The 51,701-nt window shown below is 56.9% G+C and carries 45 protein-coding genes and 1 other annotated feature (1 of these 46 running past the window's edge); of the genes, 29 read left to right on the forward strand and 16 right to left on the reverse strand.

The window, feature by feature from the left end; genetic code table 11:
* From apt to ABLV12_RS15140, 8 genes are all read left to right on the forward strand, one after another.
* Window positions 1-149 carry the final stretch of an adenine phosphoribosyltransferase gene (gene apt, locus ABLV12_RS15105; RefSeq protein ID WP_348867134.1) on the forward strand. It extends 403 nt beyond the left edge of the window, so only the last 149 of its 552 coding nucleotides appear in the window; the start codon falls outside the window, past its left edge; its stop codon occupies window positions 147-149.
* Window positions 150-241: 92 nt separating this feature from the next.
* Window positions 242-2,152: a DNA polymerase III subunit gamma/tau gene (dnaX, locus tag ABLV12_RS15110; RefSeq protein WP_004099671.1), complete on the forward strand. Its 1,911-nt coding sequence runs from the start codon at window positions 242-244 to the stop codon at window positions 2,150-2,152.
* Window positions 1,485-1,549: a sequence feature (DnaX frameshifting element), on the forward strand. It overlaps the preceding gene by 65 nt.
* A gap of 57 nt (window positions 2,153-2,209) precedes the next feature.
* Entirely contained in the window at window positions 2,210-2,542 is a 333-nt protein-coding gene (locus ABLV12_RS15115; RefSeq protein WP_004099673.1) for a YbaB/EbfC family nucleoid-associated protein, read from the forward strand.
* On the forward strand, window positions 2,542-3,147 hold the full coding sequence (gene recR / locus ABLV12_RS15120; RefSeq protein ID WP_004099675.1) for a recombination mediator RecR: 606 nt from the start codon (window positions 2,542-2,544) through the stop codon (window positions 3,145-3,147). The genes ABLV12_RS15115 and recR overlap by 1 nt, the downstream gene beginning before the upstream one ends.
* A 111-nt stretch (window positions 3,148-3,258) precedes the next feature.
* The gene (gene htpG, locus ABLV12_RS15125) at window positions 3,259-5,133 is read left to right on the forward strand and encodes a molecular chaperone HtpG (RefSeq protein ID WP_335269449.1); all 1,875 of its coding nucleotides are present in this window, start codon (window positions 3,259-3,261) and stop codon (window positions 5,131-5,133) included.
* 302 nt (window positions 5,134-5,435) lie between these two features.
* On the forward strand, window positions 5,436-6,080 hold the full coding sequence (gene adk, locus ABLV12_RS15130) for an adenylate kinase (RefSeq protein WP_335269447.1): 645 nt from the start codon (window positions 5,436-5,438) through the stop codon (window positions 6,078-6,080).
* A gap of 127 nt (window positions 6,081-6,207) precedes the next feature.
* Window positions 6,208-7,170 carry a ferrochelatase gene (gene hemH / locus ABLV12_RS15135; protein ID WP_004099681.1) on the forward strand — a complete coding sequence of 321 codons (963 nt, stop codon included), beginning with the start codon at window positions 6,208-6,210 and terminating at the stop codon, window positions 7,168-7,170.
* Between the two features lie 63 nt (window positions 7,171-7,233).
* Complete coding sequence (locus tag ABLV12_RS15140) at window positions 7,234-8,538, forward strand: inosine/guanosine kinase (protein ID WP_004099683.1); 1,305 nt, start codon at window positions 7,234-7,236, stop codon at window positions 8,536-8,538.
* A 43-nt stretch (window positions 8,539-8,581) separates the two neighbouring features.
* Here ABLV12_RS15140 and ybaL read toward each other — a convergent pair whose 3' ends face one another.
* Together ybaL and ABLV12_RS15150 are read right to left on the reverse strand one after the other, a co-directional pair.
* Window positions 8,582-10,258 (reverse strand): YbaL family putative K(+) efflux transporter, encoded by a 1,677-nt coding sequence (ybaL, locus tag ABLV12_RS15145; RefSeq protein ID WP_004099684.1) that lies wholly within the window; start codon window positions 10,256-10,258, stop codon window positions 8,582-8,584.
* A 368-nt stretch (window positions 10,259-10,626) separates the two neighbouring features.
* The gene (locus ABLV12_RS15150; RefSeq protein ID WP_004111050.1) at window positions 10,627-11,847 is read right to left on the reverse strand and encodes an MFS transporter; all 1,221 of its coding nucleotides are present in this window, start codon (window positions 11,845-11,847) and stop codon (window positions 10,627-10,629) included.
* Between the two features lie 163 nt (window positions 11,848-12,010).
* Between ABLV12_RS15150 and ushA the strand changes: the two genes are divergently transcribed.
* A complete protein-coding gene (gene ushA, locus ABLV12_RS15155; RefSeq protein ID WP_004099686.1) occupies window positions 12,011-13,663 on the forward strand; it encodes a bifunctional UDP-sugar hydrolase/5'-nucleotidase UshA in 1,653 nt (550 codons plus the stop codon).
* Between the two features lie 125 nt (window positions 13,664-13,788).
* Here ushA and ybaK read toward each other — a convergent pair whose 3' ends face one another.
* From ybaK to copA, 3 genes are all read right to left on the reverse strand, one after another.
* Complete coding sequence (gene ybaK, locus ABLV12_RS15160) at window positions 13,789-14,268, reverse strand: Cys-tRNA(Pro)/Cys-tRNA(Cys) deacylase YbaK (RefSeq protein ID WP_004099690.1); 480 nt, start codon at window positions 14,266-14,268, stop codon at window positions 13,789-13,791.
* Between the two features lie 201 nt (window positions 14,269-14,469).
* The gene (locus ABLV12_RS15165; protein ID WP_004111051.1) at window positions 14,470-15,264 is read right to left on the reverse strand and encodes a TraB/GumN family protein; all 795 of its coding nucleotides are present in this window, start codon (window positions 15,262-15,264) and stop codon (window positions 14,470-14,472) included.
* Window positions 15,265-15,530: 266 nt separating this feature from the next.
* Window positions 15,531-18,032, reverse strand: a complete 2,502-nt coding sequence (gene copA, locus ABLV12_RS15170; RefSeq protein ID WP_004111052.1) for a copper-exporting P-type ATPase CopA — start codon at window positions 18,030-18,032, stop codon at window positions 15,531-15,533.
* A 106-nt stretch (window positions 18,033-18,138) separates the two neighbouring features.
* Between copA and cueR the strand changes: the two genes are divergently transcribed.
* Window positions 18,139-18,549 (forward strand): Cu(I)-responsive transcriptional regulator, encoded by a 411-nt coding sequence (gene cueR, locus ABLV12_RS15175; RefSeq protein ID WP_032727891.1) that lies wholly within the window; start codon window positions 18,139-18,141, stop codon window positions 18,547-18,549.
* On the opposite strand, the gene ABLV12_RS15180 is transcribed toward cueR, so the two are convergent.
* Together ABLV12_RS15180 and ABLV12_RS15185 are read right to left on the reverse strand one after the other, a co-directional pair.
* Complete coding sequence (locus ABLV12_RS15180; RefSeq protein ID WP_064344896.1) at window positions 18,546-19,010, reverse strand: NfeD family protein; 465 nt, start codon at window positions 19,008-19,010, stop codon at window positions 18,546-18,548. The two genes, cueR and ABLV12_RS15180, sit on opposite strands and share 4 nt — an antisense overlap.
* Entirely contained in the window at window positions 19,007-19,924 is a 918-nt protein-coding gene (locus tag ABLV12_RS15185; protein ID WP_004099702.1) for an SPFH domain-containing protein, read from the reverse strand. The genes ABLV12_RS15180 and ABLV12_RS15185 overlap by 4 nt, the downstream gene beginning before the upstream one ends.
* A gap of 136 nt (window positions 19,925-20,060) precedes the next feature.
* On the opposite strand from ABLV12_RS15185, the gene fetA reads away from it, so the two are divergent.
* Together fetA and fetB are read left to right on the forward strand one after the other, a co-directional pair.
* Window positions 20,061-20,741, forward strand: coding sequence for an iron ABC transporter ATP-binding protein FetA (gene fetA / locus ABLV12_RS15190; protein WP_325905325.1), 681 nt, complete (start codon window positions 20,061-20,063; stop codon window positions 20,739-20,741).
* Window positions 20,728-21,510: an iron export ABC transporter permease subunit FetB gene (gene fetB / locus ABLV12_RS15195; RefSeq protein WP_004111055.1), complete on the forward strand. Its 783-nt coding sequence runs from the start codon at window positions 20,728-20,730 to the stop codon at window positions 21,508-21,510. Before fetA ends, fetB begins: the two co-directional genes overlap by 14 nt.
* 98 nt (window positions 21,511-21,608) lie before the next feature.
* Here the strand turns inward: fetB and ABLV12_RS15200 are convergent, their stop codons facing one another.
* From ABLV12_RS15200 to tesA, 3 genes are all read right to left on the reverse strand, one after another.
* The gene (locus tag ABLV12_RS15200) at window positions 21,609-22,463 is read right to left on the reverse strand and encodes a co-chaperone YbbN (RefSeq protein ID WP_016808713.1); all 855 of its coding nucleotides are present in this window, start codon (window positions 22,461-22,463) and stop codon (window positions 21,609-21,611) included.
* A gap of 61 nt (window positions 22,464-22,524) precedes the next feature.
* Complete coding sequence (locus ABLV12_RS15205; RefSeq protein ID WP_325905324.1) at window positions 22,525-23,334, reverse strand: SDR family oxidoreductase; 810 nt, start codon at window positions 23,332-23,334, stop codon at window positions 22,525-22,527.
* Window positions 23,324-23,947, reverse strand: coding sequence for a multifunctional acyl-CoA thioesterase I/protease I/lysophospholipase L1 (tesA, locus tag ABLV12_RS15210; RefSeq protein ID WP_032692296.1), 624 nt, complete (start codon window positions 23,945-23,947; stop codon window positions 23,324-23,326). The genes ABLV12_RS15205 and tesA overlap by 11 nt, the downstream gene beginning before the upstream one ends.
* On the opposite strand from tesA, the gene ybbA reads away from it, so the two are divergent.
* Both ybbA and ybbP read left to right on the forward strand, forming a co-directional pair.
* Complete coding sequence (gene ybbA / locus ABLV12_RS15215) at window positions 23,918-24,604, forward strand: putative ABC transporter ATP-binding protein YbbA (protein ID WP_004099723.1); 687 nt, start codon at window positions 23,918-23,920, stop codon at window positions 24,602-24,604. The two genes, tesA and ybbA, sit on opposite strands and share 30 nt — an antisense overlap.
* Entirely contained in the window at window positions 24,601-27,018 is a 2,418-nt protein-coding gene (gene ybbP, locus ABLV12_RS15220) for a putative ABC transporter permease subunit YbbP (protein ID WP_064396955.1), read from the forward strand. The genes ybbA and ybbP overlap by 4 nt, the downstream gene beginning before the upstream one ends.
* Window positions 27,019-27,185: 167 nt before the next feature.
* Here ybbP and ABLV12_RS15225 read toward each other — a convergent pair whose 3' ends face one another.
* Window positions 27,186-27,491, reverse strand: coding sequence for a monooxygenase (locus ABLV12_RS15225; protein WP_004099728.1), 306 nt, complete (start codon window positions 27,489-27,491; stop codon window positions 27,186-27,188).
* A gap of 209 nt (window positions 27,492-27,700) precedes the next feature.
* Here ABLV12_RS15225 and ABLV12_RS15230 point away from each other — a divergent pair, with 209 nt between their 5' ends.
* Entirely contained in the window at window positions 27,701-28,846 is a 1,146-nt protein-coding gene (locus ABLV12_RS15230; RefSeq protein ID WP_004111059.1) for a porin, read from the forward strand.
* 117 nt (window positions 28,847-28,963) lie between these two features.
* Here the strand turns inward: ABLV12_RS15230 and mnmH are convergent, their stop codons facing one another.
* Together mnmH and allS are read right to left on the reverse strand one after the other, a co-directional pair.
* Window positions 28,964-30,043: a tRNA 2-selenouridine(34) synthase MnmH gene (gene mnmH / locus ABLV12_RS15235; RefSeq protein WP_335269554.1), complete on the reverse strand. Its 1,080-nt coding sequence runs from the start codon at window positions 30,041-30,043 to the stop codon at window positions 28,964-28,966.
* A gap of 87 nt (window positions 30,044-30,130) precedes the next feature.
* Window positions 30,131-31,054, reverse strand: a complete 924-nt coding sequence (gene allS, locus ABLV12_RS15240) for an HTH-type transcriptional activator AllS (RefSeq protein ID WP_064396952.1) — start codon at window positions 31,052-31,054, stop codon at window positions 30,131-30,133.
* A gap of 211 nt (window positions 31,055-31,265) precedes the next feature.
* Here allS and allA point away from each other — a divergent pair, with 211 nt between their 5' ends.
* From allA to glxK, 10 genes are all read left to right on the forward strand, one after another.
* Window positions 31,266-31,748 carry an ureidoglycolate lyase gene (allA, locus tag ABLV12_RS15245; protein ID WP_017146474.1) on the forward strand — a complete coding sequence of 161 codons (483 nt, stop codon included), beginning with the start codon at window positions 31,266-31,268 and terminating at the stop codon, window positions 31,746-31,748.
* Window positions 31,749-31,839: 91 nt separating this feature from the next.
* Window positions 31,840-32,658, forward strand: coding sequence for an HTH-type transcriptional repressor AllR (gene allR / locus ABLV12_RS15250; RefSeq protein ID WP_004099742.1), 819 nt, complete (start codon window positions 31,840-31,842; stop codon window positions 32,656-32,658).
* Window positions 32,659-32,746: 88 nt separating this feature from the next.
* Window positions 32,747-34,528: a glyoxylate carboligase gene (gene gcl / locus ABLV12_RS15255; protein WP_348867135.1), complete on the forward strand. Its 1,782-nt coding sequence runs from the start codon at window positions 32,747-32,749 to the stop codon at window positions 34,526-34,528.
* 13 nt (window positions 34,529-34,541) lie between these two features.
* Window positions 34,542-35,318 (forward strand): hydroxypyruvate isomerase, encoded by a 777-nt coding sequence (gene hyi / locus ABLV12_RS15260; RefSeq protein ID WP_004099744.1) that lies wholly within the window; start codon window positions 34,542-34,544, stop codon window positions 35,316-35,318.
* Between the two features lie 119 nt (window positions 35,319-35,437).
* Window positions 35,438-36,316, forward strand: a complete 879-nt coding sequence (gene glxR / locus ABLV12_RS15265) for a 2-hydroxy-3-oxopropionate reductase (RefSeq protein ID WP_004099746.1) — start codon at window positions 35,438-35,440, stop codon at window positions 36,314-36,316.
* A 53-nt stretch (window positions 36,317-36,369) separates the two neighbouring features.
* Window positions 36,370-37,626, forward strand: a complete 1,257-nt coding sequence (locus tag ABLV12_RS15270) for an MFS transporter (RefSeq protein WP_160885736.1) — start codon at window positions 36,370-36,372, stop codon at window positions 37,624-37,626.
* Window positions 37,627-37,705: 79 nt separating this feature from the next.
* A complete protein-coding gene (locus ABLV12_RS15275; RefSeq protein ID WP_335269441.1) occupies window positions 37,706-39,160 on the forward strand; it encodes a putative allantoin permease in 1,455 nt (484 codons plus the stop codon).
* Window positions 39,161-39,291: 131 nt separating this feature from the next.
* Window positions 39,292-40,653 carry an allantoinase AllB gene (gene allB, locus ABLV12_RS15280; RefSeq protein ID WP_348867136.1) on the forward strand — a complete coding sequence of 454 codons (1,362 nt, stop codon included), beginning with the start codon at window positions 39,292-39,294 and terminating at the stop codon, window positions 40,651-40,653.
* Window positions 40,654-40,813: 160 nt separating this feature from the next.
* Window positions 40,814-42,121 (forward strand): uracil/xanthine transporter, encoded by a 1,308-nt coding sequence (locus ABLV12_RS15285; RefSeq protein WP_032719607.1) that lies wholly within the window; start codon window positions 40,814-40,816, stop codon window positions 42,119-42,121.
* A gap of 21 nt (window positions 42,122-42,142) precedes the next feature.
* A complete protein-coding gene (gene glxK, locus ABLV12_RS15290) occupies window positions 42,143-43,288 on the forward strand; it encodes a glycerate 3-kinase (protein ID WP_133497334.1) in 1,146 nt (381 codons plus the stop codon).
* Window positions 43,289-43,505: 217 nt separating this feature from the next.
* Here glxK and allE read toward each other — a convergent pair whose 3' ends face one another.
* The 3 genes from allE to allD are packed head-to-tail and all read right to left on the reverse strand — an operon-like array spanning window position 43,506 to window position 46,605.
* A complete protein-coding gene (gene allE, locus ABLV12_RS15295) occupies window positions 43,506-44,288 on the reverse strand; it encodes a (S)-ureidoglycine aminohydrolase (RefSeq protein ID WP_004111069.1) in 783 nt (260 codons plus the stop codon).
* A gap of 10 nt (window positions 44,289-44,298) precedes the next feature.
* Window positions 44,299-45,534: an allantoate deiminase gene (gene allC, locus ABLV12_RS15300; protein WP_160885740.1), complete on the reverse strand. Its 1,236-nt coding sequence runs from the start codon at window positions 45,532-45,534 to the stop codon at window positions 44,299-44,301.
* 21 nt (window positions 45,535-45,555) lie between these two features.
* Complete coding sequence (gene allD, locus ABLV12_RS15305) at window positions 45,556-46,605, reverse strand: ureidoglycolate dehydrogenase (protein WP_004111070.1); 1,050 nt, start codon at window positions 46,603-46,605, stop codon at window positions 45,556-45,558.
* Window positions 46,606-46,920: 315 nt separating this feature from the next.
* Between allD and ABLV12_RS15310 the strand changes: the two genes are divergently transcribed.
* Genes ABLV12_RS15310 through ABLV12_RS15325 form a run of 4 tightly spaced genes read left to right on the forward strand, consistent with a single transcriptional unit; the run spans window position 46,921 to window position 51,573 of the window.
* Window positions 46,921-48,588, forward strand: coding sequence for an acyl-CoA synthetase FdrA (locus tag ABLV12_RS15310; protein ID WP_348867137.1), 1,668 nt, complete (start codon window positions 46,921-46,923; stop codon window positions 48,586-48,588).
* Between the two features lie 9 nt (window positions 48,589-48,597).
* The gene (locus ABLV12_RS15315; protein ID WP_348867138.1) at window positions 48,598-49,857 is read left to right on the forward strand and encodes a DUF1116 domain-containing protein; all 1,260 of its coding nucleotides are present in this window, start codon (window positions 48,598-48,600) and stop codon (window positions 49,855-49,857) included.
* 9 nt (window positions 49,858-49,866) lie between these two features.
* A complete protein-coding gene (locus tag ABLV12_RS15320) occupies window positions 49,867-50,670 on the forward strand; it encodes a DUF2877 domain-containing protein (protein WP_049593438.1) in 804 nt (267 codons plus the stop codon).
* A gap of 9 nt (window positions 50,671-50,679) precedes the next feature.
* Entirely contained in the window at window positions 50,680-51,573 is an 894-nt protein-coding gene (locus tag ABLV12_RS15325) for a carbamate kinase (RefSeq protein WP_004111074.1), read from the forward strand.
* Window positions 51,574-51,701: the final 128 nt, after the last annotated feature.

A 51,701-nucleotide genomic window follows, 5' to 3' on the forward strand; every position in this document is an offset into this window, starting at 1 on the left:
TCGACGCCACCGTGAAGCTTATCCGTCGCCTGGGCGGTGAAGTGCACGATGCGGCTTTTATTATCAATCTGTTCGATCTGGGCGGCGAGCAGCGTCTGGAAAAACTGGGAATTAACTGCTATAGCCTGGTCCCTTTCCCGGGTCACTAAGCAAATCCCTCCACATAGCCTCGCTGATTGAGCGGGGCTGTGATAGCATGACCCCCTCGTGATTTCACCTTCCAGCGTTTCAGAGCCAGCCCATGAGTTATCAGGTCTTAGCCCGTAAATGGCGCCCACAAACCTTTGCTGACGTCGTCGGCCAGGAACATGTGCTGACCGCACTGGCGAACGGCTTGTCGTTAGGGCGCATTCATCATGCCTATCTCTTTTCCGGCACCCGCGGCGTGGGTAAAACCTCTATCGCACGTCTGCTGGCAAAAGGATTAAACTGTGAAACCGGTATTACCGCCACGCCATGCGGCGTCTGCGATAACTGCCGTGAAATAGAACAGGGGCGCTTTGTCGATCTGATAGAGATCGATGCCGCTTCGCGCACCAAAGTCGAAGATACCCGCGATCTGCTGGATAACGTTCAGTACGCGCCGGCCCGCGGTCGCTTCAAGGTCTATCTGATCGATGAAGTCCATATGCTTTCGCGCCACAGCTTCAACGCGTTGTTAAAAACGCTGGAGGAGCCGCCGGCGCACGTAAAATTTCTGCTGGCGACCACCGATCCGCAGAAGCTGCCGGTGACCATTCTTTCCCGCTGCCTGCAGTTCCATCTTAAGGCGCTGGATGTCGAACAGATTCGCCATCAGCTTGAGCATATCCTCGGCGTCGAGCAGATCGCTTTCGAACCGCGCGCGCTGCAGCTGCTGTCGCGCGCGGCGGATGGCAGCCTGCGCGATGCATTAAGCCTGACCGATCAGGCTATCGCCAGCGGCGACGGCCGTCTGACGGCTGAATCCGTTAGCACCATGCTCGGTACGCTTGACGACGATCAGGCGCTCTCGCTGATTGAAGCGCTGGTGGCCGCCGATGGCGAACGCGTCATGGCCGGCGTCAATGAAGCTGCCGCTCGCGGCGTGGAGTGGGAGGCTTTGCTGGTGGAAATGCAGAGCCTGTTGCACCGCATTGCAATGGTTCAGCTGTCGCCGTCGGCGCTGGGGGCGGATATGGCCGCGATAGAGCTACGCATGCGCGAACTGGCGCGGACGGTGCCGCCTACCGATGTTCAGCTGTACTATCAAACGTTATTAATTGGCCGTAAAGAGCTTCCATACGCGCCGGATCGCCGGATGGGCGTTGAGATGACGCTTCTGCGTGCGCTGGCGTTCCATCCGCGTATGCCGCTGCCGGAACCGGAGGCGCCGCCGGCGCAGGCTATTCAGGCCGCCCCTGCACAGCAGTCCGCCCCGGCATCCGCTCCGCCGCCGCCGCCGCCGCAGAATTTGCCGCAGACCACCAGCCAGGTGCTGGCGGCACGCAGCCAACTGCAGCGCAGCCAGGGAGCGCCCACCCCAAAAAAGAGTGAACCGGCAGCCGCTTCCCGCGCGCGGCCGGTGAATAACGCTGCGCTGGAACGACTGAGTTCGATTACTGAACGCGTACAGGCGCGTCCGGCTGCTGCTGCGCTGGAAAAAGCGCCGGCGAAAAAAGAAGCTTATCGCTGGAAATCGACGACGGTTGTTGAAACCGTGAAAGAAGAAGTGGCGACGCCGAAGGCGCTGAAAAAAGCGCTGGAGCATGAAAAAACGCCGGAACTGGCGGCAAAACTGGCTATTGAAGCGGTCGAGCGCGATAGCTGGGCGGCGGAAGTCAGCCGGCTTGCGGTACCAAAGCTGGTGGAGCAGGTCGCTCTCAATGCCTGGAAAGAGCAGGAGGGCAACCGCGTCTGCCTGCATCTTCGCCCGAGCCAGCGGCACCTGAATTCGGCGGGCGCGCAGCAAAAGCTGGCGGAAGCGCTCGGTATTTTGTACGGTACGCCGGTTGAATTGACCATCGTGGAAGATGATAATCCCGCGATGCGCACGCCGCTTGAGTGGCGGCAGGCAATTTATGAAGAAAAGCTCGCGCAGGCGCGTGAAGCGATTATTGCGGATAATAACATTCAGACGCTGCGTCGATTTTTCGATGCGGACCTGGATGAAGAGAGTATTCGCCCCATTTGATTGCAAGTCTGACTTGCGGTCAGCATCCTTAACGATGACCTACTGAGAGAGAAGCCTATGTTTGGTGGAAAAGGCGGTCTGGGTAACCTGATGAAGCAGGCCCAGCAGATGCAAGAAAAAATGCAGCAGATGCAGGAAGAAGTCGCTCGACTGGAAGTGACCGGTGAATCCGGCGCAGGCCTGGTCAAAGTCACCATCAACGGTGCGCATAACTGCCGCCGCGTTGAGATCGACCCGAGCCTGCTGGAAGACGACAAAGAGATGCTGGAAGATCTGGTGGCCGCTGCGTTTAACGATGCCGCCCGCCGCATCGAAGAGACGCAGAAAGAAAAAATGGCGTCTGTGTCCGCCGGTATGCAGCTGCCGCCAGGCTTTAAGATGCCGTTCTGATGCAAACCAGTCCGCTGTTAACGCAGCTTATGGAAGCACTGCGCTGCCTGCCGGGCGTCGGCCCGAAGTCGGCGCAGCGCATGGCGTTTACCCTGCTGCAGCGCGATCGCAGCGGCGGGATGCGCCTGGCGCAAGCGCTGACGCGCGCGATGTCGGAAATCGGCCACTGCGCCGATTGCCGCACATTCACCGAGCAGGAGGTATGCAATATTTGCAGCAACCCTCGGCGGAAGGAAAACGGCCAGATCTGCGTGGTAGAGAGCCCAGCGGATATCTACGCTATCGAGCAGACCGGGCAGTTTTCCGGTCGTTATTTTGTGCTGATGGGCCATCTGTCGCCGCTTGACGGCATCGGGCCGGATGACATTGGGCTCGATCGCCTGGAGCAGCGTCTGCGTGACGAATCGATGCAGGAAGTGATCCTCGCAACCAACCCAACGGTTGAAGGGGAGGCGACCGCGAACTATATCGCCGAGCTTTGCGCGCAGTATGGCGTAGAGGCGAGCCGTATCGCTCATGGCGTACCGGTCGGCGGCGAGCTGGAAATGGTTGACGGCACAACGCTGTCACACTCTCTTGCCGGACGGCATAAGATTCGTTTTTAATCAAACGGAGGCGCTTTTCAGGGCCTCCGCTTGAAAACGTCTTCCTCTGTCCCCATCTCACCCTCAACGGTTTTTTTACCATTAACAATGGCATTGTTGAGGTTGATTTAGATGAAAGGACAAGAAACTCGTGGTTTTCAGTCAGAGGTTAAGCAGCTTCTGCACCTGATGATCCATTCTCTTTATTCCAACAAAGAAATTTTCCTGCGTGAGCTGATTTCCAACGCCTCCGATGCGGCCGACAAGCTGCGCTTCCGCGCCCTGTCCCAGCCGGATCTGTATGAAGGCGACGGCGAACTGCGCGTGCGTGTTTCATTTGATAAAGACAACCGCACCCTGACCATTGCCGATAACGGCATTGGTATGAACCGCGATGAAGTGATTGACCATCTCGGCACCATCGCCAAGTCCGGCACCAAAGCATTCCTTGAGTCCATGGGCTCTGACCAGGCGAAAGACAGCCAGCTGATTGGCCAGTTCGGCGTGGGCTTCTATTCAGCGTTTATTGTCGCTGATAAAGTCACCGTACGTACCCGCGCGGCGGGAGACAGCGCAGAAAATGGCGTATTCTGGGAGTCCGCCGGCGAAGGCGAATATACCGTTGCCGACATTAACAAAGCCGATCGCGGTACCGAGATCACGCTGCACCTGCGCGAAGGCGAGGATGATTTCCTCAACGACTGGCGCGTGCGTTCGATTATCAGCAAATACTCCGATCACATCGCGCTGCCGGTGGAAATTGAAAAACGCGAAGAAGTGGACGGTGAAACCGTCATTACCTGGGAGAAAATTAACAAAGCCCAGGCGCTGTGGACGCGCAATAAGTCGGAAATCAAAGACGACGAGTACAACGAGTTTTATAAGCATATTGCCCATGACTACAGCGATCCGCTGACCTGGAGCCACAACCGCGTTGAAGGCAAGCAGGAGTACACCAGCCTGCTGTATATCCCGTCGCAGGCGCCATGGGATATGTGGAATCGCGACCATAAACACGGCCTGAAGCTGTACGTACAGCGCGTTTTCATCATGGATGACGCTGAGCAGTTTATGCCGAACTACCTGCGCTTCGTCCGCGGCCTGGTCGACTCCAACGATCTGCCGCTGAACGTGTCGCGTGAAATCCTTCAGGACAGCAGCGTGACCCGCAATCTGCGCACTGCGCTGAGCAAGCGCGCCCTGCAGATGCTGGAAAAACTGGCGAAAGACGACGCGGAAAAATATCAGACCTTCTGGCAGCAGTTTGGCCTTGTGCTGAAAGAAGGCCCGGCGGAAGACCACGCTAACCAGCAGACCATTGCTAAACTGCTGCGTTTCGCCAGTACCCATACCAATTCCGCCGCGCAGACCGTGTCGCTGGAAGAGTACGTCTCCCGCATGAAAGAAGGGCAGGAGAAGATTTACTACATTACCGCCGACAGCTACGCCGCCGCGAAGAGCAGCCCGCATCTGGAACTGCTGCGTAAGAAAGGCATTGAAGTGCTGCTGCTTTCCGATCGCATCGACGAGTGGATGATGAGCTATCTGACCGAGTTCGACGGTAAGCCGTTCCAGTCGGTGGCGAAAGCCGATGAGTCGCTGGATAAGCTGACGGACGAAGTGGATGAAACCACAAAAGAAGCTGAGAAGGCGCTGGAGCCGTTCGTTGAGCGAGCCAAAACGCTGCTCGGCGACCGGGTGAAAGAGGTTCGCCTGACCCATCGTCTGACCGATACGCCGGCCATCGTTACCACCGACGCGGATGAAATGAGCACCCAAATGGCGAAACTGTTTGCCGCTGCGGGCCAGGCCGCGCCGGAAGTGAAGTACATCTTCGAACTGAACCCGCTGCATCCGCTGGTAAAACGCGCGGCGGACACTCAGGATGATGCGCAATTCGGCGAGTGGGTTGAGCTGCTTCTCGATCAGGCGCTGCTGGCCGAGCGCGGTACGCTGGAAGATCCGAACCAGTTTATTCGCCGCATGAACCAGCTGCTGGCGTCGTAATCTTTCCCCTCAGCCTCTCCCTCTCCCTGTCAGGGAGAGGGGACTTGCCCGGCATTGACATGCTGGCGCGGAGGCTGTCATCGTTTAGCCTGCTTCTCCCTGTTCCCCTGCTGGCTCCGGCGCGTGTTTTCTTCCTTGCCCTGCGGGAGAGGAGCGGAATGAGGGCAACAAAACGCACTCTACGTAAAATATCTCACCATTAACCGTTTCAGCCGCCCCGCCTTCCTTGAGCCATCCGCGTTCTGGTGGTATGGTTTAGCGTTTTTTGAAATATTGAATCAACTTTTGAGGGGATTTTCGTAATGCGTATTATTCTGCTTGGCGCTCCGGGCGCGGGTAAAGGAACTCAGGCTCAGTTCATCATGGAGAAATACGGTATTCCGCAAATCTCCACCGGCGACATGCTGCGTGCCGCGGTGAAGTCAGGCTCCGAGCTGGGCAAAAAGGCGAAGGATATTATGGACGCCGGTAAGCTGGTCACCGACGAACTGGTTATCGCCCTGGTGAAAGAGCGTATCACTCAGGAAGATTGCCGCAACGGATTCCTGCTGGACGGCTTCCCGCGCACCATTCCTCAGGCTGACGCTATGAAAGAAGCGGGCATTGCCGTAGATTACGTACTGGAATTCGATGTTCCTGATGAACTGATCGTTGACCGCATCATCGGCCGTCGCGTTCACGCTGCTTCCGGCCGCGTTTATCACATCAAATTTAATCCGCCGAAAGTCGAAGACAAAGACGATGTGACCGGCGAAGAGCTGACCACCCGTAAAGACGACCAGGAAGAGACCGTGCGTAAGCGTCTGGTTGAGTATCATCAGATGACGGCTCCGCTGATCGGCTACTATCAGAAAGAAGCCGAAGCGGGCAATACCCAATACGCGAAAGTTGATGGCACCAAAGCGGTGGCGGACGTTCGCGCCGAACTGGAAAAAATTCTCGGTTAATTCCGTTAGTTCTCATCCCGCAGCGGCGGGGTGAGAACTCCTCTCATTTTACCTTTTTCTATGATTGGTTCCGTTTAGCGCCATTTCAGCTACAATTGTCAGCGATTCAAATGGTTAAGAGGCGGTAATGCATCAGACGAAAACAGGTATCTTATTAGCCAATTTAGGCACTCCCGATGCGCCCACGCCCGACGCGGTTAAGCGCTATCTACGACAGTTTCTTAGCGATCGGCGCGTGGTGGATACCTCCCGTCTACTGTGGTGGCCGTTGCTGCGCGGCGTGATACTGCCCCTGCGCGCCCCCAGGGTCGCTAAGCTCTATCAGTCCATCTGGATGGAAGACGGCTCGCCGCTGATGGTCTATAGCCAGCAGCAGCGGCAGGCGCTGGCCGCGCGGCTTCCGGATACGCCGGTGGCGCTGGGGATGAGCTACGGCTCGCCGTCGCTGGAGAGCGCGGTGGATGAACTGCTGGCGCAGGGTGTGGACCACATCGTGGTGCTACCGCTCTATCCGCAATACTCCTGCTCTACCGTGGCGGCGGTCTGGGATGAGCTGGGGCGTATCCTCGCCAGAAAGCGCGCGATTCCCGGCATCTCTTTTATTCGCGACTATGCCGATGATGTGGACTACATTCACGCGCTGGCCGCCAGCGTACGCGCTTCGTTTGCGGTGCACGGCGAGCCGGATTTACTGCTGCTCTCCTATCATGGGATTCCACAGCGTTACGCTCAGCAAGGGGATACCTATCCTCAGCGCTGTCGCGATACCACTCGTGAGCTGGTTTCAGCCCTTGGTCTGTCGCCTGACCGGGTCATGATGACTTTTCAGTCGCGCTTTGGTCGTGAGCCGTGGCTGACGCCCTATACTGACGAAACGCTGAAAATGCTCGGTGAGAAAGGGGTGAAGCATATTCAGGTTATCTGTCCCGGCTTTGCTGCCGATTGCCTGGAGACGCTGGAAGAGATCGCGGTGCAAAACCGGGAAATCTTCCTTGAAGCCGGCGGCCAGCAATATGAGTACATACCGGCGCTTAATGCGGACACCGCGCATATTGAAATGATGGTCAACCTGACGGCGAAATATCGCTGATCGCGCGTGCGGCGGGGAGTATGCTACTATTCCCCGCTTGTTCACTGTCAATAAATCGCCACTATGAAATTTCCCGGTAAACGCAAATCCAAACACTATTTTCCCGTCAACGCTCGCGATCCGCTGCTGCAACAAATTCAGCCGGACAATGAGTCTAACGTCGCCTGGGTCGTCGGCATCGATCAAACCCTGGTCGATATCGAAGCGAAAGTGGATGAGGCGTTTATCGTACGCTACGGCCTGAGCGCCGGGCATTCGCTGGTGATTGAGGATGATGTCGCCGAAGCGTTGTACCAGGAACTGGTCCGCAACGATCTGATTACCCACCAGTTTGCCGGTGGTACCATCGGAAACACCATGCACAACTACTCGGTGCTGGCGGATGACCGCTCGGTTCTGCTTGGCGTCATGTGCAGCAATATTGAAATCGGCGGCTACGCCTATCGCTACCTGTGCAACACCTCCAGCCGTACCGATCTGAACTACCTGCAAGGCGTGGATGGCGCGATTGGTCGCTGCTTTACCCTTATTAGCGACTCCGGCGAGCGCACCTTTGCGATCAGCCCCGGTCATATGAATAAGCTCCGCCCGGAAAGCATTCCGGAAAGCGTGATCGCCGGCGCTTCCGCACTGGTGCTGACCTCCTACCTCGTCCGCTGCAAGCCGGGTGAGCCGATGCCGGACGCGACGATGCAGGCCATCAAATATGCGAAAAAGCACGATGTACCGGTGGTCCTGACCCTGGGGACTAAATACGTTATCGCTGATAATCCGGCGTGGTGGCAGGCGTTCCTCAAAGAACACGTTTCTATTCTGGCGATGAACGAAGAGGAGGCGGAAGCGCTGACCGGACTATCCGATCCGCTGCTGGCTTCCGACAAGGCGCTGGAGTGGGTTGACCTGGTACTGTGCACCGCCGGGCCCGCCGGGCTGTATATGGCCAGTTTTACCGAGGATGAGGCTAAGCGCAAAACGCAGCATCCGCTGCTGCCTGGCGCGATTGCCGAGTTTAACCAGTATGAATTCAGCCGCGCGATGCGCCACCAGGACTGCGAGAATCCGCTGCGTATTTATTCGCATATCGCACCCTATATGGGCGGGCCGGAGAAGATCATGAACACCAACGGCGCCGGCGACGGCGCGCTGGCGGCGCTGCTGCACGACATCACCGCTAATAATTATCATCGCAATAACGTGCCGAACTCCAGCAAGCACAAATGCAAATGGCTGACCTATTCCTCGCTGGCGCAGGTGTGTAAATACGCTAACCGCGTGAGCTATCAGGTGCTGAACCAGCATTCACCGCGTCTGACCCGCGGCCTGCCGGAGCGTGAAGATAGTCTGGAAGAGGCCTACTGGGATCGTTAAGCCGGTAAATAAAGTCGGCCCCGTGGAGTCGGGGCCGGAAGCATTAACCGGTAATAAGCTCGCCGGCTGGCGGCGTTTCAAGCAGCTTAAGCATGGCGCGGGCGATTTCTCGTTCGCCCATCACTACCTGGTTGGCGCCGCGTTCAACAATATATTCCACCTCATCGTCGTAATGCGCGCGCGCGATGATCTCGATATTCGGGCACTTCTCGCGCGCTGAGGCCACGATCTCTCCGGCCTCGTAACCGTTAGGGATGGTGAGCAGTAGCCAGCGCGCGCAGTCCAGATGCGCCAGATTCATTATCTCTTCATTGGCGGCGTTACCTAAAACTGCGCGAATACCCCGCGCGCGCAGTTCGTCAACGCGGGTGCGCGATGTTTCGATAACTACCAGCGGTATCCCCTGAGCCATCAGTTTTTCACCAAGCAGGCTCCCGACGCGACCGAAACCGACCAGCAGCGCATGGTTACAGATATCAACGGGGATCTGTTTCTCATCTTCCAGCACTTCTTCCAGCGTCTGTTCGTCCAGCGTCTCCGTTTTATCGAGGTATTTTTCCAGCAGGGTAAACAGGACCGGGTTGAGCATGATGGAGATAATGGCGCCGGCAAGCACCAGGTTCTGCCCGGCCTGCGGCAGCAGATCCAGCGCCATTCCCAGACCAGCAAGAATAAAGGCGAATTCACCGATTTGCGCCAGACTGGCGGCAATGGTCAGGGCAGTGCGCGGCGAGTGGCCGAACATCCGCACCAGGAAGAAGGCGGCAGCCGATTTACCGAAAATGATGATAGCCAGCGTCGCCAGTACTGCCAGCGGCTGCTCAAGCAGAATCATCGGGTCGAACAGCATTCCGACGGAGACAAAGAACAGCACGGCGAAGGCGTCGCGCAGCGGCAGCGTATCGTGGGCCGCGCGATGGCTGAGCTCGGATTCATTGAGCACCATACCGGCGAAAAAGGCGCCGAGGGCGAAGGAGACGTCAAATAGCTCAACGGCGCCGAAAGCGATGCCGAGCGCTAACGCCAGTACCGACAGCGTAAACAGCTCGCGTGAACCGGTTGCCGCGCTGCGCGACATAATCCACGGCACCAGGCGGCGGCCGACGAGCATCATAATGGCGATGAAGGCGACGACTTTGCCGATGGTAATACTCATATCGAGGGCCAGAGAAGCCAGGCCCACGTCGCCTTTCTCGGTCATGCCGGCAACCGCCGGCAGCAGCACCAGCGTCAGAACCATCACCAGATCTTCAACAATCAGCCAGCCGATGGCGATTTGCCCCCGCTGGCTATCAATAAGCTGCCGTTCTTCCAGCGCGCGCAGCAGCACCACGGTACTGGCGGTAGAAAGACACAGACCAAAAACGATACCGGTCATTAACGACCAGCCCAGCATGGCAGAGAGCGCCATACCCAACAGGGTCGCTACGGCTATCTGGGCGATAGCGCCCGGGATGGCGATGGCCTTAACCGCCATCAGATCTTTTAAGGAGAAATGCAGACCCACGCCGAACATCAGCAGGATCACGCCGAGCTCGGCCAGTTCCGGCGCCAGCTTGGTATCAGCAACAAAACCTGGGGTAAAAGGTCCGGCCAGCACGCCCGCTAATAGATATCCCACCAGAGGAGAAATACGTAGCTTATTGGCAATCATGCCGAGAATAAAGGCGAGCACAAGGCCGCCGACAATGGTGGTGATTAGCGGTGTTGCGTGGTGCATTCCGTCTCCTTGCAGTGGTGAGCTGATCCATTTTCGGTACATACCCGTCATGCTTCAATTTGCATGGGCGTAGGCTTTGTTACTTGGCTCATCCATGAGCCTCGCCCTTAGGGGCCAGCGCCAGCGCTGTTCAAGGCACAAGTGGCTTGTCCTGCAACTTGAATGAATTAGGGTATAAAACCAAAAAACCGAATAATAGTTTATGACACTTTCAACGGTTTTGTTTATGAATAATCATTGAATTTTGCAGAAAAATGCAATTGACGTGCAAAAAAGCACGGAGCGCAAAATGGCAGCAGCTTATGCGGGGTAATGCTGGTGGGGTAAGGGATTGTGGTAGCCAAAGTTACACTTTGGCTACCGAAGAATCATGACTTTTGATGGTTGTTAGGTAGAAATATCGTCAGGATGCCGATTAGAGGCAGGAAAGCGCAGATTTTATAGACCAGTTCGATGCTGGTATGGTCAGCTAAGAGCCCCAGTACCGCGGCGCCAAGGCCACCCATGCCAAAAGCAAAACCGAAGAACAAACCAGAAACCATGCCGATCCGCCCCGGTAATAGCTCCTGGGCATAGACCAGAATGGCGGAAAAGGCTGAGGCAAGGATAAAACCAATTATCACCGTTAAAATCCCGGTCCATTCCAGGGATGCATAGGGTAAAACAAGGGTGAACGGCGCTACGCCAAGGATAGAGCCCCAAATAACATATTTGCGCCCAATCTTATCGCCGACAGGCCCGCCAATCACCGTTCCTGCCGCGACGGCAAAAAGAAAGGCAAACAGATGAAACTGGGCATTTTGCACCGACAATCCGAATTTTTGCATCAGATAAAAGGTGTAATAGCTGCTGATGCTTGCCATATAGAAGTATTTCGAGAAAATCAGCAGTAACAGGATACTGACCGCCAGAATAACTTTGTTTTTTGGCAACGGATTTACAATCAGCGCCTTCGGTTTACCTTTATTCATCCGATGCTGAGCGGCATACCAGCGGCTGATTTGCGCCAGCACGACGATCGCCAACAGCGCTGCCAGGACAAACCAGCCAACGTTACCTTTACCGTAAGGAGCGATAATCAGGGCCGCAAGCAGCGGGCCTAACGAGCTGCCAAAGTTACCGCCGACCTGAAATATCGACTGCGCCAGGCCATGGCGACCGCCGGAAGCCATACGCGCCACGCGTGAAGATTCCGGATGAAAGACCGAAGACCCGGTGCCGACCAGCGCGGCTGCCAGCAGAACCATACCAAAGCTCCCCGAGATCGCCAGCAGCACCAGACCGCTCAGGGTAAAGCACATGCCTATCGGCAGCGACCACGGCATCGGATGTTTGTCGGTCAGATAGCCGACGACCGGCTGCAATAGCGATGAGGCCAGCTGGAAGGTGAGGGTAATCATACCTATCTGCACAAAGGTCAGCGAAAACTCGGCCTGCAGCAGCGGGTAGATAGCCAGAATAAGCGATTGGATCATATCGTTTAGCAAATGGGAGAGGCTGATGGCGCCGAGAATGCGAAACGAGGTGCGTGCTTTTTGCGGCGCAGCAGCAGGGCCGGATAAGGGTTGTGCGGTCTGATTCATTGCCATAGGTTCACTTAAGTGTTTTTTATAGAGGATGCAGGTGGAATTATTATCTGCCTAACATACCTGCCCCTAAGGTTTGAAGGAAGTCGCAATTCTGAAAACATATTTGTCTAATCGGCCAACTCGCTATACTTTCGGCAGTTGTTACTTCGTCAGGGAGAGAAATATGCACTTTATGAAGCAAGGCGTTGCGCTGGCGCTATTTACGGCGCTATCGCTGGGGAGCCTGTCAGCGCAGGCTTATGAGCAGGATAAAACTTACAAAATAACCATCCTGCATACTAACGATCATCATGGCCACTTCTGGCGTAGCGACTACGGCGAATATGGGCTATCCGCACAAAAAACGCTGGTTGACGGTATTCGCAAAGAGGTGGCGGCAGAAGGCGGCAGCGTGCTGCTGTTATCCGGCGGCGATATCAACACCGGCGTGCCGGAATCCGATTTACAGGACGCGGAACCTGATTTCCGCGGGATGAACCTGATTGGCTACGATGCAATGGCGGTGGGTAATCATGAATTTGATAATCCGCTTAGCGTACTGCGTCAGCAGGAAAAATGGGCGAAGTTCCCTTTCCTTTCGGCGAATATTTATCAGAAAAGCACCGGCGAGCGTCTGTTTAAGCCGTGGGCGCTGTTCAAACGCGGCGGGCTGAATATTGCGGTTATCGGTCTGACGACCGACGATACGGCTAAAATTGGTAATCCCGAGTTCTTTACCGATATCGAGTTCCGTAAACCGGCGGAAGAGGCCAAACTCGTTATCCAGGAGCTGCAGCAGAATGAAAAGCCGGACGTGATTCTGGCTACTACCCACATGGGCCATTATGACAATGGCGCTCACGGTTCGAACGCGCCGGGCGATGTTGAGATGGCACGCAGCCTGCCTGCGGGAGCGCTGGCGATGATCGTCGGCGGTCACTCGCAGGACCCGGTATGCATGGCGTCGGAGAACAAGAAGCAGGTGGATTACGTTCCGGGTAGCCCGTGCGCGCCGGACAAGCAGAACGGTATCTGGATTGTGCAGGCCCATGAGTGGGGTAAATATGTTGGCCGCGCCGATTTTGAATTCCGCAACGGCGACATGAAGCTGGTGCGCTATCAGCTGATCCCGGTCAACCTGAAGAAAAAGGTCACCTGGGACAACGGCGAGAGCGAGCGCGTGCTCTATACGCCGCAAATCCCCGAAAATCCGCAGATGCTCTCCCTGCTGACGCCTTTCCAGAATAAAGGCAAAGCGCAGCTACAGGTGAAAATCGGTAGCGTAAACGCGCATCTGGAGGGCGATCGCAGCAAAGTTCGTTTCGTGCAAACCAATATGGGACGTTTGCTGCTGGCGGCGCAGATGGCGCGCAGCAATGCTGATTTCGCGGTGATGAGCGGCGGCGGAGTGCGTGATTCGATTGAAGCGGGTGATATCACCTATAAAGATGTGATGAAGGTCCAACCCTTCGGCAACGTGCTGGTCTATGTCGATATGAGCGGTAAGGAAGTGACCGAGTATCTGACCGCCGTGGCGCAGATGAAGCCCGATTCCGGCGCCTATCCGCAGTTTGCCAACGTCGGTTTTGTGGCTAAAGACGGCAAGCTCAATAATTTGACCATCAAAGGCGAACCGGTCGATCCGGCAAAGACCTATCGTATGGCGACCCTGAGCTTTAACGCCACCGGCGGCGACGGCTATCCGCATATCGATACGAAGCCCGGCTATGTTAATACCGGCTTTATCGATGCCGAAGTGCTGAAAGAGTATATCCAGAAAAACTCACCGTTGGATGCGGCAGCTTATGAACCGAAAGGCGAGGTCAGCTGGCAGTAACGTTTGAGCCAAACCCCGGTTGCGTAGCTACCGGGGCTACAGGTCTCAGCGGTTTTGGATTTTGTAGCCCGGACAAGGCGCGTCAGCGCCGCCTCCGGGATTATCCTCTGACGCAAAACCGTCAATTAATCGCGCCGCGCGATATCGGCGAATTTTGCCTCAAGGATCTTCGCCAGATCGCTGGCCGCCAGCTCAATATCCAGCCCGCGTTTGCCGCCGGAAATATAGATGGTGGCAAACGCCTGGGCCGGTGCGTCAATCACCGTCGGCAGACGTTTTTTTTGCCCGAGCGGGCTGATACCCCCCACCAGATAGCCGGTAACCCGCTGCGCGACCATCGGGTCTGCCATATCCACTTTTTTTGCGCCTAAGGCCTTCGCCACTTTTTTCAGATCCAACTGACCCGCAACCGGGGTCACTGCAACGGCCAGATGCTTCATGTCGCCGTTAACGGCAACCAGCAGCGTTTTGTAGACCTGGTCGGCGTTCAGTCCCAGCTTACGCACCACTTCGTCACCAAAATTGGTTTCGTTCGGATCGTGATCGTAGCTGTGGATTTGAAAACTAATTTTGTTTTTTTCGAGTAATTTTACGGCGGGAGTCATCGTTATCCTTCTTACCAACCGATTAAATGTGACATAAGCATACGCCCGACGGCTGTCTAAAAAATAGTATCATCTTGCGCAATAGTATTGGCAGTGATGGTCACTTTGAGCGACAATCAGACGATCCGGGGCGCGAACCCCGGAATAATAATAATGATGAAATTCCTCTTTGACGGGCCAATAGCAATATTGGCCATTTTTTTACGTCAGCATGTCCGGCAGATTCCCTTCGCCGTATAAATGCAGCGCCCCGACGGCAACCACGTAGCGTCCCGGCGGCAGCGCCAGCAGCGTTTCCCGCCAGGCGAGGTTGCGCTGGTGCATCAGAACGTCATACAGCGACTGGCTAAAGGTTGTCGGCAGCGAGGTAGCCCCTCTTGACGGCGGCTGATCGAGCCACCAACCGATCATCACCTGCAGCAGACGCGCATTTGTGCGCCAGTGGGTGAGGGTATCCTCCAGCAGCGCCAGACCGCCATCGGGCAGATCCCGCAGCAGCGCAATCTGGCTGTCGGCTCCCTCCAGCTCCATCACGCGGATATGGCTCTCGCGCGCCGCCATCAGCAGTTGATAATCAATGCCGTAATCCGCCCTGAGCCCCAGTTTTTGCGCCTGAGTTGCCTGCAGTACCATCGCTACCTGCCACAGCGGTTGACTGTCGAACAGCGCGACAGACAGGCCCATTTCTGCCGCTCGCTCTTGCAGTGCAGCAAGCTGGGGGGCGTTCAGGCGTTCCGCCAGCGGCGGACAGGAGGGGAGGTTGCTGAATGGCGTTTCGCTGCCGCTAATATCCGCTTCCACAATCAGCGCATCGGCCTGACGGATCTTTTTTAACAGCCGGGCGGGCGGCGGCGACATATCGCGGGTGCCCATATGAATACTGCCGACCAGGTGCAGATAGCGTTCCCCGGGAAGGGTGATATCCAGCGCGGGCCAGGAATAAGACGAGCCGAGGGCGGCTTGCCACAGCATTTTTATTCGGTTTAACAGGCCCATACGTGCTCCGTAGTGTGAAGCTTTCATGCTAGCGCCTGGGGAAGAACGGCGCAAGGAAAGTCCAGGGAAAGCGTCTGCGCGCAGGCACTGGTTTATCGGCTGGAGCACTCACCGGAACGAGCAGAATGACTGAACGTCGGCGTCTGGTTCTTTTCTCGCACGGGTACACGGTCATCTGCGGTTGTGCTCCCGGCTAAGGCGTTGACGCCGCCAGCCGGGAATCCAACCGCACGGCGGCTGAAACGACAGGAGCTTAGGCTTCCGGCTTAGGATTTTGGCTTAAAGCGCAGCAGGCGGTTGGCGTTGCTCACGACGGTAATCGAAGAGAGCGCCATGGCGGCGCCCGCCACCACCGGATTGAGCAGCGTTCCGGTTAGCGGCCACAGGATCCCGGCGGCAATCGGAATGCCCAGCGAGTTATAAACAAATGCCCCCAGCAGGTTCTGCTTCATGTTGCGCAGCGTGGCTTTGGCGATCTCCAGCGCATCGGCGACGCCGTTCAGGCTATGGCGCATCAGGGTAATCGCCGCTGTCTCAATAGCGACATCGCTGCCGCCGCCCATGGCGATCCCCACATCGGCCTGCGCCAGCGCGGGCGCATCGTTGATACCGTCGCCGATCATCGCCACCTGATGTCCCTGGCCTTGCAGGCGCTTAATCGCATCGGCTTTACCGTCCGGCAGAACCCCGGCAATCACCTCATCAATGCCCGCCTCTTTAGCGATAGCGTTGGCGGTGGTTGGGTTATCGCCGGTCAGCATGACCAGACGATAACCCTGGCGGTGCAGCCTGGCTAATGCCGCCACGCTATCTTCACGCAGCGGATCGCGGATGGCGAACAGCGCCGCCGCCTGACCATCTACCGCCAGTAGCACCGGCGTCGCGCCCTGTGACGCCTGGGCGTTCATTTCGCCTTCTATTTCAGCCGTTGCTATCTTTTGCTCATTAAGCAGCGCCTGGTTGCCGAGCAGCAGACGGTGGCCTTCGGCTTCACCGCTGACCCCCAGTCCGCGTAGGGTGCGGAAATTATCTACCGCAGGCAGGCGTTGATCTGCGGCTTTGTCGAGGATGGCGCGCGCCAGCGGGTGGCTGGAGCCTTGCTCCAGTGACGCCGCCAGACGCAGTGCGGTGGTTTCATCGATGGCGGCAAAGGTTTTTATCGCCACCACCTGCGGTTTACCCTCGGTGAGGGTACCCGTTTTATCAAAGACCAGCGTATCCAGGGTGCTGGCGCGCTGCAGCGCATCGGCATCGCGCACCAGAACTCCGTACTCCGCCGCGCGGCCCACGCCGGAGATAATCGACATCGGCGTTGCCAGCCCCAGGGCGCACGGACAGGCGATAATCAGCACCGTGGTGGCGATCACCAGGGTATAGACAATTTGCGGCGCCGGACCGAAAAAGTACCAGATCGCGGCGCTGAACAGGGCTATCGCCACGACCGCCGGGACGAACACGGCGGAGATTTTGTCCGCCAACTGGCCGATTTCAGGTTTACTGCTCTGCGCCTGACGCACCATGCGGATAATACGCGCCAGGGTGGTCTGGCTGCCGACCGCGCTGGCGGTAAACAGTACGCTGCCGTCCTGCACTACGGTCCCGGCATGCACGGCGTCACCGTCGCCTTTTTGCTGAGGCACCGGCTCACCGGTGAGCATCGCTTCATCGAACCAGGCCTCGCCCTGGCTAATGATGCCATCGACCGGAACGCGATCGCCGGTGGTCAAACGCAGGGTCATTCCCGCCTGAACTTCCGCCAGCGGCAGATCTTTTTCGCCTTCGTCGGTGACCACCCGCGCTGACGGTGGGGTTAAATCGAGTAGTTTTTCCAGCGCTTTTGAAGAGCGCTGACGTGCACGGGCTTCCAGCATATGGCCGAGGTTAATCAGACCGATAATCATCGCGCTGGCTTCATAATAAAGGTGGCGGGCTTCCAGCGGAAACCACTGCGGCCACAGATTGACGCTCATCGAATAGAGCCAGGCGACGCCGGTACCCAGCGCCACCAACGTATCCATCGTCGCGGTGCCGTTTTTCAGGCTTTTCCACGCGCTGCGGTAAAAATGGCCGCCGGCAAATACCATCACCGCCAGCGTGACAAGGCCGATAACCAGCCACAGGGTACGGTTATCATCGCTGACCATCATGTTGTCGCCGATCATCCCCCAACCCATCACCGGGATCCCGACCAGCAGGGCGACGATAGCCTGCCAGCGGAAGCGCTTCATCGTGGCGATGGCGGTTTCCTGCTGACGCTCGCGGCGTTCGAGGTCGTCTTCGATAGCCTCCGCGCCGTAGCCCGCTTTCTCTACGGCCTGGACTAATTCTGCGGCGGACGCGCTGCCCAATACCAGCGCAGTGCGTTCCGCCAGGTTGACCCGCGCCTGCGAGACGCCCGGCACCGCGGCGAGCGCGTTTTGTACCCGGGATACGCAGCTGGCGCAGCTCATGCCGTTGATTAACAGCTGCTGGCTGTCATCTTCGTCACGGGCTGCCGGAAGCTCAGTGGTGGCCGCTGTCAGTGCTTCCGGCGGGATTGATGATTCTGCCAGCGGTTTAGCCTTTGGGTGGCTGAGCTCCGCGCCGTATCCGGCTTGTTTAATGGTCTCAATCAGCGCTTCCGCGCTGGCGCTGCCCGTGACGTGGGCTTCGGTAACGGTAACTTCCGCCTGCTCAACGTCGGGACGCTGCTCCAGGCTCTCTTTCACCCGTTTAACGCAGTGGCCGCAGGAGAGGCCATCAAGCGCGAGGTCGATAGTGTTAGACATAAATAACTCCTGAATAAATTTCCGGTTAATGATTGACCGAACACACTCTTTCATCGAGTATTAGCAAGGTTAAACCTTCCAGCAAGGGGAAGGTCAAGGGGGAAACATGAATATTAGCGATGTGGCGAAAAAAACCGGCTTAACCAGTAAAGCGATCCGTTTTTACGAAGAGAAGGGACTGGTAACGCCGCCGCTGCGTAGCGAAAACGGCTACCGCAGCTACAGCCAACAGCATCTGGATGAACTGACCCTGCTGCGCCAGGCGCGTCAGGTGGGGTTCAATCTGGAAGAGTGTCGCGAGCTGATATTCCTGTTCAACGATCCGTCGCGGCACAGCGCCGACGTGAAGCGCCGGACGCTGGAGAAAGTCGCGGAGATTGAGCGCCACATCAGCGAGCTGCAGGGGATGCGTGCGCAGCTGCTGGCGCTGGCGGACTCCTGTCCCGGCGATGACAGCGCGGACTGCCCGATCATCGATAATCTCTCGGGCTGCTGTCACCGCAAAGTCCAGGCCTAGCGGCCGTTAGGGAGCTCCCTGACCCGCAGCGTAATCCCCTCGACGGCGACGACTTCAACCTTACTGCCCGCCAGGAGGTCGTCATCGGCTATTACCGGCCATGAACTGTCGCCCACGCGGACGTGTCCTCGGCCGTTAACCAGCGCCGTTTCCAGCGTAAAGCGGCGGCCAAGCAGCTGCTGTCCCCGCTGATTAAGCTGAGCGTCCGCCGGCTTCTGGCGTTTTACGCGGTTACGCAGCCAGCGCGACCACAGCCAGGCCGCCAGCAGGGTCAGCACGGCGAACAGCGTGCCCTGCCACTCCCAGCTAAACGGTAGCATCCAGACCAGCAGCCCGGTTACGACGCCGGCAATGCCGCTCCACAGCAGATAGCCGTTGCCGCCGAGCATTTCCGCCGCCAGCAGCAGCCCGCCAAGGCTGAGCCAGAAAATATGCGGGTGGGTGAGAATCAGCGCGATCATGATTTTTTCTGGGCGCCAGCCCCTTCTTTAATCAGTTCGCTGATCCCGGCGATGGAGCCCATCAGGCTGCTGGCATCCAGCGGCATCAGCACCACTTTACTGTTGTTCGCCGCGCCAATTTGCTGCAGCGCATCGGTATATTTCTGCGCGACAAAGTAGTTGATGGCCTGAATGTCGCCGGAGGCGATAGCGGACGACACCATCTGGGTAGCGCGCGCTTCCGCTTCCGCAGAACGTTCGCGCGCCTCTGCCTGTAAAAATGCCGACTGGCGTTCGCCCTCGGCTTTGAGGATCTGCGACTGTTTCTCGCCTTCGGCTTTGAGAATTTCCGCCTGACGTATCCCTTCGGCTTCCAGAATATAGGCGCGCTTGGTTCGTTCGGCTTTCATCTGGGCGTTCATTGAGGCGATCAGCTCCGCCGGCGGGCGTACGTCGCGGATCTCGACGCGGGTAATTTTGATGCCCCACGGGTTGGTCGCTTCATCGACAATATGCAGCAGACGGGTGTTGATGCTGTCGCGCTGGGAGAGCATTTCATCCAGTTCCATGGAGCCCAGCACGGTACGAATGTTGGTCATGGTCAGGTTGATGATCGCCAGCTCGAGGTTGCTGACTTCATAGGCGGCTTTCGGCGCATCGATAACCTGAATAAAGCACACCGCATCAATGGTGACGTTGGCGTTATCGCGCGAAATCACCTCCTGTGAAGGGATATCGAGCACCTGCTCCATCATATTAATTTTGCGCCCGATCCGATCCATAAAGGGAACCACAAGACTCATACCCGGCTGCAGCGTTTGCGTATAGCGGCCAAAGCGCTCTACCGTCCACTGGTAGCCCTGAGGAACAATTTTTACCGACGCTCCGACGATAACCAGCGCGACGAAAATAAGAATGGGGATAAAAATCAGCATCAAAAACCTCCTGTCTTGTTGCCTGTTGATGCGCCGGGAGAGTGGCGCGCGTTTAACCAGAGTATATCTTTCCGCGCATCCGGGTGAAAGGAAAGTGGAGTAAACTAGAGGCGTTGTTGAAAAACTGGGAATAATAATGACCGAAAGTAACGCTATTTTGCGCCTGGAGAACGTGGGGTTTCAGGCCGATGATGTCACCATCCTTAATGAGATAAGTTTTCAGCTCAGGGCAGGGGAATTTAAGCTAATTACCGGCCCTTCCGGGTGCGGGAAAAGCACCTTATTAAAAATAATCGCTTCGCTGCTGAGCCCGACGTCGGGAAAAATTCTCTTCGCGGGTAAAGATATCAACACGTTGACGCCGGAAACCTATCGCCAGCAGGTTTCCTACTGCGCGCAAACCCCGGCGCTGTTTGGCGATTCGGTGTATGACAATCTGATCTTCCCGTGGCAGATCCGTAATAAACAGCCTGAACCCAAAGCGCTGGTCGCCGATCTGCTGCGCTTTGGGCTGGCGGAAAATACGCTGGAAAAGTCAATCAATGAACTTTCGGGCGGGGAAAAGCAGCGCGTTTCGTTGATACGCAATCTGCAGTTTTTGCCGCAGGTGCTGCTGCTGGATGAAATTACCAGCGCGCTGGATGAAAGCAATAAAACCAATGTGAATGAGATTATTCATCGCTACACCAGCGAAAAAAACATCGCCGTTCTGTGGGTCACTCACGATAGCAATGAAATTGCCCATGCGGATGAAGTGATTACGCTAAAGCCTGCTGGCGGAAGAGCGCAGGAGGAGAAAAAAAATGAACGGCCATAATATTACCAATGAGTCGCTGGCGTTATCTATGGTTCTGGTACTGGTAGCGATCGTGGTTAGCTACCGGGAAAAGCTGGCGCTGGAAAAAGAGATTATCTGGAGCATTTGTCGGGCAATAGTGCAGCTGATTATTGTCGGCTATGTGCTGAAATATATCTTTAACGTTAATCACGCCGTGCTGACGCTGCTGATGGTGCTGTTTATCTGCTTTAACGCCGCGTGGAATGCGAAAAAGCGTAGCAAATATATCGACAAAGCCTTTGTCTCCTCGTTTATCGCGATAACGACCGGCGCTGGGTTAACCCTGGCGGTGCTGGTTGTTTCCGGATCGATTGCTTTTGTGCCGATGCAGGTGATTCCGATTGCCGGGATGGTAGCCGGCAACGCGATGGTGGCGGTTGGGCTGTGCTACAACAATATGGGGCAGCGTTTTAGCAGCGAGCAGCAGCAGATTCAGGAAAAGCTGAGCCTGGGCGCAACGCCGAAGATGGCGTCTGCAAGGCTTATACGCGATAGCATTCGCGCCGCGCTGATCCCAACGGTAGATTCGGCGAAAACGGTGGGGCTGGTGAGCCTGCCGGGGATGATGTCGGGGCTGATTTTCGCCGGGATTGATCCGGTAAAAGCGATTAAGTATCAGATTATGGTGACGTTTATGCTGCTGTCGACCGCCAGCCTGTCAACGATTATCGCCGGGTATCTGACCTACCTGAAGTTCTTCAATGCGCGCCATCAGCTGGTGGTGACGCAGCTGAAAAAACGCGCGTAAGATTTTTTCCCGGATACGGCGCTGAACGCGCCTGTCCGGGCCACGAGAACATCCATCCTGTAGCCCGGCTACGCGCAGCGCGAGCCGGGTGATTATCATTAATAAAGCAGAGAATAGAGCTGGCGGCGGTACTTCGCGGCCAGCGCGTCGCCGGTGCCGAGTGCGGAAAGGATCTCTTGCAGCAGTTTGCGAACCTCGCCGTTTCCGGCGCCTAAATCTTTTTGCAGATGGCTGAACAGCAGCGCCAGGGCTTCTTCGTTACGCCCCACCTGATGCAGCTGTAATGCCAGTTGGGAGGCCAGCGCCGCATCTTCCGGGTTCTGCTCAACCTGCTGCTGCAGCTGCTGAATTTCCGGCGTGTCGGCGGCTTTTTTCAGCAGCTCGATCTGCGCCACCAGCCCCTGATAGCGGGTATCCTGATCCTGCAGCGGCACGGTTTTCAGTACCGTTTCCGCTTCATCGGAACGATGGAGGGCAATCAGCGTTTCCGCCAGCAGCAGGCCGATCTGGCTCTCCTGATTCGACATCTGCCAGGCGTCTTTCAGCAGCGGCAGCGCTTCGGCGTAGTTCTCTTCCTCCATCAGCGCCAGCGCCTGCTGCGCTTTGAGCTCCTCTTCACGCGGCAGGAACTTATCCAGCAGCGCGCGAACCGCTTCTTCCGGCTGCGGGCCTTCGAAGCCGTCGACCGGCTGACCGTTCTGGAACAGGTAAACCGTAGGGATAGCGCGCAGGCCAAACTGCGAAGCCAGCATTTGTTCGGCATCGCAGTCAACTTTAGCGAGGGTAAACAGGCCGTTGTACTGGGCGGCGAGGCTCTCCAGTACCGGCGTCAGCTGCTCGCAATGCTGGCTGCGCGCGGACCAGAAATAAAACAGCACCGGCGTTGTCGCGGATTGCTGCAGCGTCTGGTGTAGATTAGCTTCGGTAATATTGACGATATTCTGTGCGGACATGAGCAAGTCTCTTTAATCGATATTTGTATAGATATATGGGGACGGCGGCAGGTGCTTCAACTCAGCCCTGGATAATTTTGTCCATCGCGCGGGTCGGCAGCAGCCGCTTAAGCAGGGCGACCGCGTGCGTCACCAGGGTTACCGGATAGCGCAGCTTCGGTTTATCGCTGACAAAAGCGTGACGCACTTTTTCCACCACCGCTTCCGGTCCGAGCGTGAAGCGGGCGGCGATACCGGGATTTTCCACCGGCTTATCGGCCTGAGTCTGGTTGACATTTTTGGTGAAGCGGGTGCGGATGGGGCCCGGCTCAATCAGGCTGACCTTAATGCCGCTGTGGCGCAGCTCCATGCGCAGCGCATCGGACCAGGCTTCCAGCGCATATTTGCTGGCGGCATAGGCGCCGCGGCCCGGGCTGGAGATAATCCCCATAACCGATGAGGTCATCACGATACGCCCTTCGCCGTGCGGCTCCATGGCCGGAAGCAGTAGCATCGTTAGCTGATGAGCGCCAAAAAAGTTGGCGGAAAACTGCTGCTCCATCTGCCGGCGGCTGACGGTCGGCAGCGGGCCGTAGACGCCGTAGCCCGCGTTGTTAAACAGGCCGTACAGGCGGTTGTCGGTCAGGGCAATCACCTCGGCGGCGGCACGTTCAACGCTCTGCGGATCGTCAAGATCCAGCAACACACCGGTCAGCCCCAGCGCCTGCATCCGTGCGACATCTTCCGCTTTGCGGCAGGCGGCCAGCACGTTAAAGCCCTGGCGCTTTAAATCCAGGGCGCTTTCAAGACCAATTCCGCTGGAACATCCTGTAACTAAAACCGATTTTTGCATAACTTTACCTGCAAATGACTCGCTGTTATCAGGAGTCATGATTAACTAAGGGAGCCAGGCGCGTCGCCATCCAGTCGGCAATAAACGGCTGAGCGTCGCGATTCGGGTGAATTCCATCATCCTGCATCCACTGCGGTTTCAGATAAACCTCTTCCATAAAAAAGGGCAGCAGAGGAATATCAAACTCTTTGGCCAGTGCCGGATAAATAGCGCTAAAGGCTTCATTATAACGGCGGCCATAGTTGGCGGGCAGGCGAATTTGCATCAGTAGCGGCTGGGCGTCCGCCGCTTTGATATGCTCAATAATGGTACGCAGCGTCTGTTCCGTCTGCTGAGGCGGGAAACCGCGCAGCCCGTCATTACCGCCGAGCTCAACCAGCACCCAGCGCGGCTGATGCTGCTTAAGCAGGGCCGGCAGCCTTGCCAGCCCCTGCTGCGAGGTATCGCCGCTGATACTGGCGTTAACTACCGGCGTTTTTGTCTGCCACTTATCGTTTAGCAGCGCAGGCCAGGCGGTATTGCCCGCCATACGATAACCGGCGCTCAGACTGTCGCCGAGAACCAACAGCGTGTCGGCCGCCATGGCGCGGCAGGTAAACAGGACCAGAAACAGGAAAGGCAAATGCCAGCGGAAAACATACTTGAAGTTCATCATCTTAAGAAATCCGTCGGTCAGGGTGAGCATCAGCTTTCCATCCTTACCGGAGTTGAGCTGGTTGTCAAACAGGGGCAGACCATCGCCCTGATTGGCGAGTCGGGGTCCGGTAAATCGACGCTGCTGGCGATCCTCGCCGGGCTGGACGATGGCAGCAGCGGGGAGGTTTCGCTGCTCGGACAACCGCTGCATCAGATGGACGAAGAGGCGCGGGCTAAGCTGCGCGCTAAGCACGTCGGCTTTGTTTTTCAATCTTTTATGCTGATCCCCACCCTCAATGCGCTGGAAAATGTCGAGCTTCCGGCGCTGCTGCGCGGCGAAAGCGATAGCCAGAGCCGCGGCAGCGCCCGGGCACTGCTGGAGCAACTGGGGCTGGGTAAGCGCCTGCATCATCTGCCGGTACAGCTTTCCGGCGGCGAGCAGCAGCGGGTCGCGCTGGCGCGCGCGTTCAACGGCCGCCCGGAGCTGCTGTTTGCCGATGAACCCACCGGCAATCTCGACCGTCACACCGGGGATAAAATCGCCGACCTGCTGTTTTCGCTGAACCGTGAGCACGGCACCACGCTGATCCTCGTCACCCACGATCCGCTGCTGGCGGCGCGCTGCGACCGACGGCTGCGGCTGGTTGATGGCCAGCTGCGGGAGGAAGCATGATTGCCCGCTGGTTCTGGCGCGAATGGCGCTCGCCGTCGCTGCTGATCGTCTGGCTGGCGCTGAGCCTGGCGGTGGCCTGCGTGCTGGCGCTGGGCTCAATAAGCGACCGCATGGAGAAAGGACTTAGCCAGCAAAGCCGGGAATTTATGGCCGGCGACCGCACGCTGCGCAGTTCGCGCGACGTCCCTGGCGCATGGATTGATGAAGCGCGCCGCCTTGGTTTAACCGTCGGCGAGCAGCTGAGCTTTGCCACCATGACGTTTTCCGGCGATACGCCGCAGCTGGCGGATGTCAAAGCGGTTGACGACACCTATCCGCTATATGGCCAGCTGCAAACTCAGCCGCCCGGACTGAAACCGCGCGCCGGCACCGTGCTGCTGGCGCCGCGATTAATGGCGCTGCTGAATCTGAAAACCGGCGACACCATCGACGTGGGCGACGCCACGCTGCGCATTGCCGGAGAGGTGATACAGGAGCCGGATGCCGGTTTTAATCCTTTCCAGATGGCGCCGCGGCTGATGATGAACACCGCCGATGTGGCGAAAACCGGCGCGGTGCAGCCCGGGAGCCGCGTCTCCTGGCGCTATAAGTATGCCGGAACCCCGCAGCAGCTGGCGGACTACGAAAAGTGGCTGCTGCCGAAGCTGGGGCCTGAGCACCGCTGGATTGGCATGGAGCAGGACGACAGCGCGCTGGGTAAATCGCTGCAACGTTCGCAGCAGTTCTTGCTGCTGTCGGCGCTGTTAACGCTGCTGTTAGCGGTCGCCGCGGTGGCGGTGGCGATGAGCCATTACTGCCGCAGTCGTTACGATCTGGTGGCGATCCTCAAAACCCTCGGCGCCGGACGGGCGCAGCTGCGCAAACTGATTGTCGGCCAGTGGTTGATGCTGCTGGCGCTGGCGGTGGTCGCCGGCGGGGCGATGGGCGTCGGTCTGGAGCATATTCTGCTGGCGATGCTTAAGCCGGTGCTCCCTGCGGCGCTGCCGGCGGCGAGCGGCTGGCCGTGGCTGTGGGCGATCGGCGCGATGGTGGTGATTTCCCTGCTGGTCGGGCTGCGTCCCTATCGGCTACTGCTGGCGACGCTGCCGCTGCGGGTGCTGCGCCAGGACGTCGTCGCCAACGTCTGGCCGCTGAAGCTCTACATCCCGATCGTGTGCGCGGTGGTGGTGACGCTGCTGGCGCTGCTGATGGGCGGCAGCCCCCTGCTGTGGGCGGTTCTGGCGGGTGCCGTAGTGCTGGCGCTGCTGTGCGGCCTGGCGGGATGGGGCGTGCTGTGGTTACTGAAGCGTTTGACGTTAAAAGCGCTGCCGCTGCGCCTGGCGGTGAACCGTCTGCTGCGCCAGCCGTGGTCGACCCTGAGCCAGCTGGCGGCCTTTTCGCTGTCGTTTATGCTGCTGGCTCTGCTGCTGGTGCTGCGCGGCGATCTGCTTGACCGCTGGCAGCAGCAGCTGCCGCCGGAAAGTCCTAACTATTTTCTGATTAACATCGCACCGGAGCAGGTGGTGCCGGTAAAAACCTTCCTCGCCGAGCATCAGACCCGCGCCACCGAGTTCTATCCCATCGTGCGCGCGCGCCTGACGCAAATTAACGGCCAGGCAACGGAGGGCAATAAAGATGAAGCCCTGAACCGGGAGCTTAACCTCACCTGGAGCCGCGAGCGTCCGGATCATAATCCGCTGGTTGCCGGTAGCTGGCCGTCAAAAGCGGGTGAGGTGTCGATTGAAGAGGGGCTGGCGCAGCGTCTGGGCGTCAAGCTCGGCGATAGCGTGACCTTTACCGGGGATACTCAGGACTTTAGCGCGAAGGTGTCCAGCGTGCGTAAAGTCGACTGGGAGAGTCTGCGGCCGAACTTCTTCTTTATCTTCCCTCAGGGGGCGCTTGACGGACAGCCGCAAAGCTGGCTGACCAGCTTCCGCTGGGATAACGGCAACGGGATGCTCACGCAGCTCAACCGCGAATTCCCCACCGTCAGCCTGCTGGATATCGGCGCGATTTTGCAACAGATTGGCCAGGTGCTGACCCAGGTAAGCCGCGCGCTTGAGGTGATGGTGATTCTGGTCACCGCCTGCGGCGTTTTGCTGCTGCTGGCGCAGGTACAGGTCGGGATGCGTCAGCGCTACCAGGAGCTGGTGGTCTGGCGCACGCTGGGTGCCGGTAAGTCTCTGCTGCGCACCACGCTGTGGGCGGAGTTCGCGCTGCTGGGCGTGGTATCCGGCGTCGTGGCGGCGATTGGCGCAGAGGTTGCGCTGGCGCTGCTGCAAAGCAAAATCTTTGACTTCCCGTGGTCTCCGGACTGGCGGCTGTGGGTGATGCTGCCGCTGTGCGGGGCGATACTGCTGTCGCTGTGCGGCGGCTGGCTGGGGCTGCGTCTGCTAAAAGGTAAAGCGCTGTTCCGCCAGTTTAGCCAGGGATAGAGTGAGTTATGTAGCCCGGGTAAGGCGTTAGCCGCAACCCGGGGTTTTCACCCGGCTCGCGCTGCGCTTAGCCGGGCTACCGTTTCTCAGCCGTCTGCGGGAAAGTCGCCCGGGTAAGGCGTTAGCCGCAACCCGGGAGGGCTTCGGGCCACGGATGCGAGTTGCTATTACAAATGGCCGTGGTTCAGCGCGGTGAGCGGCTCGTTCACGTCGAAAACTTTACAGATAACCTCGTTTACGCCAAGCGATTTGAGGCGCGCGGTGTGCTTGTTGAGGTAAGCGAGCGCGGTTTCTTCATTCTCAAAAAGGTAGATCCCGCCCGCTTCCTGATTTTTTTCGTTTTCTGTCCAGACCTTCCAGATAAACCCTGGTTCCTGATTGATAGACTCGGCCAGCTCCACGAGCTGACGGGACATCTCGCTGCCGAAGGGACCGTTAAAAGCAAAGTGCAGCTGCAGTAGTTTTTTCGACATATTTCCTCCATGGATAATGTTTGCGCGGTAATAGACCATTTTAATGACATAGCGATGAAAAGATAACCACAGATTCTTTAAGGGCACAAAATGATAAGTTGCTGATTTTTAACCGCACAAAACATTAAAAACTCAGCAACACGCCATACTCAATCGCAGTTAATATTCAGCTGGAAAATATAAGGTTGCTTATTAATCAAGGAAAAAGTATGGCACATAAAATAAAAGCGCTGGCGATAACGATCGGCGCAGCCCTGGCGTTAACCTCTTTTGCATCCCAGGCGGAAATTACGCTTTTAAAACAAGATCCGCAGGCGGGCGATCCGTTAAGCCGGCTTAATTTTACCGTCGGCGGGAGTATCCGTCCCCAGTTCAACATGATGTCCGGCGATGGCGACAAAGGCTCATATAAACGTAACGGTTTCGATGGCGGAACCCGTTTCCGCTTCGCGGCCGACTACTATCTGTTTGATGATATTAGCTGGATCAGCTATTACGAGCTGGGCGTCAATATTCCGGCACTTTTCGACTGGGATAACCACTATGCCGAAGGCGCGAATAACACCAGCCGCCGTATGCTCTATACCGGCCTGAAAAGCGATACCTGGGGGACGTTAACCTACGGTCAGCAGAACAGCGTTTATTACGACGTGGTCGGGGTAAAAACCGATATTTGGGATTACGACATGATTGGCCAGGCGCCGGGTAACGGCATTAACGGCGACTACGATGGCTCCTATCGCTCACGTAATATGCTGAAATATAAGAAAACCGTTGGCGATGTCGATCTCTATGCCTCTTATCTGTTTGAGGACAGCGAATATCTGCCGGGTAACGGTCTGCGCTATAAACGTAAAGGCGGCGGTTCCATCGGCGCGGATTATCACATTATGAAAGATCTGACCTGGGGCGCCGCGTGGAACTATACCCGCGCCGATATGCGTAACCCGTCCAGTTCTGACAGCAAATCATACGATCAGAATATCGTTGGTACCGCGCTTAGCTGGACGCCGGATAACTGGACCTTCTCCTTGGGCGGCGGTTGGTATCAGAACTTCCTGACCACCAAAAAAACCGATGTCCATAACTACTTCGCGGGCGATGCCTGGGGGATTGAGTACTTTGCCGGTTATAAATTCCCGATTGGCCAGTATGCGGTGAAATCTATTCAGCCATACTTTATGGGCGACCGCCTGCAGTACGTGAACGGCCGCAACTATCAGCGTATCGATAACGGCGTCGGCGTGAGTTTCCAGCTGGATTATGGTTTCCGCGTTGACTATGAACACGTCTTCACGTCGAGCACCGACAACCTGGGCGATATGAACCTGGTGCGTCTGCGCTACGACTTCTAAGCGGTAACCATTCCCCGGTGACGCTGCGCTTACAGGGGCTACAGGTTCACCGCCGTCTGCGGACCCGTAGCCCGGCTAAGGCGTTTACGCCGCAAGCCGGGACAAGAGAGGATGTGATTACTTCGCCAGCCAGGCGGCAACTTCCTGCCAGCTGCCGCGGAAAATAATTTTCTCCGCTTTTTTGCCGAGCTGGTAGCGGTACATCGGATCGTAATACTCATTCAGCAGGGGAACCAGCCAGCTGAAGTGCGCTTCGGTGTCGGCGGTTCGCTGCTGTTCAAGCAGCGCTTCATCAAGCCTGGCGGTGAGCTGGGCAAAACGCTGTAGCCCGAGGCGGCGGCGGATTGCGAACAGGCCATGATGCAGATATTCGCTATACGCCTGCCAGCCTTGTTCTTCGCCGTAGGCCGCCAGGAAATCGCGATGCATGCGCGTAAAATACTCTTCCCGCAGTCGTTCAAGACGGATAGCAAACGGATCTTCCACCACCGCCAGCGGCGACTGCGCCATGCGAAGACGCATACACTCCGGCAGGTGATTGGCGCCGATCATATGCCCCTCATCCTCCAGCACCCAGCGCGTCTGCTGCCCGGACTTTTTAAGCATCGCCACGGCCAGATGATTTTCAAAGGTAGCCTGCTGATACTGCTCCTGGAGGGTGCGACCGAATGAAGAGCCGCGGTGATGGGCAAGCCCTTCGAGATCGATACCGTCCGGTTGAGCGCAGACCAGCTGAGTTTTGCCATTGCCGGTACAGCCGCCGATCAGCACGATAGGGCGCTGTACCAGCTCTTCGGTAAGCTGTATGGCCGCCTGGCGCAGCGCTTTATAGCCCCCGACGATCAGAGGGTAATCCACGCCAGCTTCTTTCAGCCACTGCTGGACGATATGCGAACGCTGGCCGCCGCGAGCGCAGCACAGGTAGCCTTCTGGATAACGCGCGCAGGCCTCTTTCCAGGCGGCGAGGCGGCCGGCGCGAATCTTACCATTCACCAGCTGATGGCCCAGTGCGAGAGCGGCTTCCGGCCCTTGACGCTTGTAGCAGGTACCGACGGCAGCGCGCTCGTCATCGTTCATCAGCGGCAGGTTGATCGCTGCGGGCATGGCGCTTTGCCTGAATTCAACCGGGGCACGTACGTCAATCAGCGGCGTATCGCTGGCAAGAATCTGCCGAATATTTTGTGGGACTAATTCCATCATTTAAACCGTTAAGCCATTCAGACGCGTCGCTCGACGCGATAATCCTCCTATTGTACGCGGTGAGCGGCAGGCTGGATTGATTTTTCACGGTGTATCGCTGAATAGCGTCAGGAATCCCTGGATTTCCGGGGCGGAGTGACCGAATAGCGAGGTGATATCCTGCACCGCTTTACCATGATGATCTTTACGCCAGGCGAGGCTCAGAGGAGAGGGGGGACGCATGGTCGGTATCTGCCGGGAAACCAGCTCGCCGCGCGCGATAAGCGGCTGGCACAGCGGCTCGGGTAAAAAGCCGATGCCGACGCCGGCGATATGGGCGGCGACTTTGGTTTCGATATCGGGAACCACGATCTCTTTTTGACCCGGCAGGCGCCAGGCAACACGTTTGGTTAATCTCCGCGCGCTGTCTTCAATGTTGACCGCAGGATAGCGGCGCAGCTGGGCCTCCGACAGGGGGGCGGTGTGCTGGCTTAGCGGATGATGCGGCGACATCACGAACAGCCAGGTGACTTCACCCAGCGGGGCGACGGCAATATTCTCCGCTAACGGTTCGGTGCCGGTGACGCCGATGGCCAGCGAAAAGTCATCGTGCAGGAGCGTATCCCAGACGCCCATGTAAATTTGTCGTGAAAAATGAAATTGCGTAAAAGGGTAACGCTGGGTGAGCCAGGCCAACAGCCGCGCAATGGCCTGAGGGTCATACATCAGGTTATTCACCACAATATTCACCTGGCGCTCCACGCCGTCGTTAATCTGCTGCAGCTCGCCGGGCATACTGTCAATCCAGCCCAGCCACTCTCTGGCCTGCGCCAGGAGATGCATTCCGGCAGGAGTCAGCAGGACGCTGCGCGTAGTGCGCGAAAAGAGCGCGACGCCGGTGTTGTCTTCCAGCAGTTTGATGCGATAGCTAATCGTGGCGGTCGTTTTATAGAGTTTTTCCGCTGCTCTGGAGAAGCTGCCGGTCTCCGCGACGCTGACAAAGGTACGTAGTGTTTCGGGGTCTAGCATCGCCTTATTCCTCGTTATTTAATAATTCACCCATGATTTTTAAGTATTTTTTCATAATAACCTTCTCAATTATGTGGCTTAAATCAGGTTTTGGAAAATTATTCCAACTTATAGTTGATACCAATTTGAGATGGCCATGAATTGACCGGTACATCGATCACCCTCAAGGTATGAGGAGGGCGACGGTTTTTAATGACTAAGGAATATTGCAATGAAGCTAGAGGTATTGCCGCTGACGCGCGAAGCATTCCGTCCCTATGGGGACGTTATCGAAACGGAAGGGCAGGATTTTTTTCATATTAATGATGGCAAAGTGCAGCGTTTTCACGATCTGGCCATGGTGGAGACCCTGCAGCAGGATCGCACGCTAATCAGCATTAATCGGGCCCAGCCGGCGGTATTGCCGATTGTCGTCACCGAGCTGGAACGTCATCCGCTGGGCACCCAGGCGTTCGTGCCGATGAACGGCGAAGCCTTTGTGGTGGTGGTTGCGTCAGGAGGCGATGAGCCGGACATGACCACGCTGCGCGCGTTTATCTCCAATGGCCGCCAGGGGGTAAATTATCATCGCAATGTCTGGCATCACCCGCTGTTTGCCTGGCAGAGCGAAACCGATTTTTTAACCGTCGATCGCGGTGGAAAAGATAACTGCGATGTCGTGGAGATCCCGACCGTGGAGCTGAGCTTTGCGTGAGGTTGCACGTGACGCTGTCGATTATCTTGCATAACATGTGGGCGCTTACACACTATTTATGCTCAGGTTTTGAGCCGGAGATAATCGAGGTATGACAGAAGTGAGAAGGCGGGGAAGGCCGGGCCAGCAGGAGCCTTCCGCGCAAAAAGGCGCACAGGCGCTGGAGAGAGGGATCGCGATACTGCAATACCTTGAAAAGAGCGGCGGCAGCTCGTCGGTCAGCGATATTTCCCTGAATCTGGACTTACCGTTATCGACCACTTTTCGCCTGCTTAAAGTGCTGGAGGGCGCGGATTTTGTCTATCAGGACGCGCAGCTAGGCTGGTGGCACATCGGGCTTGGCGCATTCAATGTCGGCTCGGCGTACATCCATAACCGGGATGTTTTATCCGTCGGCGGACCTTTTATGCGGCGGCTGATGCTGATGTCAGGGGAAACGGTAAACGTGGCGATTCGTAACGGCAACGAAGCGGTGTTGATTGGCCAGCAGGAGTGCAAATCGATGGTAAGGATGTGCGCGCCGCTCGGCAGCCGGCTGCCGCTGCATGCTTCTGGGGCCGGAAAGGCGCTGCTGTACCCGCTGTCCCCGGATGAGTTGGTGGATGTGATTGTGAAGACCGGGCTGCAGCGCTTTACGCCGTCGACGATCGTCGATTTACCGGTCCTGCAGCGAAACCTGGATGAGGCGCGCGACCGCGGCTACAGCATTGACCAGGAGGAGCACGTGACAGGATTAAACTGTATTGCTTCAGCGGTTTACGATGATGTCGGATCCGTAGTGGCGGCAATTTCGATTTCCGGACCAGCGTCCCGCTTAACCCCGGACCGTTTTGTCAGCCAGGGAGAGCTGGTGAGGGAGACGGCAAGGAATATCAGCACCGCGCTGGGACTGAAACCCCAGGCAGAGTGATCGCCGAACCGACCCGCTCTGAGGAGCGGGAATTTTTAGGCTTTGTTCAAGTTTGGAAAAATTTTCCAATATAGTGAGGTAGTAAAAAATGGCAAAAATGAGAGCCGTCGACGCGGCAATGTATGTACTCGAAAAAGAAGGGATTACCACCGCATTCGGCGTGCCTGGCGCAGCGATTAACCCCTTTTATTCCGCCATGCGTAAGCACGGCGGGATCCGCCATATTCTGGCTCGCCACGTGGAAGGCGCGTCCCATATGGCCGAAGGCTATACGCGTGCCGCAGCCGGTAATATCGGCGTATGCCTGGGGACATCGGGCCCGGCGGGAACGGATATGATCACCGCGCTCTATTCTGCCTCCGCGGACTCGATACCGATTTTGTGCATCACCGGCCAGGCGCCGCGCGCGCGTCTGCATAAAGAAGATTTCCAGGCGGTCGATATTGAATCCATTGCTAAGCCCGTGACCAAGATGGCGGTTACCGTGCGCGAAGCGGCGCTGGTACCGGGCGTGCTGCAGCAGGCTTTCCATCTGATGCGTTCCGGCAGACCGGGACCGGTATTGATCGACCTGCCTTATGATGTTCAGGTGGCGGAAATCGAATTTGACCCCGAGCTGTACGCGCCGCTCCCGGCTTATAAACCCGCGGCGACTCGTCCGCAGATCGAACGCGCGCTGGCGATGCTGCTGATGGCGGAGCGTCCGGTGATTGTCGCCGGCGGCGGGGTGATTAATGCCGATGCCGCAGCGCTGCTGCAGCAATTTGCTGAGATTACGCAAGTTCCGATCATCCCAACGCTGATGGGCTGGGGCTGTATCCCGGATGACCACGAATTGATGGCCGGGATGGTCGGCCTACAAACCGCGCATCGCTACGGTAACGCCACGCTGCTGGCCTCCGACCTGGTATTCGGCATCGGTAACCGCTTTGCTAACCGTCATACCGGTTCCGTTGAGAAGTACACCGCAGGTCGCAAAATCATCCACATCGATATCGAACCGACGCAGATTGGCCGCGTGCTGTGCCCGGATTTAGGCATTGTGTCCGATGCGAAAGCGGCGCTGGCTCAACTGGTAGATATCGCGCAGCAGATGCAAAAAGAGGGCCGCCTGCCGCGTCGCGAGCGCTGGGTTGCCGAGTGTCAGGAGCGCAAGCGTACGCTGCTGCGTAAAACCCACTTCGATAACGTGCCGGTCAAACCGCAGCGCGTTTATGAAGAGATGAATAAAGCCTTTGGTCGCGACGTGTGCTACGTCACCACCATCGGGCTGTCGCAAATCGCCGCCGCGCAGATGCTGCACGTATTTAAAGATCGCCACTGGATCAACTGCGGCCAGGCCGGGCCGCTGGGCTGGACGCTTCCTGCCGCGCTGGGCGTTTGCACCGCCGATCCGGAGCGTAACGTGGTGGCCATCTCCGGCGACTTTGACTTCCAGTTCCTGGTTGAAGAGCTGGCGGTGGGCGCGCAGTTCAATATTCCTTACATCCACGTGCTGGTAAACAACGCCTATCTGGGCCTGATTCGTCAGTCGCAGCGCGCGTTCGATATGGATTACTGCGTCCAGCTGGCGTTCGAAAACATCAACTCCAGCGAAGTGAACGGCTACGGCGTCGATCACGTCAAGGTTGCCGAGGGTCTCGGCTGTAAAGCGATTCGCGTCTTCAAGCCGGAGGATATCGCGCCCGCCCTGGCGCAGGCGAAAGTCTGGATGAAAGAGTATCGCGTACCGGTTGTTGTGGAAGTGATCCTTGAGCGGGTCACCAATATCTCCATGGGTAGCGAGCTGGATAACGTGATGGAGTTTGAAGATGTTGCCGATAGCGCCATCGATGCGCCAACCGAAACCTGCTTTATGAAATATGAATAAATGAGGTGAACCTATGTTGCGCTTTTCAGCCAACCTTTCGATGTTATTTCTGGAATATGATTTTCTGGATCGTTTTGAGAAAGCGGCGGCCTGCGGTTTTCGCGCCGTTGAGTTTATGTTCCCGTATGATTATGCGCCCGAGGTATTAAAGCAAAAGCTGAGCGACAACCGGCTGGAGCATACCTTACATAACTTACCCGCCGGCGACTGGGCGGCGGGAGAGCGCGGCATAGCCTGTATTCCCGGTCGCGAAGCGGAGTTCCGCGAAGGCGTGGATGCTGCAATCCGCTATGCCAAAGCGCTGGGCAATCGCAAAATCAACTGCCTGGTGGGTAAAACCCCGCCTGGCTACCGCGAGGATCATATTCGTTCCACGCTGGTGGCGAATTTACGTTTTGCCGCTGCCGCACTGGCGCAGGAAGGTATTCTGCTGCTGATCGAACCGATTAATTACTTCGATATGCCGGGCTTTTATCTGAATACCACTCATCAGGCGCTGGCGCTTATTGATGAGGTCGGCAGCGATAATCTGAAAATTCAGTACGATATTTATCATATGCAGCGGATGGAGGGGGAGTTAACCCATACGATGCAAACTTATGCTAACCGTATTGGTCATTTACAGATTGCTGATAATCCGAATCGCGGTGAGCCGGGGACCGGTGAAATTAATTACGATTATCTTTTTAAATTTATTGATAGATCAAGCTATGACGGCTGGGTGGGCTGCGAATATAAACCGCTGACCACCACCGAAGCGGGTTTGACATGGTTTAATCACTACCGCTAATTTTTAATTTATCTTTGGGCAGTATTTATTATTCCAGACGCAGGGGTTTTATTTCCTGACAACAGGAAGGGATAACTATTGCCCGGGTAAATCGAAACAGAAAATCTGAGAGGAAACTTATGAAACTGGGATTTATTGGTCTGGGTATTATGGGCACCCCGATGGCGCTCCGACTTGCCAGGGCAGGCCACGTTCTGCACGTTACTACCATCGGCCCGGTTGCTGACGACCTGCTCAAGCAAGGCGCGCAGCATCTGGCTACCGCCGAGCAGGTTGCTGCGCAGTCGGAGATTATTTTCATCATGGTTCCGGATACCCCACAGGTTGCCGACGTTCTGTTTGGCGAGCGCGGCTGCGCCAAAGCGGCGCTGAAGGGAAAAACCATCGTGGATATGAGCTCTATCTCGCCGATTGAAACCAAGCGGTTTGCGCAGCAGGTGCGCGACCTGGGCGCGGATTATCTGGATGCTCCGGTATCCGGCGGCGAAATCGGCGCGCGTGAAGGCACGCTCTCAATTATGGTCGGCGGCGATGAAAACGTCTTTGCCCGGGTGAAACCGCTGTTTGATATTCTGGGTAAAAACATCACCCTCGTAGGCGGTAATGGCGACGGTCAGACCTGTAAAGTCGCCAATCAGATTATCGTCGCGCTGAATATTGAAGCAGTGTCCGAGGCGCTGGTTTTCGCGTCTAAAGCCGGAGCCGATCCCGCTCGCGTGCGTCAGGCGCTGATGGGCGGCTTTGCCTCCTCGCGTATTCTGGAAGTGCATGGCGAAAGAATGTTGAACCGGACGTTTAATCCCGGCTTTAAAATTTCCCTGCACCAGAAGGATCTTAATCTGGCATTGCAGAGCGCGAAAGCACTGGCGCTTAATTTACCGAATACGGCAACCTGTCAGGAGTTATTTAACACTTGTGCCGCCAACGGTGGTAGTGAATTAGACCACTCGTCTTTAGTTCAGGCGCTGGAATTAATGGCAAATCATAAAATATCGTAATAAGAAAATGCTGCCGGTTCCGGCAGCGTTTTTTAAACCTCACGGGTGAATTTATGGATACTATCAATAAAACGGGTATCGACTATTGGAAGAAAATAGTCGTGGTCATGAGTCTGGGCTGGGTGGCAATATGGATTTATCGTACCGTATTAACACCTATTTATCCGGAAATTCAGGCGTCCTTAGGTAACGTCAGTAATGCTGAAATCGGCGCGATTGCCAGCTTCTATTTTCTGGCCTATTGCGGAATGCAGATCCCCTGCGGCATTCTGGTCGATAAGCTGGGACAAAAAATTATGCTGATGTGCGGTTTCTCGCTGTTTATTATTGGTACGTTGAGTATTGCTAATGCGGGAAACCTGACGCTGATTTATATCGGCTCGCTGCTGGCCGGCGCTGGCTGCGCGTCGTTTTTTAGCTCCGCCTATTCGCTCTCCTCGGCCAATGTGCCGCAGGAACGCCGGGCGCTGGCGAACGCCATCATCAACAGCGGCTCCGCCATCGGCATGGGGATTGGCCTGATTGGCTCAAGCATTCTGGTCAAAAGCATGCATATGGCGTGGCAAAATGTCTTGTTTATCGTCGCCGCGATCCTGGTGGTGATGCTCTGCGTGTTTACCCTGGTGATTCGCCGCAAGCTAAATGAGCCCGCCGTAGCGGAGAATAAGCCTGGCGTAGCGGCTGCCGCTCCGGTCGCTGAAGAGAAATCGGCGCCGCTGTTTTCGCCGCTGCTGTGCAGCGTCTACTTTCTCTATTTCTGCACCTGCTACGGCTACTACCTGATCGTCACCTGGCTGCCTTCTTATCTTCAGACCGAACGCGGCTTTGACGGCGGCGCCATTGGTTTTGCTTCCGCGCTGGTGGCGGTGGTCGGGGTGCCGGGCGCGCTGTTCTTCAGCCATCTCTCGGATAAGTTCCGCGACAGTAAAGTCAAAGTGATTCTCGGGCTGGAGATTGTCGCTGCGGCGATGCTGATGTTTACCGTTCTCTCGCCGAATACCACCATGCTGATGATTAGCCTGGTGCTGTACGGACTGCTGGGCAAAATGGCCGTTGACCCGATTCTTATCTCGTTCGTTTCCGAGCAGGCGTCAGCGAAAACATTAGGCCGCGCCTTTAGCTTGTTTAATTTCTTTGGCATGAGTTCGGCGGTGGTCGCACCGACGCTCACCGGTTTTATTTCCGACCTGACCGGTTCAAAAGAAATTAGTTTTGTGATGTCTGCCGGGTTGGTTATTACCGGAACGATACTGTTTGCGCTAATTACCTTGCGTAAGAACAAAATACAGTCAAAGACAATCCCAGTATAATAAAAAATAAATAATTAAAATTTGTTGTTCCACATAGCTAAACCTACAAACGTAATCCGATGCGTATTAAGAGGGAATTATGGAACAAACTCAAGATCTGTACAAAGCCAGGGGTTACAGCGACGATCTACTGCCCAAAGTAGCCTCGCAGCGTAACTGGAAAACATTTAACTATTTTACCTTATGGATGGGCTCCGTACACAACGTACCTAATTATGTAATGGTTGGTGGTTTTTTTATTCTCGGGCTATCAACGTTTAGTATAATGATGGCGATAATATTGAGTGCTTTTATTATTGCCCTGGTTATGGTGTTTAATGGTGCTGCCGGAAGTAAATACGGTGTCCCCTTCGCAATGATATTAAGAGCCTCTTATGGTGTGCGTGGTGCATTATTACCCGGCCTGCTCAGAGGCGGCATTGCGGCAATTATGTGGTTTGGTTTGCAATGCTATGCCGGCTCGCTGGCATTCCTGATCTTATTAGGCAAACTGTGGCCCGAGTTTCTGACGCTCGGCGGTGATTTTAAGCTGCTGGGACTGTCGTTGCCGGGGATGATCGCCTTTCTGGTTTTCTGGCTGATTAATGTGGCGATTGGTTTCGGCGGCGGAAAAGTTCTCAATAAATTTACCGCAATCCTCAATCCCTGCATCTATATTGTCTTCGGCGGCATGGCTATCTGGGCTATCTCGCTGGTCGGGATCGGTCCGATCCTTGACTATCTGCCGACCGGGGTGGCGAAAGCGGAGCATACCGGCTTCCTGTTCCTGGTCGTTATCAATGCGGTCGTTGCCGTCTGGGCCGCGCCGGCGGTGAGCGCCTCGGACTTTACCCAGAACGCGCGTTCGTTTCGCGAGCAGGCCGTTGGGCAAACCCTTGGCTTAGTGGTGGCCTATATTCTGTTCGCGGTGGCCGGAGTGTGCATTATCGCCGGCGCCAGTATTCATTACGGTATGGATACCTGGAACGTACTGGATATTGTGCAGAAATGGGACAGCCTGTTTGCCTCGTTCTTTGCGGTGCTGGTGATATTAATGACCACGATCTCCACCAACGCCACCGGTAATATTATTCCTGCGGGCTATCAAATTGCGGCGATTGCTCCCACGAAACTGACCTATAAAAACGGCGTGCTGATTGCCAGTATTATTAGCCTGCTGATCTGCCCCTGGAAATTAATGGAAAATCAGGACAGTATTTATCTTTTTCTCGATATTATCGGCGGCATGCTGGGTCCGGTTATTGGCGTAATGATGGCGCACTATTTTATCGTCATGCGTGGGCAAATTAATCTTGATGAACTTTACACCGCGCCTGGAGATTATAAATATTTCGATAATGGATTTAACGTTACCGCATTCCTGGTAACGATTGTGGCGGTTATTTTATCGCTCGGCGGAAAATTTATCCCGCTGCTCGAACCGTTCTCCCGCGTGTCGTGGTTTGTTGGTGTTATTGTCGCTTTTGCCGCCTACGCCTTGCTGAAAAAACGGGCCCAGCCGAATAACCTGGCGCGCCCCAATGCTGTGAAATGATTTTATTACAACCAGGAAAGTTTATTTCATGGATGAAGCTTCAAGAGCCAAAGCCATTGGTATTGCGGTGTACGTGGCTGCAAACAGAAGTATGGCGGCTTAATCGTCTGTACACATACAAGGAGTTTTATATGTCTTTTGATTTAATCATTAAAAACGGCACCGTCATTCTGGAAAACGAATCCCGGGTGGTCGATATCGCGGTTGCTGACGGCAAAATTGCCGCTATCGGTGAAAACCTGGGGGACGCGAAGCAGATCATGGATGCCACGGGGCTGATCGTTTCGCCGGGGATGGTCGATGCGCATACGCACATCTCTGAGCCGGGTCGTACCCACTGGGAAGGATACGAAACGGGTACCCGCGCGGCGGCAAAAGGGGGCATCACTACGATGATCGAAATGCCGCTGAACCAGCTGCCGGCCACCGTCGATCGAGAGACCATTGAGCTGAAATTCGACGCCGCGAAAGGCAAGTTGACCATCGATGCCGCGCAGCTTGGCGGCCTGGTCTCCTATAACCTTGACCGGCTGCACGAGCTGGATGAAGTGGGCGTGGTGGGGTTCAAATGCTTCGTCGCGACCTGCGGCGATCGCGGGATTGACAATGACTTCCGCGACGTTAACGACTGGCAGTTCTTCAAAGGCGTACAAAAGCTGGCCGAGATGAAGCAGACGGTACTGGTGCACTGCGAAAACGCGCTGATCTGCGATGAGCTGGGCGAAGAGGCGAAAAGAGAAGGGCGCGTGACCGCCCATGATTACGTCGCCTCCCGTCCGGTATTCACCGAAGTTGAGGCGATCCGCCGCGTTCTGTATCTGGCGAAGGTCGCCGGTTGCCGCCTGCACGTGTGCCACGTCAGCAGCCCGGAAGGGGTCGCCGAAGTGACGCGCGCCCGTCAGGAAGGTCAGGATGTCACCTGCGAATCCTGCCCGCACTACTTTGTACTGGATACCGAACAGTTTGAAAAGATTGGCACCCTGGCGAAATGCTCTCCGCCGATCCGCGACGCGGAAAATCAGAAAGGGCTGTGGGAAAAGCTATTCAACGGTGAGATCGACTGCCTGGTGTCCGACCACTCTCCGTGCCCGCCGGAAATGAAGGCGGGCAATATCATGCAGGCCTGGGGCGGGATTGCCGGTTTGCAAAACTGTATGGACGTCATGTTCGATGAAGCGGTCCAGAAGCGCGGTATGCCTTTGCCGCAGTTTGCTCGCCTGATGGCGACCAACGCCGCGGATATTTTCGGCCTGAAGCATAAGGGCCGCATCGCGCCGGGCAAAGACGCCGACATGGTGTTTATTCAGCCGAACAGCAGCTACGTTCTGCAGGCGGAAGACCTTGAATATCGCCATAAAGTCAGCCCTTACGTCGGCCGTACGATTGGCGCGCGGATCGCCAGAACCCTCCTGCGCGGCGATGTGATCTATGACATCGAGCAGGGCTTCCCGCACGCGCCGAAGGGGAAATTTATCCTTAAGCATCAGCAGTAACGGGGATCCGGTGAATTCCCGGCTTGCGGCGTAAACGCCTTCTCCGGGCTACGAGCCGATTTGTCGCCCGGATAAGGCGCAAGCCGCGACCCGGGGAATCACTTGCCCCATTCCATGCTCAGCGCCTGTTTAACGGCAGGCGCTTTTTCAGGATTCAATCATGGTGGTATTTCCGCTCAATAAACGAAACACCCTGGCGGGATTTCAATGGTTCTTCTTTATTTTCTGCAACACCGTCGTGGTACCGCCGACATTACAGTCTGCTTTTCAGCTGCCCGCCAGCGCGCTGATTACGCTGACTCAGTACGGTTTTATCACCACCGGGCTGGCCTGCCTGGCGCAGGCGCTGCTGGGCCATCGTCGGGCGATTATGGAAGGGCCTACGGGACTATGGTGGAGCACTATCCTGACCGTCACCGTCGGTGAAGCCGCGCGCGGCACTCCATTTGCCAGCATTGCGTCAAGCCTGGCGGTTGGCATCTCTCTGTCGGCGATATTCACCATCATCATCGGCGTGAGCGGCATCGGTCACCGCCTGGCGAAGCTCTTCAGCCCGACGGTCATGGTCTTTTTTATGCTGCTGCTCGGCGCGCAGCTCACCACGATCTTTTTTAAAGGCATGCTCGGGCTGCCTTTCAGTTCGACCCAGGCTAACGTGGGCGTTCAGCTGGCGCCGTTTAGCCTGGCGCTGGCGGTGATGCTGTTGGTGCTGGGGATGATCATTTTTCTTGCGGACGGCATTGCTCGCTATGCCCTGCTGTTCGGCACCCTCGTAGGCTGGGCTGGCTGGTACCTGCTGTTTCGCACTCCGCCCGCTACGATGGCATCCGGGCCGATTCACTGGCAGTGGTTTCCACTTGGCTACGGCGGGGAGTTACGCCCCGGCATTATTTTGACGGCGCTGCTGGCGGGGCTGGTGAATATTACGAATACCTACGGCGCAATTCGCGGTAGCGACGTTTTTTATCCCCAGCAGGGCGCCAGCAATACCCGCTACCGACGAAGCTTTATTATCTCCGGCCTGATGACCTTAATAACGGTTCCGCTCAGCGTGGTGCCGTTTTCGCCTTTTGTTTCATCGATAGGTTTATTAACCCAAACTGGAGAGACTTCGCGCCAGCCGTTTATTATCGGCTGCCTGTGCTGTCTGCTGGTGGGACTATTTACGCCGCTGACCCACTTTTTTACCACGCTGCCTTTGCCGATTAGCAGCGCGGTCATGCTGGTCTCCTATCTTCCGTTGTTATATTCCAGCTTATCTTTCAGTAAACAAATCACCTTCACCGCACGAAATATCTACCGGCTGGCGCTGCCGTTATTTATCGGCATCTTTTTAATGGGCCTGCCGCCGGTCTATCTCCAGACGCTGCCCCTGACAATTCGACCGCTATTAGGCAACGGCTTATTAATCGGCGTGCTGCTGGCGGTGGTGATGGAAAATCTCATTCCCTGGGATCGTATTAAGTAATGACATTAAAAAGGATGAACCATGAAAATAATTATTGCACCGGACTCTTTCAAAGAAAGCGTAAGCGCCAGCCGCTGCGCCCAGGCGATTAAGGCGGGCTTTACCTCTATTTTCCCGCAGGCGGAGTGCATCTGTCTGCCGATCGCCGACGGCGGCGAGGGGACGGTGGAGGCAATGGTTGAGGCCACCGAGGGTAAAATGGTGATGCTGCCGGTCATGGGGCCGATGGGCGATTTTGTCGGCGCTTTCTATGGCCTGAGCGGCGACGGACACACCGCGTTTATTGAGATGGCGGCGGCCAGCGGACTCATGCTGGTTCCCCCCGACGAACGCAACCCCCTGCAGGCCACCAGCTACGGCACCGGTGAGCTGATTCGCCATGCGCTGGACGCCCGCGTCCGTCACATAATTCTCGGTATTGGCGGCAGCGCCACGGTGGACGGCGGAATGGGGATGGCTCAGGCGCTGGGAGCACGCTTTGTTGATGAACGCGGCGAGAGCGTCGGCCTCGGCGGCGGAGCGTTAGAGCGGCTGGTCAACGTTGATTTACGCGATCTCGACCCGCGGCTTCGCGAGTGCCGGATTGACGTAGCCTGCGATGTGGATAATCCGCTGCTCGGCGAACGCGGCGCGGCGGCGGTCTTTGGCCCGCAAAAAGGGGCCTGCGCAGGCATGGTCGCCGTTCTGGAGCGCGGTTTAGAAAATTACGCTCAGGTGCTGCTGGCGGCAACCGGTCAGGATGTGACGGCGATGGTCGGCGGCGGCGCGGCCGGCGGGATGGGCGCGGCGGCTCGCGTATTCCTTAACGCCACGCTGAAATCGGGCATTGATATTGTGCTGGAGGCGGTTCATCTGGAGGAGGCGCTGCGCGATGCGGACCTGGTGATCACCGGCGAAGGGCGTATGGATTCGCAAACCGTCGGCGGCAAAGCGCCGGTTGGCGTGGCGCGGATCGCCAAAAAGCACGGCATTCCGGTTATCGGCATCGCCGGCGTGCTGGGTGACGGCGTCGAAGCGGTGCATCAGCATGGTATTGATGCGGTCTTTAGCATTCTTCCCGCGCTGGCGCCGCTGGCCGAGGTGCTGGATCGCGGCGAGCAGAATCTTTACGCCTGCGCGCGCAATATCGCCTGCGCCATCAAGCTTGGCCAGACGCTGCCTGCCTGAATAAAAAATGCCACGGTTCACACCGTGGCAAAATCCAACATAGCTAAACAAAAAAGTGAATTCTGGGCGTTTGATAACCAACCTGTTTTGAACACTGCGCCCGCGTTTTAGCGGCTGGCGCCTTACCCGGCCTACGAAATTGACGATAGCAAAAAGTTGTACTGAATCCGTAGGCCCGCGTCAGCGGGCAATAGTAACGTTTGCAGCTTGTCAGCCATCAGATCTCAACGTCGCGGTTGCAGTCTTTTGAATAGATGTAGCTGAACGTTTCCCGTCCGACGCCGTATCCCGCCTGCAGGGAGTAAGCGCCCATAAAGATATAATCGCCTTGCTTGACCGGAACCCAGCTGTTGTCGAGGTTATACACTCCCTGGCCGGAGAGAATATAGGCGCCATGCTCCTGGACGTGGGTTTCAATGTAGCCGTGGCTGGCCCCCGGTGCGAAAGAGAGAATATGCATATTCATATCGAAGCCCAGCTCTTTTGGCAGGAAATCGATCAGAATAACGTCTTCCATTCCTTCATAATGAATACGCTCCAGCTGGCTGACGTTGCCGGTGACCAGATAAGGCGCATGGCCCTCTGTCGGAATATAGCGGCGCTTATAGAGGAAGAGCTGGCTATCGGCTGAATGGTTATTACTGAAAGTCATCCGCTCACCCGGCGGGCAGTAAAGATAACCGCCTTCGGTCAGCGCGAAGGATTTACCCTGAGCCCCGGCGATGATTTCTCCCTTAATCACATACAGGAAGGTCTCGATGCCTTCGCCGCCAAAACCGCTTTGATGACCGCCGTTTTCATGCAGCGTGACCAGATAATCAACAAAGGTGGCGCCTAATTTCGGCGTTGACAAAATAGTCACATCGCAATGTTCAAAACCCGGAATAACGTTCTTGACCAGACCGTCCGGCGTCAGCAGCGCGTAATTGCCGTGGCGCACGATGGAACGGCTGGCCAGTAAATCATCGCGATAGCCAAGCACATTATTTAAATAACCCATGATCGTTTCCTTATTCAGTCCAGGCCAGTTGATGCAACATTAAGGCGAGCGTTTTTACGCCTTCCGCCAGATCCTCGATATGCGTGCTTTCCGCCGGGTTATGGCTGATGCCTTTGATGCTCGGCATAAAGATCATGCAGGTCGGGAAGCAGGGAGCGAATATCTGCGCGTCGTGTCCCGCGCCGCTGTGCATCACGCGGAAATTCACCTTCTCTTTTTCACAAAGCGCGGTGAGCTGGGCCACCAGCTTCTTATCCATGGGAACCGGAGCCTCATCCATCCACAGGTCGATCTCAATGCCGATATCCATCTCCTGACAGATCCGCCGCATATCGGCCTCAATGACCTCAGTAAATGCCGTTAACTCCAGAGCATCGGTATGGCGGCAGTCCATAGTGAAGACGGTTTTGCCCGGCACCACGTTGACGGTATTCGGCTGCGGGTCGATTTTACCGAAGGTGAGCACCAGCGGGTCACCGTGGGCTTTTGCTTTGGCGATAGATTCGCAGCAGATACGGCTAAAGGCGTGGACGGTGTCGCGACGGTAGCCCATTGGCGTCGTGCCGGCATGGTTAGACTCGCCGGTGAGGGTGATGGTGTAGCGACGCTGTCCGACTATGGCGTTGACCACGCCGATAGACTGCTTGTTGGTTTCCAGCACGCGACCCTGCTCAATATGCAGCTCTACGAAGGCTTTAATATCCCGGCGCGGCGCCAGCGGAGCGCCGGGTAGGCTGAAACCGCACTGCTTCATGGCATCGATAAACGCCACGCCTTTAGCGTCTTTAATTTCGCGTACGTCCGCTGGATTAGCGATGCCGACGATATTTTTGCTGCCCCAGAAGACGTAAGGGAAGCGGCTACCTTCTTCTTCCGCTAACGCCAGCACTTCCACGGTGCGCAGCGGCGCCCCGTAGGTCTCTTTTAGCCAGCGAACCGCCAGCCAGGCCGCCAGCGCGCCGAACTGGCCGTCAAGATTGCCGCCGTTAACGACGCTATCAATATGCGAACCGCTGAGGATAACCTCATCGGGAAAGCGTGTGCCGGGCAGGCGACCATAGAGATTGCCCACTTCATCAAAGCGCGTTTCCAGTCCGCTTTCGCTCATTCTTTGTTTGAATGCCTGCTGCGCCTGCAGCCATTCTGGCGAATAGAGCAGGCGGGTTATGCCCCCGGTCGGGTCGGCGCCGAAAGAGGAAAGCCAGGGCAATGTCTCTTCTATTGCCTGTCGAAAATAATGAGCCATACGCAACTCCTGTATTTTAATTTATTGAGCAAACGGGGAATTGGTTTCATAAGAGCGGTTATATAAAGCGTCCGAAACCAGATAGTCATAAATCTCATCAACGATCTCGATACCGTTGACGGCGCTGTTTTTCTCATTGATATCCAGGTTCTGCCCGGGGTAATACACCTGGTTAAATCCGGGCGCTGGCGTAATGGCGTTTAATTCACGCATGGTGTCGCTGATATGCTGGCGGAATAGCGCGCTGGAGGAGAAAAATGCCGGGTTGATGACGATATGCAGCTGGCCCAGCTCGCGTCCCTGGCTCAGATTGTCGTACATAGAGCTGACCTGGCGGCCGAAGGGGAGGTTGAGCAAAATGCCGGAGAGGATGTCGATCATCATCATCAGGCCGTAGCCTTTCGGGCCGGCTGCCGGAAGCAGGGCGTGAACGGCAAAAGGATCGCGGGTCGGCGCGCCGTTTTTATCCACCGCCCAGCTATCGGGAATGGTTTCATGGCGCGAGCGGGCGTCGAGAATTTTCCCCCATGCCTGCACCGTGGTGGCCATGTCGAAGGTGATGATATCATCGCCCTCGCCGGGCGCGGCAAAGGCCAGCGGGTTGGTTCCGTAATAGATTTCCGCCCCGCCAAAAGGCACGACCATCGGGTCTGACTGGCACAGCGAAATCCCGATTAGCCCGGCGCGGGCGGCCTGCCGGGTGAAGTAAGAGATCGCTCCGCTGTGGCCCATACGCCGGATGCCGACCACGGCCACGCCGTTTTCCCTGGCCAATTCTATCGCGTGCTCCATGCCCATTTTGGCGGCCACCTGACCGGCGGCATTATCGGCATGCAAAATACCGCTGCAGGGGCCGTTCTTTTCAAAGGTGAAGGTGGGATGACGATTGGTTCCGCCTTTTGAAATACGTTCCGCATAATATTCAACGCGAACCGCGCCGTGCGAATGAATACCCCTGGCATCGGCATAAACCAGTACATCGGCAATGATATCCGCATGATTGCGAGTAAGCCCTGCTGTATTCAGCTTATTGGCAATAAGCTGATGAAGTGTTTCCCGACTGACTTTCATCTGTCTTCCTTTTAACGACGGTGTAGAGCCTGACTGCCAAATAAAATACGGGGAAAATAAACTTAAATTGTGATCTGTATTGGTAAAAATAGTTAGTTAGATTTTATTTAATAATCACCGTGGGTTTGTCAGAAGGGACCCGGTTAATCTATTCATTAAAAAACTCGGGCTAATGCCTTCGGCTTTATTTGAAAGCATCTTGTAATAATTCTCATGTGATTCCGGTCACGCCGTCGATAATTTTATCCCGTTAGCCTGATGGCAGATTAACCATGCTCATTCAATTGCAATGGGTGCAATTATTGGGGAGTTATTATGATCCATGCCTTTATTAAAAAGGGCTGTTTCCAGGATTCGGTCAGCTTAATGATTATTTCACGCAAGCTGAGCGAGTCGGAAAATGTCGATGATGTTTCAGTCATGATGGGCACACCGGCAAATAAATCGCTGTTGGAAACGACCGGGTTCTGGCACGACGATTTTGCCAGCGCGACGCCAAATGACATTTGCGTGGCGATCCGCACCGATTGCGCGGATGCGTCGGTTACGCAAATGATCGCCGCCCGTCTTGATGAGGCCCTTACCGCCCTGGCGCAGGGGAGCGGGCAAAGTCAGAGCCTGAGCGTGGTTCGCCGCTGGCAAAGCGCAACGCAGAAGCTACCGCAGGCCAATATGACCTTAATTTCCGTTGCCGGGGAGTACGCCGCGGAGCTTGCCCATCAGGCGCTCAGCAGCGAGAAAAACGTCATGATCTTCTCCGACAACGTCACGCTGGAAGATGAAATCGCGCTCAAAACCCGCGCCCGCGACAAAGGGCTGCTGGTCATGGGGCCGGACTGCGGCACCGCCATGATTGCCGGCACGCCGCTGGCTTTCGCCAACGTTACGCCGGAAGGCAACATCGGCGTTATTGGCGCGTCCGGCACCGGTATTCAGGAGCTGGTCTCGCAGATTGTCCTCGGCGGCGAAGGGATCAGCCATGCGATCGGTCTCGGCGGCCGCGATCTGAGCGCCGAAGTGGGCGGCATCAGCGCGCAAACGGCGCTGGAAATGCTGACCCAGGATGCGCAGAGCCAGGTGCTGGCCTTTGTTTCTAAACCTCCCGCCGAAGCGGTGCGTCTGAAGATCATCGCCGCCATGAGGCGCAGCGCGAAACCGGTGGTGGCGCTATTTCTCGGCTATACGCCGCCGATCGCCCGCGATGAAAACGTCTGGTTCGCCCGCACGCTTGACGAGGCCGGGCGTCTGGCCTGCCTGCTGGCGCGAGTGGGGCGGCGTCAGGCAAGCCTTCCCGCGGTGGCGGGCAAGCAGATTCGCGGCTTATACACCGGCGGTACGCTGGCTGCTGAATCCGCAGGATTGCTGGCAGAACGGCTGAACATTACCCCTGATGCGCATCACCCGCAGGGCATGATGCTCAACGCGCAGGGGCACCGGGTCGTCGATCTTGGCGACGATTTTTACACCGTCGGCCGTCCGCATCCGATGATCGACCCCTCCCTGCGCAACCAGCTGATTGCCGAACTTGGCGCGGAAACTCAGGTTGGCGTACTACTGCTGGACGTGGTGATTGGCTACGGCGCCACCGCCGATCCGGCCGGCTCGCTGGTCGAAGCATGCCAGCGGGCGTGGGCGACCAGAGCCGACGATAGTCCGCTGCACGTTATCGCGACGGTGACCGGAACCGAAAGCGATCCGCAGTGCCGCTCCCGTCAGATTTCAGTCCTTGAAGATGCGGGGATCGCCGTGGTCGATAGCCTGCCTGAAGCCACCTTGCTTGCCGCCGCGCTGATTAGCCCGCCGCGGAAAGCCGCTCCTGCCCTGCGCGCCGGCCTGCTGGACGGCGTGTCGGTGATTAATGCTGGCCTGCGCAGCTTTGCGCTCGATTTACAGACCGCCGGAACGCCGGTTGTTCACTATCAGTGGGCGCCGATTGCCGGTGGGAATAAGAAACTGGCTCGTTTATTAGAACGTTTGCAATAAGAGGTCTCTATGTTTACATCAGTGGCGCAGGCCAATGACGCAGTAATAGAACGAATTCGTAATGCACGTCCGCACTGGCTGGATGTGAAGCCGGCGGGTTCTTTAATCGGGGCGCTGAATCAAAACAAAACGCTGCTCCACGCCGGGCCGCCGATGCGCTGGCTGGAGATGACCGGTCCGATGAAAGGGGCCTGCATTGGCGCCTGCCTGTTCGAAGGCTGGGCGCAGGATGAGAAAACGGCCCACGCGATGCTGGAAAACGGCGAGATTACCTTTATTCCCTGCCACCACGTTAATGCCGTAGGGCCGATGGGCGGTATTACTTCGCCGAATATGCCGATGCTGGTCGTGGAGAACATCGCCGAAGGTAACCGCGCGTATTGCAACCTGAACGAAGGCATTGGCAAGGTGATGCGTTTCGGCGCCTACGGCGAAGACGTGCAGCAGCGCCTGCGCTGGATGCGCGATGTGCTGATGCCCGTTCTCAGTGCGGCGCTGAAACAGATGACGCGCGGCATTGATCTCACCGCGATGATGGCGCAGGGCATCACCATGGGCGATGAGTTCCACCAGCGCAATATCGCCACCTCCGCGCTACTGATGCGCACGCTGGCACCGCATCTGGCGCGACTCGACCACGACAAACAACAGATCGCCGAAGTGATGGATTTTCTCGCCATCACCGATCAGTTCTTCCTCAACCTGGCGATGGCCTACTGCAAATCAGCGATGGATGCCGGGGCGCAGATCCGCGCCGGCAGTATTGTCACCGCGATGACCCGCAACGGCGATATGTTCGGTATTCGCGTTAGCGGACTGGGCGACCGCTGGTTTACCGCACCGGTGAATACGCCGCAGGGGCTGTTCTTTACCGGTTTCTCTCAGGAACAGGCCAACCCGGATATGGGCGACAGCGCCATTACCGAAACCTTCGGCATCGGCGGCGCGGCGATGATTGCGGCGCCGGGGGTGACCCGCTTTGTCGGCGCTGGCGGAATGGAGGCGGCAAAATCCGTTTCGGAGGAGATGGCGGAAATCTTCCTTGAGCGCAATATGCAGCTGCAGATTCCTGGCTGGGATTTCCAGGGCGCCTGTCTCGGACTGGATATTCGCCGGGTGGTTGAAACCGGCATTACGCCGCTCATTAACACCGGGATCGCCCATAAAGAAGCGGGGATCGGCCAGATTGGCGCCGGAACCGTCAGAGCGCCGCTGGCCTGTTTCGAGCAGGCGCTGGAAGCGCTGGCGGACGAACTGGGCGTGAGCTGAGGTAGCGCGATGGAGAGGATTCGTCCGCTGATAGGCAGCGTCGATGCGCCGGATCATCGCCAACCGTGGCGAACCGGCGGCCTCTGGCGGCGCACCATTAACCTCTATGTTGCAGGCGGCGCGCTGCTGACGCTGCATCATCGGGGACAGGGCGTGAGCCCCGGCGGATGGGTTGTTCGTCATCGCGATTTTATCCGGCTGCACGCGGCGCTGCGGACGGGGGCGTCGCCGATAGCGCGGAATGACGGTATTCAGGTCGGCGATCTTTTGCTGATGCCGCCGCGCAGACGCTGCTCCCTGCGGCTCCGCTGTCAATCCGTAAGCGCTTATCTCCCGCCAGCGCTGATGAGTCGACCGGAGGAGACCGGGCTGTTCGGGCCGCTGTCGCAGGCTATCGAGCTGCGGCAGCATCCCGAGCTGCGCCAGCTTCGCCACTGTTTTGCCTCCGCGCTGGCCGGCAACGCCGTCGACTGGCGCCTGTGGCTGGGCAAGGGGCCGGGCCTGACGCCCAGCCTGGACGACATGCTGATCGGCATGATGCTGGCGGCGTGGCGCTCGGGGCGCATGTCACCCTGCGGCGGAAGGGCATTTTTTCGCGCCTCCGGCGATCTGCGCGCGGCCACCACTCAGGTGAGCGTCAACTATTTACGCTATGCCAGCGAGGGGCGCTTCGCTTCGCCGCTGATGCATTTTGCCTGTGCCCTGCAACGTGGACGACGTCTCGAGCCCGCCGTCGAAGCGCTGCTGGCGATGGGGCATACCTCCGGCGCCGACACGCTTCTGGGATTCTGGCTGGCGCAACATCTTATCTAAGGACTTTTCATGAAAACGCTGGTTGTTGCCCTTGGCGGCAACGCTTTATTACAGCGCGGGGAAGCGCTGACCGTAGAAAATCAGTACCGCAATATCGATAGCGCGGTTCCCGCGCTGGCGCGTCTGGCGCAGACGTATCGGCTGGCCATTGTGCACGGCAACGGGCCGCAGGTGGGTCTGCTGGCGCTGCAAAATCTGGCCTACGGCGACGTTGAGCCCTATCCGCTGGACGTGCTGGTCGCGGAGAGCCAGGGCATGATTGGCTATATGCTGGCCCAGCGCCTGGCGCAGGAATCACTCATGCCGCCGGTATCGACGGTGATGACCCGCATTACAGTCTCGTCAAACGATCCGGCCTTTTCGGCGCCGGAGAAGTTTATTGGTCCGGTTTACGATCCGGAGCTGCAAAAACGGCTGGAAGATGAGTACGGCTGGAGGATGAAGCGCGACGGTAAATATGTGCGTCGGGTGGTTCCTTCGCCGACGCCGGTGAGGATTGAGGAGAGCGAGTCGATTGAGCGTCTGCTGGGTGAGGGGCACGTGGTGATATGCTGCGGCGGCGGCGGAATTCCGGTGCTTGAGAGCGGGCAGGGCGCAGAGGCGGTGATTGATAAAGACCTCGCTGCCGCGCTGCTGGCGGAGCAGATTGATGCCGATGGCCTGGCGATCCTGACCGACGCGGATGCGGTATATGAACATTGGGGTACCCCCATGCAGCGACCGATCCGCGAAGCGACGCCGGAAGAGCTGGCGCCTTTTGCCCGCGACGACGGCGCGATGGGGCCGAAAATCGCGGCGGTAAGCGGCTACGTGCGCCGTCGGGGCAAGCGGGCATGGATTGGGGCGCTGTCGCGTATCGATGACACCCTCGCCGGGCTGGCGGGAACCTGCATTAAGCCCTGATGCACAGATAAAATCACGCGGCGAAGCAGACGCTGAAATATCCTGCGCTCTTTCTCCGGGGGCGGCGCTCGACGCGCCTTGCCCGTATATGGACACCTCCCGTTATGCAAGCCATCTCTGCATTTTGT

This window comes from Klebsiella sp. CN_Kp100 (genome assembly GCF_040065315.1).
Classification (GTDB): domain Bacteria; phylum Pseudomonadota; class Gammaproteobacteria; order Enterobacterales; family Enterobacteriaceae; genus Klebsiella; species Klebsiella oxytoca.

Excerpts from the sequence above, each read along its gene's own strand:
- ybaK (WP_004099690.1), bottom strand. The coding sequence starts at position 14,268 with ATGACTCCCGCCGTAAAATTACTCGAAAAAAACAAAATTAGTTTTCAA.
- recR (WP_004099675.1), top strand. The coding sequence starts at position 2,542 with ATGCAAACCAGTCCGCTGTTAACGCAGCTTATGGAAGCACTGCGCTGC.
- glxR (WP_004099746.1), top strand. The coding sequence starts at position 35,438 with ATGAAACTGGGATTTATTGGTCTGGGTATTATGGGCACCCCGATGGCG.
- allR (WP_004099742.1), top strand. The coding sequence starts at position 31,840 with ATGACAGAAGTGAGAAGGCGGGGAAGGCCGGGCCAGCAGGAGCCTTCC.
- ABLV12_RS15230 (WP_004111059.1), top strand. The coding sequence starts at position 27,701 with ATGGCACATAAAATAAAAGCGCTGGCGATAACGATCGGCGCAGCCCTG.
- adk (WP_335269447.1), top strand. The coding sequence starts at position 5,436 with ATGCGTATTATTCTGCTTGGCGCTCCGGGCGCGGGTAAAGGAACTCAG.
- ABLV12_RS15200 (WP_016808713.1), bottom strand. The coding sequence starts at position 22,463 with ATGTCCGCACAGAATATCGTCAATATTACCGAAGCTAATCTACACCAG.
- ABLV12_RS15165 (WP_004111051.1), bottom strand. The coding sequence starts at position 15,264 with ATGGGCCTGTTAAACCGAATAAAAATGCTGTGGCAAGCCGCCCTCGGC.
- ABLV12_RS15225 (WP_004099728.1), bottom strand. The coding sequence starts at position 27,491 with ATGTCGAAAAAACTACTGCAGCTGCACTTTGCTTTTAACGGTCCCTTC.
- mnmH (WP_335269554.1), bottom strand. The coding sequence starts at position 30,043 with ATGGAATTAGTCCCACAAAATATTCGGCAGATTCTTGCCAGCGATACG.
- ABLV12_RS15320 (WP_049593438.1), top strand. The coding sequence starts at position 49,867 with ATGGAGAGGATTCGTCCGCTGATAGGCAGCGTCGATGCGCCGGATCAT.
- ABLV12_RS15140 (WP_004099683.1), top strand. The coding sequence starts at position 7,234 with ATGAAATTTCCCGGTAAACGCAAATCCAAACACTATTTTCCCGTCAAC.
- fetA (WP_325905325.1), top strand. The coding sequence starts at position 20,061 with ATGACCGAAAGTAACGCTATTTTGCGCCTGGAGAACGTGGGGTTTCAG.
- ybbA (WP_004099723.1), top strand. The coding sequence starts at position 23,918 with ATGCCAGCGGAAAACATACTTGAAGTTCATCATCTTAAGAAATCCGTC.
- ABLV12_RS15205 (WP_325905324.1), bottom strand. The coding sequence starts at position 23,334 with ATGACTCCTGATAACAGCGAGTCATTTGCAGGTAAAGTTATGCAAAAA.
- gcl (WP_348867135.1), top strand. The coding sequence starts at position 32,747 with ATGGCAAAAATGAGAGCCGTCGACGCGGCAATGTATGTACTCGAAAAA.
- hemH (WP_004099681.1), top strand. The coding sequence starts at position 6,208 with ATGCATCAGACGAAAACAGGTATCTTATTAGCCAATTTAGGCACTCCC.
- ABLV12_RS15325 (WP_004111074.1), top strand. The coding sequence starts at position 50,680 with ATGAAAACGCTGGTTGTTGCCCTTGGCGGCAACGCTTTATTACAGCGC.
- dnaX (WP_004099671.1), top strand. The coding sequence starts at position 242 with ATGAGTTATCAGGTCTTAGCCCGTAAATGGCGCCCACAAACCTTTGCT.
- ABLV12_RS15270 (WP_160885736.1), top strand. The coding sequence starts at position 36,370 with ATGGATACTATCAATAAAACGGGTATCGACTATTGGAAGAAAATAGTC.
- ABLV12_RS15275 (WP_335269441.1), top strand. The coding sequence starts at position 37,706 with ATGGAACAAACTCAAGATCTGTACAAAGCCAGGGGTTACAGCGACGAT.
- fetB (WP_004111055.1), top strand. The coding sequence starts at position 20,728 with ATGAACGGCCATAATATTACCAATGAGTCGCTGGCGTTATCTATGGTT.
- ABLV12_RS15185 (WP_004099702.1), bottom strand. The coding sequence starts at position 19,924 with ATGCTGATTTTTATCCCCATTCTTATTTTCGTCGCGCTGGTTATCGTC.
- copA (WP_004111052.1), bottom strand. The coding sequence starts at position 18,032 with ATGTCTAACACTATCGACCTCGCGCTTGATGGCCTCTCCTGCGGCCAC.
- allD (WP_004111070.1), bottom strand. The coding sequence starts at position 46,605 with ATGAAAGTCAGTCGGGAAACACTTCATCAGCTTATTGCCAATAAGCTG.
- tesA (WP_032692296.1), bottom strand. The coding sequence starts at position 23,947 with ATGAACTTCAAGTATGTTTTCCGCTGGCATTTGCCTTTCCTGTTTCTG.
- hyi (WP_004099744.1), top strand. The coding sequence starts at position 34,542 with ATGTTGCGCTTTTCAGCCAACCTTTCGATGTTATTTCTGGAATATGAT.
- ABLV12_RS15310 (WP_348867137.1), top strand. The coding sequence starts at position 46,921 with ATGATCCATGCCTTTATTAAAAAGGGCTGTTTCCAGGATTCGGTCAGC.
- ybaL (WP_004099684.1), bottom strand. The coding sequence starts at position 10,258 with ATGCACCACGCAACACCGCTAATCACCACCATTGTCGGCGGCCTTGTG.
- ABLV12_RS15285 (WP_032719607.1), top strand. The coding sequence starts at position 40,814 with ATGGTGGTATTTCCGCTCAATAAACGAAACACCCTGGCGGGATTTCAA.
- allS (WP_064396952.1), bottom strand. The coding sequence starts at position 31,054 with ATGCTAGACCCCGAAACACTACGTACCTTTGTCAGCGTCGCGGAGACC.
- ushA (WP_004099686.1), top strand. The coding sequence starts at position 12,011 with ATGCACTTTATGAAGCAAGGCGTTGCGCTGGCGCTATTTACGGCGCTA.
- htpG (WP_335269449.1), top strand. The coding sequence starts at position 3,259 with ATGAAAGGACAAGAAACTCGTGGTTTTCAGTCAGAGGTTAAGCAGCTT.
- ABLV12_RS15315 (WP_348867138.1), top strand. The coding sequence starts at position 48,598 with ATGTTTACATCAGTGGCGCAGGCCAATGACGCAGTAATAGAACGAATT.
- allA (WP_017146474.1), top strand. The coding sequence starts at position 31,266 with ATGAAGCTAGAGGTATTGCCGCTGACGCGCGAAGCATTCCGTCCCTAT.
- allC (WP_160885740.1), bottom strand. The coding sequence starts at position 45,534 with ATGGCTCATTATTTTCGACAGGCAATAGAAGAGACATTGCCCTGGCTT.
- ABLV12_RS15150 (WP_004111050.1), bottom strand. The coding sequence starts at position 11,847 with ATGGCAATGAATCAGACCGCACAACCCTTATCCGGCCCTGCTGCTGCG.
- ABLV12_RS15180 (WP_064344896.1), bottom strand. The coding sequence starts at position 19,010 with ATGATCGCGCTGATTCTCACCCACCCGCATATTTTCTGGCTCAGCCTT.
- allE (WP_004111069.1), bottom strand. The coding sequence starts at position 44,288 with ATGGGTTATTTAAATAATGTGCTTGGCTATCGCGATGATTTACTGGCC.
- allB (WP_348867136.1), top strand. The coding sequence starts at position 39,292 with ATGTCTTTTGATTTAATCATTAAAAACGGCACCGTCATTCTGGAAAAC.
- ybbP (WP_064396955.1), top strand. The coding sequence starts at position 24,601 with ATGATTGCCCGCTGGTTCTGGCGCGAATGGCGCTCGCCGTCGCTGCTG.
- ABLV12_RS15115 (WP_004099673.1), top strand. The coding sequence starts at position 2,210 with ATGTTTGGTGGAAAAGGCGGTCTGGGTAACCTGATGAAGCAGGCCCAG.
- glxK (WP_133497334.1), top strand. The coding sequence starts at position 42,143 with ATGAAAATAATTATTGCACCGGACTCTTTCAAAGAAAGCGTAAGCGCC.
- cueR (WP_032727891.1), top strand. The coding sequence starts at position 18,139 with ATGAATATTAGCGATGTGGCGAAAAAAACCGGCTTAACCAGTAAAGCG.